The organism is Leptospira jelokensis, from assembly GCF_004769635.1.
In the GTDB taxonomy this organism is placed as follows: Bacteria; Spirochaetota; Leptospiria; order Leptospirales; family Leptospiraceae; genus Leptospira_A; species Leptospira_A jelokensis.
On the sequence record NZ_RQGH01000028.1, the window covers coordinates 173,015 to 230,685 of the forward strand.

Genomic DNA, 57,671 nt, shown 5'->3' on the forward strand with positions numbered 1-57,671 from the left:
GTGGCTGCCTCTTTGTCTGTTAGGTGGCTTGGGGTGGCAACAAGTCCTTCTTCGGAAAATTTTCCGTATTGCGCCAAACAACCGTCATTTGGTCCACCAAGAGTGGAACGAAGGTTGTCCATATTGGGTGCTCCATCCAACCACTTTTGCGCGAAAATCGGAAGGACTCGGTCTCCTTTTTTCCAAAGAGTAACTTCCGATCCTACTGCTTCCACAACTCCGGCACCATCGGAACATGGAACAAGGGGGAGTTTTTGCCTTGGGTTGTAGGTTCCAATTACCATTAAATAATCCCGATAGTTAAGTGAAGTCGCTGTTAGGCGAACAAGAACTTCCTTTGGTGCAAGTGATTCCGATTCATCACGTTCCGCTTCTTTTAGGTTTTGGATTCCAAAATTCCCTTGGATTTCCCATACTTTGTTCTTCATAGCTCCCCAGTCCACCTTGTTAGAAAATTCACTCGTCAGATCCTTTGCCTTCAGATTCCTTTGTCGAGTGGGAATCTATTGGAAAGGGTAGTATGAAAAAAGAATTTTGGAACGATAGTGTCGTAGTGATCACTGGTGCTTCGAGTGGGATTGGGAAAGCATTACTTGAGGAGTTAGCCGTTTACCCATGCCAATTGGTCCTATTGGCACGAAGGGCGGGTGATATCACAGAGCCAGAAGCAAAACACAAAAACTGTGTGCTCCACCGAGTCACTTGTGACCTTTCCGATCCAAGTTCTGTCCAGGATGCGATTGAATGGACAAGGAAACGTGTGGACCGAGTGGATGTGCTCTTCAATAATGCAGGCATCACAGCTCACGGCAGGTTCGATTCCCTGACGATGGAAGTGTACCAAAAGACCTTTGCTACCAATTTTTTTGGCCCCATCCAATTCATCAAAGGTCTCTTGCCTCTCGTTGCAACGGCCAAAGGGAATATCGTGACCACATCGACCGTTTCTGCACTCTATGGTGTGCCTGGGCGAGCTGCGTATTCTGCTTCTAAGTCAGCCCTTCATGCCGCGTTGGAGTCACTTCGAATCGAAAGTTTAGAAGCAGGGATTGGGGTATCACTTGTCTGTGTCCCTTATACTGATACAGCTTTACGCACTTCGGGTCTGACTGCGGATGGAAAGGTTCTCTCTGAGGCTCCTGCCAAAGGCAAACGTAAGTCGGCTAAGGAAGTGGCGCAAGTGTTAATGGCAGTGGCAAAAGACAAAGAGGCAAGGCTTGTGACCTTTAATTTGAGTGGAAAGTTTTTGGAGTGGATGCGATTTTTCTCTCCCAAGTTTTTAGAAAAAATTCTTTATAAAAAACTCTACAACGACTTCAAAACACATTGAACCCCGTCTAAACCAAGGTAGAGGAAAAACCCACTTGGACAATGTTTTGATTTCGTATCTAACGGCTGTTATTTTTACTTTTTGTTTTATGACCCTGATGTGGTTTTGGGGAAAATCCCGAGACAACTATGCCGTGATTGATGTGGGTTGGGGGCTTGTGATTGCGGGCATTGCCACAGTCCTTTCCTATTTTGGAAAAGGGAATATCTATGCAAAATTAGCAGTCCTCATCCCAGTTTGGGTTTGGGCAATCCGATTGTCAGGATTTCTTTACTGGACTCGCATTCGCACCAATCACCCAGAAGACAAACGTTATGCTGGATTTCGCAAAGACTACGGTGACAAGGTGCACTCCAAAATGTTCACCAATGTTTTCCTATTACAAGGGGCACTTGCATTACTCTTATCATTCCCATTTTACTTCGCTTCCCATTGGAATTTGTTTCCGAATGTAGGACTCTTTGGCCCCAATGGAACCCTTATGGTTTGGATTGGTTGGGCCTTATTTGTGCTCGGAGTTGTGGGTGAAGCCATAGCTGATCGGGATTTACACAATTTTTTATCCGTCCCGACAAACAAAGGAAAGGTGTGTAATGTTGGGCTATGGAAGTACACAAGGCATCCCAATTACTTTTTTGAATGGGTGATTTGGCTTGGAATCGGGGTGATTCCCATTCTTTCTGCACCAGAAGCCGTTGGTTCTCTTTTCACCCCTGTTTTTATGTTTGTGTTGTTACGATTTGTATCCGGTGTCCCTTTTGCTGAAAGGTATTCACTCCAGTCAAAAGGCGATTTGTTCCGTGAATACATGCGCACCACAAATGCATTTTTCCCTTGGTTTCCAAAACATTAAATAAAAAAGGACAAAACATGAATTTCACAGATTCTCAAAAAAAGGAAGAGTCTTCTTCTTTTAGCATCAACTCACTTTTGGAGAAAAATATTTTCCCGGATTGGCTCATTCGTTTCCGTATCCGCCAACTTTTGGACCTACGCATCAAACAAGAACGTAAAGAGAATGCGACACTCCAACTCCAACATAAAATGGACTATGTGAACTCGTTAAAGAATTCACCGATTGCTGTGCATACCGATGCAGCAAACGAACAACATTACGAAGTGCCCAGTGATTTTTTCACCTATGTGATGGGACCAAGGATGAAATACTCATCAGGGTATTGGCCAACACTTGATACTACGTTTGCAGAATCGGAAGAAGAAATGTTACGGATCACCGTAGAACGTGCAGAAATCAAAAATGGAATGCGCGTTCTTGACTTGGGTTGTGGTTGGGGCAGTATCTCTCTCTACATTGCGGAAAAATTTCCAAAATGCAAAGTGACTGGAGTTTCCAATTCGCGCACTCAAAAAGAATTCATCGACAAACGTGCGAAGGAAAGGGGATTAAAAAACCTCACCATCATCACAAAGGACATGAATGATTTTACCACGAAAGACAAATTTGATCGCATCGTGTCTGTAGAGATGTTGGAACACATGAAAAACTACGAAAAACTGTTTGAAAAGTTATCGAAGTTCCTTGTGGCTGATGGAAAATTCTTTGTGCATATCTTCACTCATAAAGAATTTGCATACCCGTTTGAAGTGATTGATGAAACGGATTGGATGGCGAAGTATTTTTTCACGGGTGGCCAGATGCCTTCCGATGATTTGTTTTTGTATTTCCAAAAAGACTTTCTCATTGAAAACCACTGGGTGGTCAATGGAACCCATTATGCAAGGACATCGGAAGCTTGGTATGAAAACATGATTGAAAACAAGGATAAACTGTTGCCAATCCTTGCGAGTACTTACGGCGAAAAAGAAAAAACCAAATGGTTTGTGTATTGGAAAGTTTTCTTTCTCGCCTGTGCTGAGTTATGGGGTTATCGAAATGGAGAAGAGTGGTTTGTGAGCCACTACTTGTTCCGAAAACGCTGAGTTTTTTTCCCAGCAGCCTTCACATACACTCCACCTTCTTTTTTAGAAGTTGGAGTGCTGGAACGGCGGCTACTACTTTCTCCACCACGTTCCCTTCGTTCTCCACGGTCACTGCGTTCGCCTCTTTCGCTGCGATCACTATTCGACCTTCCTCCACGGTAACCACCGCGACCACCACTGGATCCGCCACCATCATCACGACGGCGTCTGCCACCAGATCCACCGCCAGGAGGCATTTCACTCCATTCGGCTGGGGTTTTTCCAATTTTTTCGGGCCCGCTGATTTTCGTTTTGTCGAGCATATTGGAAAGGAGTTTCAAAGCGACAGAACGTTTGTCGTCTAACTTCAAAAGTTTTTCCAACACTTCTTCTGCATCAACATGGATTTCAGTTTCCACAACTTTGTTTAAAAAGTCTTCTTCGCGTCGTGCGAGGACTTCTTTTTTCGTAGGGAGTGCAGCAATCGTTAGATTGGTTCCTGATGTGCCTTTTAGTCGGAGTAGGGCTCTTGATTCCCTTGTGGTCACAAGAGTCACAGCTTTCCCTGATTTTCCCGCACGGCCAGTACGACCAATTCGGTGAGTATAACTTTCACTATCAAAAGGAAGGTGGAAGTTGATCACAAGAGACAAATCTTTTACGTCAAGACCACGTGCCGCAACATCTGTTGCCACAAGGATTTTGACTCGGCCATCATGAAGGCTTTTTAAAACTTGTTCTCTTTGTTTTTGGTTTAGGTCTCCGTGAAGAGCTTCAACGGGATATCCTTTGAACCCAAGGGTTGCTTTTAGGTCATCAGCTTCTTTTTTTGTTTTGGTAAAGATGATTGCCTTGTATGGGTTTTCATAATCCAAAATTCGTACAACAGCGATTTCACGTTCCGCTTCATCGATCACGTAGTACACTTGTTCGATGTTCTTAGAAGATTTTTCTGTTGCTGCAATCTTCACATGAGCTGGGTGTGTTTGGTATTTACTCGCCAATTTTTTAATTGGTTCGGGCATTGTTGCAGAAAATAATAATGTTTGGCGTTTTGTGGGAAGTAAGTTAAAGATGGATTCGATATCATCCATAAATCCCATATCAAGCATTTCATCTGCTTCGTCTAAAATCACCATGGATGGTTTGAAATTTTTAAGTTCCTTACCCTTTAATAGGTCAAGGAGTCTGCCAGGAGTTGCAACCGCAACTTGGGCACCTTTTGCCACTTGAGTGATTTGTTTAGAATAGGAACTTCCACCGTAAATCGTGGTGGTTTTGATTCCTAAATGTTTTCCCAGTTTGTACAATTCATCTGATACTTGCAAAGCAAGTTCCCGAGTGGGTGTGAGAACAAGCACTTGCATGCCATCTTCCACATTGATTCGGTTCAAACAGGGGAGTCCGTAAGCTGCAGTTTTTCCGGTACCGGTCTGCGCTTGTGCGATTAAATCTTTTCCTTCCAATACGAGCGGAATCGCTTGTTTTTGGATAGGGCTTGGTGATTCGAAGCCTGCTTCAGTGATTCCTTGTAGTATTTCAGGACGTAATCCGAAGGATTGGAAGTCATTTCCAACTTCGGTGTCATTCTTAGTCATGGAAATAGGATACAATAAAAAAACCGCCTAAAAAAGAAAGGGAAAAATAACAGAAACCCTTCGGTCTTCCCTACGGGTGTTTTTTTGCGATTTCTGTCAGATGTGAGTAGAGTTCTTCCTTTAGGTAAGGTTTAGGCATAAAATACGCAAAACCAGAACTCAAAATTTGTTCTTTTTCTTCGGGCATACAAAGTCCCGTGCAGGCAAACAAAATGGGTTTTTCCTTTTCCTTTGATAGGGATTTTGCAATTTCGGTTCCATGTTTCCCTGGCATTTCGATATCGAGAAAGGCAATATCAAAGGCCTCCAATCCAAGAATCCTTTCCGTTTCGATCCCGTTACTAGTTTCAACGATATCGAAGGGAAGGGCACGGAGGTAGTTTTTTAAGACCTTTCGGTTCAATTCATTGTCATCGGCAATGAGGACTTTTTTGCGATGGGAGAAATGTGGTAATCCTGTTTCTTTTTTGGATCTTTCCTTTTCATTTTCCAAAGAGATCTCATCTCGTTTCCAAACCACTGGGATTTTTACTTCGAAGTTACTTCCGACTCCCAATTGTGATGTGACATGTACCTCTCCATTTAGTTCATCTAACGAAAGTTTTACGATTGATAAACCAAGACCTGATCCGGAAATTTCACAGCCTTCTGGAACAAATTCGTTGTATTTTTCGAAAAGTCTATCTTTGATCTCCGGGGAGATTCCAGGCCCAGTGTCTTTGATTTGTATGATAAGAGTGGCATTTTCATCTGCCTTTGTTTCCAATGATACATGACAAAAGACACTTCCCTCATGGGTGAACTTCACGGCGTTTGTGGTTAAGTTCCAAATGATTTTTTCAAGTTTTCGTTTGTCTGTTAATAAAAAAACAGTTTCTGAAATTTCATTTTTTAATTGGAATTCGATTTTTTTGCGTTTGGTTTCGTTTGTGAAAAAATTATGGTATACAGCCAAACATTGGCCCAAGTGGAACCATTCTTGATTGAGAACAGATGCATTTTCTTCTAAACGTGAAAGTTCAATCGTATCATTCACCAAATTCAAAATCACTTCACCTGCGTTTTGGATATGTTCCACATAGGAATGAACTGATTCAGGAATGGGTTGGTCTCTTATCATTTCCGACATTCCAAGGAGAGAATTCAAAGGATTTCGAATGTCGTGGCTAATGGCCGCAATAAAATCCCTTTTAGCGGCCGTGGCCCTCTCTGCTGCTTGTTTTTCAATTTCCAATTTGTCGCGGTCTTTTCGCATCTGGAGCAATCGCACAGTTTGTTTTCCAAGTAAACGTAACATTTGTAATTGTTCATCGTTTAATTCTCTTGGTTTGTTATCGATCACACAAAGGGTTCCGAGTTTGATTTGGTCATCCAGTGCAAGTGGGATGCCTGCATAAAAAATCACATTGGGGTCTCCGTTCACGAGGGGATTGTTTTTGAAGCGGTTATCGTGTTTGGCATTGGGAACGATAAACAATTCATCTCCCAAAATTGCATGTGAACAAAATGCAAGAGAACGTGGGGTTTCTCTCGCTCGAAGACCATGGTGGGATTTGAACCATTGCCTCGTTTCATCAATCAAACTTACAAGGGATATGGGTGCATTGCAGATCATGGAAGCAAGTTTTGTGATTTCATCGAACATTTCCTCTTCGGGAGTGTCGAGGATCTCGAGTCCCTTCAGCGCGGCAAGCCTTGCGGCTTCATTTTTAGGGAGTGGAGCAATCTGCATGGATACTATGACGAAGGATTTTTCATATAAATGAAAGTAAAAAACAAAATCCATACGTCTAACTTCCATGAAACGAAATTGGCTGGTTTCTTTCCTTTCTGTAATGATTTTTTCTATGTTCACTCAGTTTTGTTGTTCTCCTGCAACATCCGAGAAGGCAAAAAAACCGGAGAACCCGGAATTACGAAAAAAACTCACAGATCTGCAATACCGTGTAACACAAGAAGACGATACAGAACCTCCATTTCAAAATGAGTATTGGGACAACCATGAAGAAGGGATTTACGTTGATATTGTTTCCAAAGAGCCCCTTTTTAGTTCGAAAGATAAATTCGAATCAGGGACAGGTTGGCCAAGTTTCACAAAACCTTTGGTAAAAGAGAATGTGGTGGAAATTGAAGACCACTCTTATGGAATGAGCCGAACAGAGGTTAGGTCAAAGAAAGGGGACTCACATTTGGGTCATGTGTTTGATGATGGCCCAAAACCCACAGGCAAACGGTATTGTATGAACTCAGCCTCGATGGAATTTATCCCGAGAGCCAAACTAAAGGAAAGAGGGTATGAATCCTTTGTATCTGGATTCCAAAAATAAGATGAATTTTAACCCAGAGGCTCTTCGGTAAAGTGCGGTGTCAGCCTTTGGCCAACTTTGATTTTAGGACCGATTGGAGATTTTTAGAACGGAAGTTATGCCCAAAGGTTCATCATAAACTCTTCGTCGTTTCGTAAGGAGATGAGTTTGTATTTGGTTTCGTGGATGTCTTCACGAGATACATCTCGTTTCCAGCGGATGTCCACTTTGAGTCGCCTTACCTTTGTTTGTAACTCTAAAAGTTCCCAAATGGGTGCTTCCAATTCCTTTCTGTACAAATTGGTGAAGAGGGGGACAAGCTGGTCAGGAGTGTCCATTTTCAAAAGTTCAATATGAGTGAGGTCCTCGATATTCTGTAAGGCCCATATATGTAAGGTGAGGGTTGTGATACGTTCTAATTGAGCGATTTCATCCTTCACATTGCGAGTGACTTGTTGTTTGAAAAATCGAATTCTTTTTTCTAAGTACTGGATGAGATCAGATTTTGGAATTTCACGTTCTTTCCATTTGTCCCAATCCGCTTTTAGGTCTTCAAAAATCCCTTCACCAAAGAATACAGAGGATGCTTCCAAAAGTTGCACCGAGCCTGGTTCCGAAATTTTTAACCGGTGGCGTAAGGAATCGGCATCCCCAGCAATCATATTCACAGGAGCCACAGCTTCCAGTTTCTGTAAGGCTTTGGAAATGGAATCAATGAATTGGGATTTCATTTGGTCTGTGGAGTGTGCCACAAGGTAAAAATTTAAGTCAGAATCGGCATGGTAATCCCCACGTTCCCTCGAACCATAAAACAAAATTTGGTAAGGTTTGGTGGATGGGATGATTTCGAGTTCATCCAATACTTGTGCATAGAGATTGGGGTTTAGTGCTTCAAATTCCATAATTCATTCAAAGTATAATTTCATTCGAGATAGGTTTTCCAAAATGGCCTTAAAGGCACGATCACGTTCTTCTTTGCCTGGGAAGGGAAGGGATTTTACATTGTTCAAATCTTGGTAAATGATTTCAATGGAAGGTTGGTTTGGATTTTTTTTGATCGATGCCACATAGTCCAAATTGATCACTTCTGATTCGCCAAGTTTTAACCACATAAAATTCTCCTCAAAGCCTAACGGCACCTTTCCATTTGCCTAATCTTTTTTTCTAAAAAAAAATAAAATCGATTAGTAGGTTTCTAAAGAACCAAGGATGAGCGCGTGAAAGGATTTGGCCAATTCTTTGGGAGGATCGGAATTTTTTGTGGAGGATTCAAATACGAGTAAAAACCCATTGTGAATCCCTTCCCAACGTAAATAAAATTCTCCCGAATCCATCCGATACACTTGGACACTGCATTTTTTTTGCCCCCAAACAAAATAGGAAACATCTGGGTTTTGGGTTTCGTCTTTGAAAAAATATCGAAACTGGGATTGGTTTTCTCTGTCGGTGGATGACAATCGTAACCAAAGGAATGGTTGGCCATCTGGCAATTGGATTTTGTATTGGTTACCCGTTCCAAAAAGAGAAGTGGACTGAGTTAGTTCAAAATTTTCTTTTGCCACCCATACAGCATGGTAAGTCAATCGTAGTTCTTTTGTTAGGGGAATGTTTTGTTTGGTTTCGATTGCACTCGGACTTACGTTTTTTTCCTTTGTCGAATTGGTTATGGAGTCAGTGGATTTGCAAAATGGGAATCCTAAACTTACGGCAATCAAAAACAAAATCAAATAGGGATTAGTGGCCCACTTCATATTCATCTCCTAAATAATTTTGAAAGAGATACCCTTTCTCTGTTTTTTTCTGTAAGTAATCGGGAGAGAGTAATACTTTGCCACCACCACCGGTTAGGTCTTTTACATAATTTGGGATGGTGATCCCAGAATGGTAACCTCTAAGTTTGCGGTAGATCTCAATCCCTTTCTCTAAGGGGACAACGAAATCAGAACTCCCAAATACTTCATCACATTGGTGGAGGTAATAAGGTTTGATCCCAATGGAGATCAGTTTGTAATTTAAGTCAGATAAAATATTGGCATCATCATTGATCCCGGAAAGTAAAACGGATTGGTTGAATACCGATACATGCCCTTCTTTTATCATCCGGGTAACATAAAATTTTGTTTCCTCTGAGATTTCGTTTGGATGGTTAAAATGAGTGACCATGAAGAGGGGAAAGTATTTGGCAAAAACAGAATTCAAACTTTCTGTTAGGCGCATCGGCATGGTTACAGGGTGGCGGGTATGGATACGGATTTGGTTCAGATGGGGGATTTGTTTTAATTCCCCTAACAAATAATCCAAAGAAGTATCAGAGAGTGTGAGAGGGTCACCTCCTGACAAAATCACTTCGCGGAGTTTGGGTTCACCTCTGAAATACGCTAATGCTTTTTCCCATTCGGTCCGGTTGGGAGTTTCCTCGGGAGTGGACACCTTTCGTTTCCTTGTACAAAAACGACAATACACAGCACAAACATGAGAGATGTACCAGATGGCACGGTCAGGGTAACGGTGGGTCACACCTTTGACAGGCATATGTGATTCTTCGGCGAGAGGGTCATCCGTTTCATTGGGTTTACGGACAAGCTCACCTGCGCGGGGTAGGATTTGTTTTCGGATGGGACAGTGGGGATTCCCTTTGTCCACCCTTGCCAAATAGTAAGGTGTGACGGCAAACTGGAACTGTTCGAAGGCTTTGGGAAAGGAATCTTTTTCTTCCTCTGTCAGCGCGATTTCGGATTCCAATTCCACAAGGTTTGTGATGCGGTTTTGCAATTGCCATTTCCAATCGGACCAAGTCATGACTTATGACCATACTTCGGTTGACACTATGCCAAGTCCCTCGGATTTTGTTTACGAGTAACGAAATTATGAACTTAGGCATTACAGAAGTAAAAAAAGGGATGATCCTCAAGATCGAGAATGAGCTTTATTCCGTCGTCAAAACAGAATTTGTGAACCCAGGAAAGGGTTCTGCTTTCATCCGCACCAAACTCAAAAACATTGTCCGAGATTCTTCCATTGAAAGAACCTTCAAAGCCGCTGAGAAATTGGAAAGTGTGGATTTGGAGCGCCGTAAGATGCAGTATTGTTATGCAGACGGTGACCAAATCATTTTTATGGACATCAACGATTACGAACAAATCCCTGTTTCCAAAGATTATGTAGAAGATATCCTTCCTTTTATGAAAGAAGAAACACCTGTGGAAGTATCATTTTATAATGACAAACCCATTGGAGTCACACCTCCAAACTTTGCCATCTTAGAAGTAACCTATGCGGAAGATGGATTGAAAGGAGACACCACGGGGCTTGCTCTCAAACGAGTGACTGTGGAAACGGGTGGCGAAGTCCAAGTTCCGATTTTTATCAAACAAGGGGATACGGTGAAAATCGACCTTCGTGATTTGAGTTACGTGGAGCGCGTCAACAAATAGATTTGGATTTGATCTCGTCCTTACAGGAAGTCACTAAACTTTCCCATCTCTATTATTCACGGCAGTGGATGTTTGCCACTGCTGGGAATCTCTCTACCCGAGACAACTCATCCCACACAGAATTTTGGATCACTGCCTCTGGGAAACACAAAGGTGAGTTAAAAGACACCGATTTTGTTTGTGTATCTGTAAAGGATGGCACACTCCTAAGTGCCAAAGAAGGATTAAAACCTTCTGCCGAAACCAGTATCCACCAAGTATTGTATTCCCAAATGCCAAATGTAGGTTCATGTCTCCACGTCCATACTTTGGAGTCCAACTTACTCGAGTTTGGTGTTGGAAAAGAGGAGGGGTATCGAGAGATCCCGATCCCACCAATTGAAATCATCAAAGCCTTTGGGATTTGGGACGAAAAACCGAGTCTCACGATGCCTGTGTTTTATAACCACACCGATGTGCCAACCATCGCCAATCAAATCAAACGATACTTTACGACGGTCGGGATTCCGAAAGTCCCCTTCCTTCTCATCGAAGGCCATGGCCCAACGGTTTGGGGGAAATCGATCGCCGAAGCAAACAAACATTTGGAAGCAGTACACTTCCTTTTGCAAGTGATGGCGCGTAGGGTATGACCAAAAAAAAACATGTTCACATTTTTGGAATTGGATCAGGGATCGGTGAAGGCCTTTACAACCGATTCTTAGAAGACGAGTCTGTTTCCCTTTTTGGATTTTCGAGAAAAGGGGAACTCCCACTCAGTTCTTTCTCGGAAGGAAAAGCGGGGACATTCCAATTTGATGCCACAGACCAAAAAGACTTACGGTCTTTTGAGCTCTCACTCGCTGGGCTGTTTGGACACAAGGTCCTTCCTAGTTCACCCTTTTACGATCCTCCAGAACTTTTGGTCTACTTTGCATTGGGTGATGGACTTTTTGGGCCCATTGACCTTTTGAAAAAAAAAGATTTAGAATCTCATTTTGAACTCAATGTACATTCTCTTATTTTGTTATCGAAGTATTATTCTCAAAACATCCCGTTTATCAAAAACGCAACATTTGTGTTTTTAGGTTCTACGGCTGGTAAACAAGGATTCCCTGAATCGGTTGCCTATTGTGCTTCCAAACATGCTGTTCTCGGTATTGCCAGAGCACTTCGGGAAGAATGGAAACCATTTGGAACCAAGGTGGTGCATGTCAGTTTAGGAGCTGTTGCTACGGGGATTTGGGACGAAAGGCCTGAATTTGACAAGAATGAGATGGTTTCAGTTTCGGACATTTCCGAGTACTTGTGGTGTATTTCGCGGTTGCCAAAATCAATCTTTGTGGATGACTTATCCATTACCCCAAAAAAAGGAATTTTGTAGGGACGATGGAAATCAAGGAATCGATTGTTCTCGTGACAGGTGGCAGTGGTGGGATTGGTCGGGAGATCGTGAGAACCCTTGTCCTCTCGGGTTATTCGGTTTGGAATCTGGATAAGGTTCGCCCAAAAGAACCCATCTTACAAGAGACCTACCGAGAAGTGGATCTTTCTGAGACACCGTTTGTTGTCGAAAGGAGCCTTTCTAAAATCATCCACGAATCGAGTGAAATGGGAGAACTCTACGGCATTGTCCATACGGCGGGATTTGGTGGGCCCTACCACCCAATCACAGAAGTATCCATCGAAGAGTGGGAGTCTATCTTTCGCATCAACCTCACAAGCCTTTACATTGTTTCAAAAGTTGTTTTGCCTATCTTCCAAAAACTAAACTTCGGAAGGTTGGTGGCCATCGCTTCCTCATTATCAATTGTGGGATCAGCGAATTCAGTTGCTTATTCTGCCTCCAAACATGGGTTAGTCGGATTTATCAAATCCCTTGCAGATGAATGGGGTAAGTTTGGGATCACTGCCAATGCAGTGAGTCCAGGTTATGTTGATACATCAATGGGAATCCAAGAAAACCAAGTTTCCGATCATAAATCAAAAATTATAAACCAAACTCCTGTTAAACGGATTGCGGAACCTTCGGAAATAGCCCGAGTAGTCAATTTCCTTTTGCAAAAAGAATCTGGTTACATCACTGGATCGAATTGGACCGTTGATGGTGGGATCACCGCCATTTAAAGTATGAGAATTTCACCTCCTCACGACCATTTTTTACAACTCACCACCAAAGAAAATTTGGGAAGGTCTTCAGGTATCATTTTACAAAAAGAAGCACTCTCCATCATGAAGACTGTTGAGGCTCAAAGTTCCAGAGAAAACATTGAAGCCGGTCATCTCTTTCGCCCCACTGATGCCAATTTTGAAAAACTCAAAATGGACAGAGAAACGGCATTAGATCAGATGTGGGAACTCATTGACTATGGCCTTGCCACCCAACTGTTTGAAATCAAATATGATGCCGACATTGGTGAGTTGCGACTTGTCACATTTTTAGTGGGCCTACCTTCTGGAATGCCTCTCGAAGAACCTTACAAACTTTTGATCGGGCGTTCTACAGAACATATTTATCAATTCATCCAAAATAAACGAACCCTAACAGAAGATACATGGAGAAATGTATTAAACCAATTAGCAGATATAGATTATAAAGAAGATGGCCCTGGTGATGAATTGGATCGTTTGCTTGATCCAAAACAATTCCCTCTGCAACCTTCCCAAGAAATGTTAAAACGGTCTAGAGGTCTTATCATCGATGAACTTGCATCGGAAGCGAAAGTGATTGTGTTACCTCATATTGGGTTTTATTATTTACCCGAATCAGAAGCCGCCAATTTTTTGAATATTGCCAACGAGTATTTGATGACAAAGGTGGAACCACTAGCCAAAGCCTTTGATTCGGAAATCAGACTTGCATTGGATCGATTGTTTGCTCCTGGAACCAGTGATGTAGAAATTAATGAAATCGAAATCATCCGAGCCAAAGTGGATACTTTGTATAGCTTTAAAGAAACTCTCAAAGAACAAGGGTTTTATGCTTTCATTCACAATCTAAAAAAAGTAACTGAAATTGCGGTTAAATTTGCAGAAGTCGAAAAAAGAAAAGAAGTAGATCGTTTACTTAAAGTCTACATGAAAATGTTGGACAGCCAATTTGACTTTGATTCTAGATTACTTCGGATCAATTTAGAAAAAGACGATGAACATAATTTGGTCATCGTGGATTTACTGCGTAAAAACCCAAAGGTTCTTTCAGCTGAGTGGCATGATGCCGATGCCAAAATTGCCGTTTTTGTGAACAACAACCAAAACAATATCAAAGAAATCAATTCTTTGATTTACCAAAATTATAGGTTCACAACGGAACATATTTTGTACCTAAAAGCAATTTTAGAACTCAATGAAAAGGAACTCAAACCCATTTTCAAAGATGATGAATTCGTCAAAACCTATGGTAAAAACTTACAAGCAGTGTATTTCAATTACATCCCTTGGTTTTATAAATTGTTTTATTTTTTAGGTATCACTCCAATCGTAAACTCGGGTTATGCGAAGGCAAAATCCATTTTAACATTTTTGCAGATGGACCGTCAGTTTTTGTACCAAAAACGGAGAGAAAACTTTTTTAAGAAAAAACTTCGTGAAAGAGAAGAACGACTTGAAAAAGAGAAAAAACAACAATTAAAAAAAGCACTTGTATCCGCTCTCGGTGATGCTTATTTCAAAAAAAATTGTTTGCCATCTGTTGATTGGCTTGGAATGAATTACCCTGCCTTTTCAGCAGAAACATTGGAAAAAATGATTCCGGACTTCGCCTTTTTATCCACTACAGGTAAGTCCATCAAACCTCATTCTGTGATTTTATTTCCGAACTCACCTGAATTTGAATCGTTCAACAAAGACCTTAAGGATTTATTAAACCAATGGATCCGAGGTGAGGTGGACCCTCCTAAAGAAGATCCCGAACTTTTTGTGCAGATCCGAAATTTATTGTAATCCCTTTGTTTTATTCCTTTTGCAAAATATGTTTAATACCATCGTTTGATGCGAAAGTAAACTAACATTGAAAAGCCAAGTAATCCCATTGCACTGATCGCTGAGGCAAAACCATACTCCCATTCTAAGCTTGGCATATGCCGAAAATTCATTCCATAAATGCCTGCTACAAGTGACATCGGTAACATAATGGCAGTCATAATGGTGAGAATTTTCATGATTTCATTGGTTTTTCTTGTGGAAATGGCGATATGAGCTTCGAGTGCAGAAGAGATAGATTCAATATTACTATCTACAAGTTCAAGGATACGTATGGAATGGTCGCGGACGTCGCGAAAAAAAGCGTCTGCTTCATCACTAAAAAAACTATTTTTAATTTTTTCTAAATCTTCCAATACTTCTTTGTTTTGTAACATACCTTTTTTGATTGAGAGTAAACTGGAGCGTAAGCTATACACATTGCTGATATCCAGTGATTTTGCATTACTAAAAATTTGGTCTTCAAAATGATCAATTCGTTCTTCAATTTTTTGTGTGATCGCCAAGGTATGATCGGTTTCGATGTCTAAAATTTTGTGAACAATGAATTCATACCCTTTTGCGAGAATTTTATGATTAGATTTCCAATCATCAATGATCGAACCAATGCTATCTCTATAATCCAAGGTGAGGGAAATGATTTGGTTTGGGGTTAAGATAAAATTAAAATTTTTCTGTGTGAGTTGGTTTCTTTCAAAATGGAACCCTCGGAAAATAAAAAAAATATAATTTGGGAACTTCTCTAATTTGATCCTACTGTTTGGGTTTAAAATATCTTCAATGGTTAACTGGTGAATGTTATGTTTTTGAAACAAAAAGGTAAGTTTTTCTTCATTGTCTGCAGTGATATTGATCCAATGTTTGGATTGTTTGTGAGATAGGGGAAGAGGAGTGTCGAGTAATACTTCTTCTTTAGTGGTTGGTGTTAGGATGTAGTTGAAGAGTGCGGGCATTAGACAATGTTCCTTAAAAAATACTCTCTTAATTCTTTTTTCTCAATCGGACAATCTTCTGCGAGTACCAATTTTTTAGTTTTGTAAACTCCCGATGCCGTGACCATTGTTTCTTTGATTTTCCCTGACCTAGAAAGGATGAGATGGAATTTTTCGCCAGGCCTTAAACTTTTTTCTAATTTTTGTAATAGGGATAAATTGGCTCGTCTACCATTGATGGCGAGTATTTCATCGTCTAACATCAAATCCATAGAGTTCCCATTTGTTTTGTGATGGATTCTTTGAACCAAAAGGTTACCATTTTTTTCTTTGGTTTTAAACCCAGGTTCTCCTACTAAATCGGTTTGGATCCTTCGGATTCCAATGATATCTAAATATTCATCCACAGGGATTGGTTTTGGGTTTGTTAGATAAACATTGAACTCTAATTTTAAGTCAACACCTGTCACTTCCTTCACGATGTCAAAAAATTCTTGTTTGGTGAAACCTCTGCCTTTATCTTTTGCAAAAACTTCATTTAGTTTATGGAAAACATGCCGAATGGTTTTTTTCTCTTGGGATTCTCTTAGTAAAAACAAATTCATACAAAGGGCGAGAACTCCACCTTTTGTATAATAGGAAACAGTGATGTTATGACTGTTCCCATTCCGTTTGTAGTATTTGGTCCAGGCGGTAAAGGATGACTCTTCTAAACTCATCCAAAAATCGGCCTCATTTTCTTCTAAAGAAAATATATCTGATTGCAATTTGTTTAAGTATTCTTCAAAACTTAAAAAACCAGAATGGTATAAAAAATATGCATCGTAAAAACTAGTAAATCCTTCAGCAATCCAAAGTTCCTTTGTTAGGTTTGGTTTTTGGTAATCAAATGGCCCAAGAGCAATGGGTCGTATGCGTTTTATATTCCACAAATGAAAGTATTCGTGTGATAAAAGTTCCAATAAACGTTTGTATTCTTCCTCATCGTGGATGAGTTCTGGATTAAAATAATTAATACTCGAGGCTTTGTGTTCGAGTCCACCATAGGCTGGTAAACTTAAATTTAAGACAAAGAGGTAGTACAAATTTGGACTTTCCATCATCCACTGGATTTGGGTTTCCGTAATCTTTTGTAGGTCGTTTGCCAATTTGGAAATAAAGTCAAAAGAAACGTCACCTTCTACGAGTAATTCATGTTTGGTGTTTCCAGATGTGAAAAACACACTATTTTTTTTGCTGAGATGGAATGGTGAGTCATAAAGTTCGTCAAAGTCTTTGGCATAAAATAAATGAAGATTGGATTCATCTCTTGGTAAACTTGAGTACACATTTGGGAAAAATTCAGCTACTTGGAATTGGATTGTAGATGGTAAATGAAGATTCCCTTCTGGATACAAAAAGAGAGCAGGAGGGTTTATGAATCCAAATTCAGTTTCTAAGTAATTGGTCCTGACTGTGAAATCTTCGAAGGCATAAATGATGTAAGTGATTTCAAATTTTGGTGGAAGGTTTGTTAATTTCCATCGGTGTAAATCCTCCATTTCCCAGGGAATAGGTTCTTTTGTGTTCGCATTACAGGCGCTAAATTTATGTAAATGGGTAACGTAATCGCGGATCATATAAGACCCGGGTGTCCAACTGGGCAGGCAAAAACTGATTTCGTTTCGGTTGGTTTCGACAAACAAACGAACTTGGAAGTAGTGTTTGTAAAGGTCAAAAACAGTCACTTCAAAATGAACTTGAAGTGTTTCCTTAGACTCGGGTTCGGTAGGTATTGTTTTTCCTTCTAACTCTTTTCCCATAGTACACTATCTTCTTTTATTTTAGATTTACGCAAATGTTTTCTTGACTGAAAATCTAAATGGTACTAGAAAAGGCATAGCTAAGGTATAAGCAAAGGAGGTGGTCCATTTGGATAGTAGTTGTTACAACAAAAGATTTTTGACCCGCGAGGTGGCTGGGCAATAACGCCTGTGCTTTGTTGCAAAACCGACCAGACACAGTCTTTCCAAGTTCCGAATGGGTGGTCTCCTTCGGGCGTTTCGCAGTCGCTTGGAAAGTACTTCTTTACACCTCAGGTTTGACCTTCGTTTCCTAAATCCTTTTCAATCCTAAATGTATTCAAGAGTTCGTCTAGGGTATTGATCACCTGTCCCAATCGTTCTGCGTTTTCTGCCATGGACGAAGATTGGTCAGACAATACTTGGGATCCGTTTGAGATATTGATGGTCATATTGGCAAGTTCGTTTGTGGCTCTTTGTTGTTCTTCAGTCGATAGTTGGATGGATTTCACTTGTTCTGTAATTTCGACTACTTCTGTGTATATACTTTCAGTTCTCGAACTTTGGTCTTCGATGAGAGGACCAATTTCATTGGATGACATAAAAATCAATGAAACTTCATCGGTAATTTTTTTCAAAACTTCTACCAATCGTTCTACTTGTTGGTTCCCTCGTTCAATGGAATCCAAAGCTTCTTGGGAAAGGGTATTGATTTGAGATACAGACTCCGCGGACTGACTTGCAAGTTTGGTGATTTCTTCGGCTACGACCGCAAATCCTTTCCCAGTTTCTCCGGCCCTTGCCGCTTCTATCGCAGCATTTAACGCGAGTAAGCCGGTTCGTTTTGCAATATCAGAAATTACATTAGAAAATGCTGTGATGGTTTTGGATTTTTCTTGGATCTCTCGGATGGCAAGAGATGTTTCTTTCGCCATAACCCGTCCTTCTTCCGCATTTTGGTTGGCCCTAACCGAAATTTCGCCAAAGGTATTTACTTTCTCTAATATTTTTTTCATCAATCCTTGGATATCACCTAATGACTGATGAATGGTTTCTGTATTTTCCACTGCACTAAGGACATTGCTATGGATTGTTTCAGACGATGCATTTAATTCTTCCACTGTGGCACTTGCCTCTTCTGAGGAAGCAGCTTGGTTTTGTGCTAAGTCAGTGAGTTCAATGATTGTTTTTTGCATTTTGTCTGTTGTTTCACCAATCTTTCCAGATGATTTTTGAGCAATCCGAATGAGTTTCCTTAAATGTTCGATCATTTTGTTGAGAGAAACCATGATGCTACCCAATTCATCAATTTGATCGATATTGATGAGTTGTCTTAAATCACCTGAAGCCACTTTCTCAGTGGAATGGTTGATGGACTGGATCCTTCGGTCTACCAACCTTTGGAAACTAAAGTAAATGGATAAAATGGACAAAGAGACACCTAAAATCCCGAGTCCAATCGTAACCAAAATGATTGAGTTTAAAGTGGATTGGATTTGTGATTTGGGTATCGATATCCTTGCAAACCAAGGATCATTTCCTTCAATGATGGTGATGGGAACAGCCACATGGAAATAACCATCAAACTCGTATAAGGATTTGTCTTTTTGTTTTATTTTTTCATAAAAATGAGGGTCTGCCGCCGAACGAAAATCCAAACCTTGTGAAAGATGGGTAAATCCATCGTATAACACCAGATGGTTGTCGGAGATCAGAGTGATTTTACCTTCACCATCTGCAAACTTTAAAGAATCCAAATATGATTTAATCGTTGTTAATCGAATGTCAATCCCAGAAATCCCAATGAATTTCCCATTTCTTAAAATTGGTTCCATTATCGAAACAATAAAGATTTCAGAATTTCCAGCTTTATAGATAAAAGGCGAGGTGATACTATTTCTTAAAGTTGATTTTGGTTTCTGGTAAAATTCACCTTTGATTGGGTCGTCGATATCCTTGAGTGGCTCTGTAGAAAGTTTGTCTCCATCGCGAAAGACATATGGAATGAACCTTCCTGTGGAATCATGGATTGCTGCATTGCGATAACTTGCATCATTCCCATCAAAGGCATTGGGTTCAAAAGCACAATACGTTGCGAAAGTGATGTCTTCGTCTTTCAGTAAATTTTTTAAGTACAATACGGATTCATTCCGGGAACGTAAAGTCCCTACTTCAAAAGACTTTCGGAAGGAATAGGTTTTGTTCATCGGTGAAGTGATGGTATTGGAAATATCGCTTATGATACGAGATGAGATATATTCCGTATCTTCTCCCAAATTGTGAAGGAGAGTAGACCTTACCACCATGGACAGGATCACAAGGATCCCTGCGATGATAAGAGAAATGACTGCAAGGGATACGTAGATGATTTTCTTTTTAATTGACATACAGTCCTTTCCTATAGGTTAAATTTTTGTAATATCTCGGAAATCTTTGCACTAATCCCTGTCATGCGAAGGGAATTGCCAGACATTGTTTCCGATTGTTCAGATAAAATTTGAGAACCATTTGAGATATTGATTGTCATATTGGACAGTTCGGATGTTGCCCTTTTTTGTTCTTCTGTGGATTGTTGGATGGATTCCACAAGAGAGGTGATTTCTTCAATTTCCACATAAATTTTGTCGGTTCTTGTTTTTTGGTCTTGGATGAGTGGGACAATGTCACTTGCTTTTTCAAAGATCACGGATACTTCACTTATGATTTCTTGTAAAAGAGCGATGAGTTTGGCAACCTGGGTGCCACCATTTTGAATGGATTCCAAAGCTTCTTCGGAAAGTGAATTGATTTGGGAAACCGAAGTGGCTGCTTGTGCCGCAAGTTTGGAAATTTCTTCCGCTACCACAGCAAATCCTCTTCCCGATTCACCTGCCCTTGCCGCTTCGATGGCAGCATTTAACGCAAGTAAACTTGTCTTTTCGGAGATATTGGAAATCACATCGGAGAACTCTGTGATGGATACTGATTTTTCCTGAATTTCTTCAATGGCCTTTGAAGTGAGACTTGCCATCGTCCTACTTTCTTCTGCTTTTTGGTTAGCACCTTTGGCAATTTGACCAAAGTTCTCCACTTCACTTGTGATGTTTTGTACGAGTGTTTGGATCGCGAGTAAGGAAGAATGAATGGATTTGGAATTGGATACCGCTTGTTCCACATTGGCATTGATGGTTTCGGAGGATGCATTTAATTCTTCGACGGTGGCACTTGCTTCTTCTGAAGATGCGGCTTGGCTTTGTGCTAAGTCTGAAAGTTCAATGATGGTATTTTCCATAAACTGAGAACTTTCTCTTAGTTCATTCCCTGATGACTGTGCCACTCCCAAAATTTGGCGTATGTTTGTGATCATGGCGATGATGGCTTCCACTAGATTTCCAATTTCATCTTTTTGAGTATCATCAAACTCTTTCGATAAATTCCCGTTTGCTGCATCCTTGGTAAAGGATATGAGTTTCTGGAGTCTACGATCAACTAACCTGCGAAAAATGATGATGTTTGCTAAAGAAGAAAATAAAATTCCTAAAATACCTAACCCCAATGCAATCCAGAAGATGAATTGGATTTCGTTTGTAATTTTTTCTTGGGGGTAGGAGATCCGAAGTGTCCATGGTGCCGTATTTTCTACCAAACGGATAGGAAGGCTCACATGGAAATATTCTGAGTCCGAATAATTTTGTTTTTCATTGGAGGACATGGCAAGACTCACATAAGGGTCTTCTTTATCTTCCCATTGAATGGATTTTGATTCTGGACTTAATCCATTAAACAAAACATAACCATTACTGGCGACAAGTGTAATCTTAACACTTCCATCTAGGATTTTTAAATTTTGTAAATAGGATCGAATTGTGGTTAGGGAAAGGTCTGCTCCTGCTATCCCGATGAAGTTTTGGTTTTGGATCACAGGATACACAAGTGAGATCATTGTGACATCAACTCCGTCTACTTTATAATCAAAGGGAGGGATGAGTTCTACTTTTTTGTTTTTTTTAGGTAATTGGTAAAAATCAGATTCTGGCAATTCATATCCAATAACTGGTTCAATGATGATTTTCCCGTTTGATTTCACAGCATAAGGAATCAATCTTCCCGTACTGTCATGGTATCTCGCATTACGGTAGTTAGAGTCTTTCCCGTCAAAGCTGTTTGGTTCAAAAACAACATAGGTTCCCAAAATGGATTCATTGGATTTGGACATGATGATCAGAGTTTTGAAGACTCTCTCTCGATCCAAAAGATTCGGCTCTTGTAAGATTTGTTTGAGTAGGTAGGCTTCATTGAGTGGAGCCGATAAATATGTCCCCACATTAAGGGAGATTTTATCAGCCAGGATTGAAATTTTTTCTAAGGCGTCTTCTTTCGCATTTTTGTATATGACATAAGAGATAAGTGTTAAGATAACTCCGAGCGATAACAGTGTAATCAATGATGATCTTAGAGCTAACTTTTGTTTGATGTTCATTCGTGAAAAATATCCCTTTTCGTGAATGTTAACATAATGATAGGATTTGTTTTCTCAACTCATTTCTATCGGAATTGTAAGTTTTTCGGGGTAAGAACTGATCCCTAGTCCATTCCCATCGGGATCCTGGAAATAAATTGTAAAATCAGTGTGGTGGGTGATTGGGATCGACCTAAGCCAATCCTTCCACTCCAGATGATTGATTGGGGTTAGGGAGAATACGAGGTTTTTTGGCGCCTCTTTTTTTCCTTCTTCTACCATGAGCAGGATGGAATCAAATTGGATCCATACAGACCGGAGCTCCCCCGATTCATAATGGAATTCTTTTACGAAAACGGCACCTGGCAATCCTCGGTAAAACTTGGCTAATTCGGCTGGATGGGGTGTTCCAATGGCAATATGGTGGATCATTTTTTTGTTTTCAAATCCCTTTATCAAATAGAAACTATCATGAAATCTATCTATCGGAGTTTTTCATGAAAAAATCTCTTATCCTTGCACTCGCTCTCGGGCTCATTTTGGCGAATTGTAAATCCAAAGTTTATACCCAAGAAGAGTGTGAATCTGCTCTCGCAAGTTCTTTCACTCAAATTGAAGAAGAAGCAAAAAAGAACCCAGCAGCAGCTCCCGTTCTTGCAGGTTTACAACAAGGCAAACAAAAAATGATCGACCAATGTATGGAAGGAAAATTTGATCCTAACTGTTTAAAAAATGCACCAGGAATCGCTGGCATTATGGGTTGTGTAAAAAAATAAATCTCTATTTCATACCGGGGGTTTCGATTCCCGGTAACTTATTTGCCTTCTAAATTTTCAAATCCTGTTTTGTCCGTATAACATCCGTGAGACCGATACGGTCCATCTTCAAAAAATCGAATCTCCTGCGCATATCGTTTCCCTTCCCACAAACATCGTTTGCAAACAAAAGGTGATATTGCCCAGTCTTCACATTCTTCTGGTCGAAATGTTGGAAAAACCCGTAACAACGGTTTCGATATTTCTTCGTTTGGTTCAGCAATTAGGGACAGACTGCCCCAAAGGAAAATGAGTAAAACCAAATAGCGAATCATACAATAAAACTATCGGGATTTTTGCAGATTTCCAGGATGGATTTGTGAAAGAAAATACACATGTAGAATGGAAAGGTGTGGCCTTTGTTCTTATTGGAGCATTATTATTTAGCGCAAAAGCCGTTGTTGTGAAATTAACCTATCGTTACGAAATTTCAGCCATTGGTTCCTTATTCTTTCGTATGTTTTTTGCGTTTCCATTTTTAGTATGGATGGCATGGTCGGCCGAAAAAAATTCTGAAAAGGTTTCCTTAACCAAAAAAGACTATTGGAATGTACTGCTTATGGGAGTGGTTGGTTATTACCTCGCAAGCCTATTTGATTTTTTAGGATTAAAGTACATCAGTGCTGGTTTAGAACGAATCATTTTATTCATCTATCCAACCCTTGTTGTGTTATTATCCTTTTTCTTTTTAAAAAAGAAAATCCATGGAAGGGAAATCTTTTCACTGATTTTGACCTATACGGGCGTTTTTTTGGCATATGGACAGGATGTCCAATTGGGTTCTCCCAAAGACGTAAGCCTTGGTGCATTTTTTATTTTACTTTCTGCTTTGACATATGCGATTTATCTTATGGGCAGTGGATCCATTATACCAAAGTTAGGTGCGAAAAGGTTTACTGCTTGGGCACTTATCATCTCATCACTTGTTGTTTTTTTGCATTTTTTGATATTTGGAAGTTATAAAGAACTGATACAACCAATGTCATTTTATCTATTGGCGTTTCTCATGGGTACAGTGAATACAGTTGTACCTGCTGTTTTTGTTTCTGAAGGCATCAAACGAGTTGGGAGTAAAACGGCCGCAATTGTTGGGTCTGTTGGACCAATGTCGACTTTATTTTTGGCTTATTGGATCTTAGAAGAGCCAATTACAATCCTACATAGTATTGGTACTATATTCGTACTTACTGGCGTTTTTTGGATTAGTACGGGAAAAAAACCGAAAGAAGTTTCCGTTTAAGAGAGAAAATCGCTTTCCAATTGTTGTTTCTAAGTAGAGAATCAAAGGACTTTATGAAACTAAAAATTGTTTTCCTTTCTATTGCATTGGCAGTCTCAATCTCACAAAATGAGTTGTATGCCCAATTTACATGTGAAGGATCTGCTTGTAGTTTTTTGCCTGGAGCCCTCACGGAAACAGGCAATGCCTCATTAAAAAAATTTGAAACAGGTTATCTCAACGAAGTTTTAAAAACCAACTTAGAAGCTGGATTTTTAGCAAATGTGGGAACAGGTAATATAGGAACGGGTACAGTTCGTCGCATCCAAGTCGGGGTGAGTGCCTCTGCTGCCGGGTATAAAAAAGACGACATCCAAATCCAAGATGAACTCATTAAATACCCAAAACTTCCCAATGTAGGGGGTGCGGCCATCCCTTCCATCCACTTGGATATCAATCCAGGATGGTTGTTTGGAACTGATGATGGAAGTTTCCTTCGTCGATTTGGAATCTTTTTACATGGAATGAATGTGGCGGTCACTCAAGACCAATTGCAATCGGCATCGAATAACAGGAATTATGAGGGAAGGCTCACCGTACGTTCGTATGGTGGTATGTTACGGTACCAACTTGTCGAAAAAGAAGGGTTTCTTATGAACCTCATCACTTGGAATGGACTCAATATTGGTGTTGGCCATCATGTGATGGAACAAAATTTAAGTCTCAGTTATTTAGAAGGAAAGGCCGCACAAATTGAATTCCAAGGGGTAAAAGGGAAATGGGGTGGAGATACCAATTTCCTTTTTAATACCAAAGTACAAACAACCAACGTGGATTTACGAACAGGAGTTGGTCTTTTTTGGGTCGCAAACCTCATCGTCGGTGGTGGTTACAGTTGGAATTCCGGTAGTAACTCGGCAACCCTTTCCAGACGAGGGCCATTCCTCATTTCAGCCAATGACTCGCTCCCACTAGAAATCCCGAGAGAATACCAAGCGGCCTTAGACAAGGAACTTCTCGCTCAAAACCCAAATGCAACTCTGGGATTTCGTGCCAGTGGGGAATCCAGTTCCAAACGTGGGATCGGGTATGGAATTGTGGGTTTGGAATTGGATTTATTTATGTTAAAGGTGATTGCCGAAGGTTTGTATGGTGGAAAGGATTTGTATTCGGCAAACCTAGGTCTCAAACTCTCTTTTTAGATTTCTTCGGGGAAATCCATAAAACCTTGCCGTACCATTGGCTGAATTTACACTCAGCCAAGGTCTAAGTTTTCATGAAATTATACAAACAATACCAGCGAGCCTTCTTTTTGGCATCCCAAGTATTTTCCTTGGGTGTTGTCGTACCCATTGGGATCTCTCTCATTTTGTTTTATGTGGATCTCAGTCCCACACAGATCAAAACCTTTCTCGGTGGAACCATCATTGCGGCTCTTATCAGTTTGCTCCTTCCTAGTTTTATTTTCCCAAAAAAATTAAAACTGATCAAGGAAGGAATCCTTGAACTCGAATCACAAGGAGAAAAGAATCCAGAAAGCTATACCAAGGTTTGGGATACCATTGCCAGAATGCCTGTTCTTGGTGCCATCGTAGGTGCTTCTCAATGGACACTTGCTATCCCCATTGTTTTACTTCCTGTTTTATACTTACCAGAAACCAGTAAGTCAGATGGATTTTACATTATCTGCAGTTTGATCCTTACGGCGTTACTCAATGTCATTATCTCTTTCGTATTTTTAGAAAAGGCATCCCATATTGTATTAGATGATGATATCTTTCAATCGGAACTAGATGAAAGGATCACACCATACTATCGGAATTTAAGAAACACAGTGCCCATTATGTTTTCCTTTATGGTGATGGTTTTATCAATTTTTCTTTTGATTTATTCCTTTAATGTCAATGCAAAAGCTTTGGAAAAAGCGTTTTCAAACCAACTTTATAATTTTAACCAAAGTAATGAAGCAGGGATCCATGTTTACTTTGAATCGGTAGAGAATAACTTAAAAGATGTTGCATCACTTCCTTCCGTAAAACAAGCATTAGAGACAAGGAATTACAAACTTGCAATTCCTGCTTTGGAAAAAGCATATAATGATACTCAATTATTACTCGAAAATGCTTTCATTGCTTCTTTTGATGAAGGAACACCCATCGTTGCTTCCGGACTTCCTGGAAATGTAAGTGCTGGATATCCATTAGAAAGTAATCCGGAAGTATTGGAAAATATCAAAGCGTCAAAAGAAGGCAAACCTCATGTGGGCATTGCCGTCAAGTCGCCTATCAGTGGTCAGATTGTGATTATGATCACAACCCCTGTTAAAAATGCAAATGGGAAGGTAGTTGGCCTTGTGGGAATGCCATTCCTTGTCGGAAAGGCAATGGAATCCTTTCTTAAAAATGTAAAAATTGGGTCTACTGGTTATTCCTTTTTACTTGATCGTGAAGCGACAATGGTTTATCACCCCAATCCGAAATACCTAATGAATAGTTTTAAGGGATCTGAGTTTGAACGCCTAGCAATGAATGCGGGAGAAACAGATTCCTTTCGAAATCCTTGGGAGGGTTCAACATTTTTACTGAGAAGGAAAGTGAGTTCCAAATATGGAATCCAATTCTTTTCTACGATTGATCTAAAAGAAATCGAGGTGGAAAGTTTAGCTTCTCTACGTGGATTAACAATTATTAGTTTAGTGGGATCCGTTGTCATTGCCCTTGCCATTTACATGTTGTTTGCTGCAAGATTTCGTCCCATGAAATCGATTGGGAAAATATTACAAAATGTAGAAGTGGGAGACCTTCGCACGAAAGTGAAGTTGGAATCCTCAGATGAATTTGCCCGACTTTCACGGGGTCTTAATTCCACTCTTAAACAAATAGTGGAAGTAGTTGGTTCAAACCAAGCATTTTCGGAAGATTTAGCAGCTTCCGCCGAACAAATGTCAGCATCACTCAATATGTTATCTTCGAATGCACAAACACAAGCAGCTTCTGCTGAAGAAATTTCTGCATCGATTGAAGAGATCTCAGCTGCTGTGCAAAACGTTGATGCACAAGCCGAGGATCAATTTCGCAAAGTTGATTTCCTAAAAGGAAAAATGGCAGAACTTTCAAAACTGATCGAAGCCACAGGAAAACAAGTAGGGAAAGCTTCTCAAGATGTGAATCAAATTTCAGAAGAAGCAAAACTTGGCCAATCTTCACTCGATTCCATGAGAAACTCCATTTCAAAAATTAGTAATAGTTCAGAGGAAATTGGAAGTGTGATTGAGATCATCAATAATATCTCTGAACAAATCAACTTACTCGCGTTAAACGCTGCAATTGAAGCAGCTCGGGCGGGAGTGTACGGGCGTGGGTTTGCAGTGGTTGCCGATGAAATTGGGAAACTCGCTGAAAAAACTGCCATTTCCATCGGAGATATTGGGGAGCTCATCCAAGCCAACGAAAAGGAGATTGAAAGTGGAAGGGAAACCATAGAAACAACAATTTCCCTCATCCAAAGGATCATCCAAGGTGTGAGTTCTTTTGATGAGATGACCGACACCATCGAAAAAAGTACGAAAGAACAGCTCATCATCAACCAGAAGGTAGGGGAAGAGGTAGACAAGGTGAACCAAATTAGCCAGGCCATCCGCCTTTCCATGGAAGAACAAAAAAATGCCATCGGGGAAGTGGCCCAAGCGATTTTTAGCATCAACGACTTGACCCAAGGGACTGCTGCTGGCCTCGAAGAGATGACGGCAACCGCAAATGGGATCGCAAACTTAGCGGAAACCCTTAAAAGAAAGATCAATTTCTTTAAAATCTCTTAAAAAGCCTTCAAAATGGTTGGGAATCTCCACTCCCAACCGAAATTTCGCTTGCTCCCATCTACATATCAAGATTTCTTGATATGTAGATATCTTGGATATGGCAGCGGAAACCTTACTCACAAACAGAAACTCGTCCTTTTTACTTGCCGCGACCAAAGCAATCTCGGACGAAACTAGGATTCGTATCCTCCATATCTTAAGTTTTGGGGCATTTTCTGTGAATGAAGTAGTGGAAATTTTGGGGATGGGCCAGTCTCGAATCTCCCGCCACTTAAAAATCCTAACGGAAGCAGGGCTTATTGGTTCCAGACGTGAAGGAAGTTTGGTGTATAGTTTTTTGCCAGACGAAGAAACCCTTGGTTTAAGATTCCCGATGGAACTCACCAAATTATTGTTATCTTATAAAGAAGATCTCCCAAGTAGGGAAAAAGACCAAAAAATGGTGCACCAAATCCTTGAGGCACGTGAGAAAAAATCCAAATCCTTTTTTGATGGAGTGGCTGAGAGTTGGGAGAAATTACAGGAAGAAACCTTACACCCAAAACTCTATCGTTCATGGATCTTACAAGAATTACCAGTTTGTGAAAACATTTTGGATTTAGGGTGTGGGCCAGGTGGTCTGATCCCATTTTTATTAAACAAAGCAAAACACATAACAGGAGTGGATAATTCTTCCAGAATGATCGAAAATGCATCCATTCTTTTTGGAAATAATCCAAGTGTGGATCTAATCCAAACTCCAATGGAACATCTGCCATTGGCAAATAACTCTTGTGATGCGGTCGTTGCATCGATGGTAATGCATCATATTTCTCATCCACCAACAGTACTCGAGGAGATCGCACGTGTCTTAAAACCGGGTGGTGTACTTTGTATTGTGGATTTAGGAAAACATAACGCAGAATACATGCGAGATAATTTTGCAGATTTATGGCTTGGATTTGAACCGGAATTATTTGAATCCTGGTTATCCAATGCTGGCTTTCGTGTCGAAGCCATTGGAGAAATCCAAACCGACTCAAGTTTTAAAATTTTAACTATCAAAGCAACAAAGGAATAAGGAGGACAAAATGTCCACAGCAACTGAAACAAAATCGGAACGATTGCCATACAAAGTGAAGGATATCTCTCTCGCAGAATGGGGAAGAGAAGAAATCATTTTGGCAGAAAAAGAAATGCCAGGTCTTATGGCACTTCGTAAAGAATTCGGAACTTCTAAACCATTAAAAGGTGCAAGAATTTGTGGATCTCTTCACATGACCATCCAAACAGCGGTTCTTATTGAAACCTTGGCTGCATTAGGTGCTGACATTCGTTGGTCCTCTTGTAACATTTTTTCAACGCAAGACCATGCTGCAGCAGCCATTGCAAAAGCAGGAATCCCTGTATTTGCATGGAAAGGTGAAACAGAAGAAGAATACTGGTGGTGTATTGAACAAACTTTATTTTTTGATGGTGGCAAAGGACCAAACATGATCTTAGATGATGGTCATGACCTTACTCACTTCATCCATGAAAAATACCCACAACTTCTCGCAGACATCAAAGGTGTTTCTGAAGAAACAACTACAGGTGTGATTGCACTTCATAAAAAATTAAAAGCAGGAACTTTGAAAATCCCTGCGATCAATGTAAACGACTCAGTAACAAAGTCAAAATTTGATAACCTATATGGTTGCCGTGAATCTCTTGCAGACGGAATCAAACGCGCAACAGACGTGATGCTTGCAGGAAAAGTAGCTCTTGTTTGCGGATACGGAGATGTTGGAAAAGGTTCTGCTGCATCCCTACGTAACTTTGGAGCACGTGTGATCGTTACTGAAATCGATCCTATTTGTGCTCTCCAAGCTGTGATGGAAGGATACCAAGTCCTTCGTGTGGAAGACGTGATTGAAAACGCAGACATCGTTGTGACTGCAACAGGAAATGATGATATCATTACTCTTGAGCACATGAAAGCGATGAAAGATGGTGCGATCCTTTGTAACATTGGACACTTTGATACTGAGATCCAAATGTCACGTTTGAATTCTGAAAAAGGTGTTACTAAAAAAGAAATCAAACCTCAAGTGGATAAGTATACTTTCCCTGATGGAAAATCCATTATCGTTTTAGCGGAAGGAAGACTTGTGAACTTAGGTTGTGCAACTGGTCACCCATCATTTGTCATGTCTAGTTCCTTCACAAACCAAGTTTTGGCTCAAATTGAACTTTACACTACGAAATATGAGTTGGGTGTGTATCGCCTTCCAAAACACTTGGATGAAAAGGTAGCTGCACTTCATTTGGAGCAGTTGGGAGTTCGTTTAACAAAACTCACTCAAAAACAAGCTGATTATATCAGTGTTCCACTCGAAGGTCCTTACAAACCGGACCACTACCGCTACTAAAAATGATTGCCCTTTTCAGATACTTGAAGGGGGCATTAGGAGTTTCTCATGGCGTATGTTGTAACTGAAATTTGCGTTGATTGTAAATACACAAGTTGTGCTGCAGTTTGTCCAGTGGAAGCTTTTCACGAAGCTCCGGACACATTGTACATCGATCCAGATACTTGTATTGATTGTAATGCTTGTCAATATGAATGTCCGATTGATGCAATTTTCCCGGACTATGATGTCCCTGAAAAACACAAACCATCCATTGAAGTGAACGCAAAAGAAGCAAATAAATACCCGGTAATCGTAACAACAAAACCACCTCTTAAAGGTGCAAAATGTTCCGACCCAAGTAAATAATTTACCTTGTGGGTGTATTATGTAAATAGTCACCCACCTTTATTTTAATCTACATATCATTATTATACACAGAAATACTATGAAATTTGAATATACCAATCCTTCTTCCAAAACTCTTTTAAAATTGCTCACGGAAAAAATCTTAGTTTTAGATGGTGCCATGGGTACAATGATCCAAAGGCATTCTTTGGAAGAAGATGATTTCCGCGGAGATCGTTTTAAGGATTGGCCTTTGTCTATCAAGGGCAATAACGACGTACTTGCCATCACAAGACCCGACATCATTGAATCCGTTCACTTAGAATATTTGGAGGCGGGCGCCGATATTATCGAGACCAATACATTTAGTTCCAATATCGTCTCGCAAGCAGATTACAAAATGGAATCTGCAGTTCGGGATTTGAACCTTGCTGCTGTGCAATGTGCAAAGAATGCTGTTGCTAAATTTAAAGAAAAAACAGGGAAAACGGATGTGTTTATTGCAGGGTCAATTGGACCAACTGTCAAAACCGCATCGCTTTCGCCAGATGTGAATAATCCAGCATTCCGTGCGGTCACCTTTGACGAGTTAGTGGATTGTTTTTATGAACAAGTTTCGGCACTACTTGATGGTGGTGTGGATTTATTACTTCCTGAAACGAATATTGATACTTTGAATTTAAAAGCATGCATTTATGCGATTGAAAAAGTATTCGAAGAACGTAACATTCGAATTCCAGTTGTGTTATCTGTAACCATCACGGATGCTTCTGGAAGGACATTATCTGGCCAAACAGGGGAAGCATTTTATATATCCATCAAACATGCAAAACCACTTGCTGTTGGAATTAACTGCGCGTTAGGTGCTGGAGAAATGCGACCTTACATTGAAGAAATTTCTCGTGTGGCTGATTGTTATGTGTCTTGTTACCCAAATGCGGGACTGCCGAATGCCTTTGGTGGGTATGACCAAACCCCTGAAGAATTTGGTGGATGGATGAAAAATTTTGCAGAAGCAGGTTTTTTAAATATCGTTGGAGGGTGTTGCGGAACAACTCCCGCTCATATCCGTGCTGCAAAAGAAGCAGTGGCAACAATCAAACCTCGTTCGCTCAAAGAACAACCAAAACTCAGTGCCTTTGCTGGCCTTGAGCCACTGAAGCTTACCAAAGACCAAGGTTTTATCAACGTAGGGGAAAGGAATAACGTAACAGGCTCTCCCAAGTTCAAAAAACTGATTTTGGATGGGAACTTTGAAGAAGCAGTACAAGTTGCTTTGCAACAAGTACAAGCTGGTGCGAATATCATAGACATTAACTTTGATGAGGCGCTTCTCGATGGAGAAGCCTCCATGACCAAATTTTTGAATTTGATTGCTGGGGAACCAGACATCGCACGTGTTCCGTTTATGATAGATTCCTCCAAATGGTCGGTTCTCTTAGCGGGCCTTAAATGTATCCAAGGAAAACCCATCGTCAACTCTATCTCACTGAAAGAAGGGGAAGATGTTTTTTTAAACCATGCACGAACCATCCAAAGGTTTGGGGCTGCAGCCATTGTGATGGCATTCGACGAACAAGGGCAGGCGGCGACCAAGGATGACAAAGTCAGGATTTGTAAACGTGCTTATGACTTACTTGTATCCAAATTGGATTTTGATCCTACTGACATCATTTTTGATCCAAACATCTTAACCGTTGCGACAGGGATTGAAGAACATAATAATTATGCTGTCGACTTTATCGAAGCAACTCGCGAAATCAAACGGATCTGTCCTGGTGCTAAAGTTTCTGGTGGTCTTAGTAATATTTCCTTTTCTTTCCGTGGGAATAACCCAGTGCGGGAAGCGATGCACTCTGCCTTTTTGTACCATGCCATCCAAGCCGGGATGGATATGGCAATTGTGAACGCAGGAATGCTCGAAGTATATGAACAAATCCCGAAAGACTTACTCGAGTTAGTGGAAGATGTTTTACTCAATCGAAGGCCAGATGCCACCGAACGAATGATTGAAGCTGCTGCCAATTTCCATGGAGAAGCAAAAGTCCAAAAAAAGGATGATGTATGGCGCAGTGGAACCGTTGAAGAACGACTCACTCATGCCCTTGTGAAAGGGATCGATGAATTTGTGACACAAGATACAGAGGAAGCACGCCAAAGTTTAGCTAAACCTCTGGATGTCATCGAAGGCCCTCTTATGAATGGGATGAAGGTGGTAGGAGAACTTTTTGGGGCAGGTAAAATGTTTTTACCTCAGGTTGTGAAAAGTGCGCGAGTGATGAAAAAAGCTGTCGCATACCTTATGCCTTATATGGAAGAAGAAAAACGGAATCAAAAAGATGATAGCAAACAAGCTAAATTCCTTATTGCTACCGTAAAGGGTGATGTCCATGACATTGGAAAAAATATTGTGGGTGTAGTCCTTGCATGTAATAATTATGAGGTGATCGACCTTGGGGTTATGGTTCCTTGTGAAAAAATCCTAGAAACTGCCAAAAAAGAAAATGTAGCGGCCATTGGACTCTCTGGCCTTATCACACCATCCCTTGACGAAATGGTGTATGTGGCTAAAGAAATGGAACGTTTGGACTTTAAAGTTCCACTCCTCATTGGTGGTGCTACCACTTCTCCTGCACACACTGCTGTTAAAATTGCCGAACAATATTCTCAACCTGTTTTACACGTGATGGATGCTTCCCGTGTTGTGAATGTGATGAATAGTGTTTTAAACCCACAAACCACAAAGGAATACGCAAAAACAATCTCAGAAGAACAAGCAAGGATTCGTGAGGAGTTTTATTCAAGAGAGAACGAAAGGAATATCCTTCCGATAACCGATGCCATCCAAAACAAATTTACAACAGATTGGGATTTGTATACACCACCAAAACCGAGTTTTACGGGAGTAAAGGTTTTTGATGATGTGACTTTAAAGGATTTGATTCCATTTATCGATTGGTCACCATTCTTTTTGGCTTGGGAACTTAAAGGTCGTTTCCCTCAAATCCTAAAAGATCCAGTCATTGGAAAAGAAGCCACTTCGTTATACAATGATGCGCAAACGATTTTAAACCAGATGTTGGAAAATCCTAACCTCAAACCAAGAGCTGTTGTTGGAATGTTCCCCGCAGTTTCTCACGGTGAAACGGTTGAAATTTTCTCAGATGAAAGTAAATCGGAATCCTTGGGATTTTATCCGATGTTACGCCAACAAACAACAAAGATGTCTAACCAACCAAATTATAGTTTGGCGGACTTTATTTCACCGAAAGAGAAAAATAAAAATGACTATATTGGTTTTTTTGCAGTCACCGCTGGGCATGGGATTGAAGAGTTAGCAAAAACATATGAAGTGAAACATGATGACTACAATTCTATTTTGGTAAAAGCACTTGCAGATCGTTTTGCGGAAGCATTTGCTGAATACATGCACCATAAAATGCGAGAAGAATGGGGGTTTGGGAAAGACGAAAACCTAACTACCGAAGACTTAATCCGCGAAAAGTACCGTGGCATTCGTCCTGCACCAGGTTATCCAGCTTGTCCCGATCATACTGAAAAACGAAAGATTTGGAAACTTCTCGATGTCGAAAAAAATGCAGGCATCAAACTCACTGAGTCCTGTGCAATGTGGCCTGCAAGTAGTGTGAGTGGGTATTATTTCTCTCATCCCGAAGCTCGTTATTTTGCCATTGGAAAAATCAACGAAGACCAAGTGGATGCTTACTCAAAATTAAAAGAGATGGAGAAATCGGAAGTCGAACGTTGGTTATCACCAATTCTGAACTACGACCCTTCACGTAAGTCTAAAGGTTAAGCAATCAAACAAATCATTGTTACAGAGTGGCAATGATTTGTTCCTTGTTCTGAAATGGAGATCTCAATGAAAACTTCTGGATCGTCACACAGCCACGGTTGGAAATCGGTAGCAACAGGGAACCTCAACGAAGGGTTTTCCTTCCATCCAAAACTTGCCGAATGGTTACAAACTTACACAAACATTCCAAAAGATGTTGAGTTGGAAGTCCTAGAAGTGAGTTGCGGAGAGGTGAGTTGCCCGACCGAAGAAACATTGATTCTTTGGGACAAACAAGAGTTTCGTATTTCGCGTAAAAAAGAAAATATTTCCAAAATGGATGTTAACTTGTCCTGGAAACGGTTCCAAGAGAAGGCTTAGAGCAATCTTTGTAACAATGATCCTATGGATTGAACTAATTCGGGCAATATGGAAAATCATGGATTGATAGCGATTGGATTAAATACCAATGATTAGCAAGAAGTTATGTGTTAATATCAGCGCAAATTTCTAATCTCATCCAATTGTTTTTTACCTGCGTTTCACCATATTATGTAAGGTCAGCCCATGAATCAAATTCTATTAGAAATCGTTCCAAGAGATATAAATTCTGTTTTGCAAGATGTGAATTTTGTTAAAAGTAATTTTCATCACATAACAGAAATTAATATACCAGATCTACTAAGATTCGATAATCGAAGTTGGGAAGTGGCGTCTTCTGTTCGGCCAATTTTCTCTAATGTGATCCCTCATATACGAGCCATTGATTTTGATATAAACAATTGCGAAAATCTGATTCATACTCTAAAATCGCATCAGATCCCGTCGGTTGTTGTCATCAAAGGTGACCCACCTACGGATATGTCAAAACGAGTTTACCCAACTACATCCATACAAATGATCAAGAAACTAAAAAAAGAAATACCCCAACTTAGAGTATTTGCTGCGATTGATCAATATCGAGTTGGTATCAAAAATGAGTTTGATTATATCGAATTGAAGAAAGATGCAGGGGCCGATGGATTTTTGACTCAGCCATTTTTTGATATGAGATTGGTTGATATTTTTTCAGAAAAACTGAATGGTTTGGAAGTTTATATTGGAATTAGTCCTGTGATCACGGAGAAATCCCAAAGTTATTGGGAATCTATGAATCGGGCTTATTTTACAAAAGATTTTCAACCGAGTATGGAATGGAACGTGAAATTTGCAAAGGATGTGATTTCATATTGTTCGAAGAACGGTATGAATGCTTATTTGATGCCTATCCGAATCAATTTAGCAGAATATTTACATCACATTTTTACTTGAGTTTGCGCACAAGCGTAAAATCCCTTGCGGGTATAAGATCGAGGATACAAGCAAATCATCAGTGAATGGACGAAAGGAATCCAACATAATTTGTGTATTAGGAAATTGTTGTAACACTTTGGATCCTAGAATGAGACAAGGAGAATAACATGAAGAATTTATTTGTCTTACTGTTCGTTGGAATTTGTAGTTATTGTAACGAAAATTCATCTACTGATCCAGCTTTATCGAATGTAACAACTGATCACAAACAAATTGAGGAACCTAAGTTAGAAATAACAGATGACGATATTAGATATCATAAACATTTCGTCAAAAATGATTTAGGGTTGAGAAAAGAGTGGAAGGGGGTAGCTAAATATTTACGAAGCGATAATGAAACAAATTCAAACGTTGAAGTAACAATCGATCTTTGTAATTTTCCATACAGTGAAACATTGGTATTTTTGCATGAGCCTAAACTCAATAGAAAACGAAATTTTAGTACTTTAGACATAACAGACCAAGATTATCAAATACCGACTTTTCATGTTCACTTTTATATACCAGGCGACTTTTCATTTAGTGATGATTTCATAACGGGGTATCTTTCGTTCGATGCGAAAAATAAAAAACTTTCATTCTTAGGGAATGACTATTTCAGTCCTATGGAATTCAAGGACTATCGGTGTCGGAATAATGATTTATAAATCAAAGTGGAGCTACACAAAAAGTAAAAATACTATACTTTGATTATTCGATTGCTACAGGAGGTGAACAACAAGCAAAAATTTCTTTTACGGTTGGACAGGCACAATGGAGTTCTACAAAAGAAAACTCTATTTACTGGACTAGGTGTAATGTATAAATTTAAAACTTATAGTATTGGAGATAGAACGGTGGTTCATTATGAAGACTGATTTTTTAATTGTAAGACTCAAAAAGATGAGAATCGCGAGACCAATATTGATTCTTTTAATAATGACAACTTGGAATTTATTTTCAGAGAAAGAAGTGTATATGCAAGATTTTGAAAAGAATAAATTTTGCCTAAAAAAAGATGAATATGTAAATGAAATAGTCAGACAACCTGCGATTTTTGTCGGCTCACCAAGTTACAGTAGTCGTTTCAAAAGAAATAAGATCGAACTAAATTGGAAAGCAAAAGCAGATTCCGAAGAATTTACAGTTATATTAAAATTATTTGAGGTTCCTTATAGACAGCCAGACGGTGAGCCTATTATTGGAAAACCAATCCAAAGAGTTATAGAAAAGATACAGATGCTGCCTGGGAAACCCGTCAATAAAACTTATTTTCTAAAAATTCCCGAGAACTACTCTCAATTTAAAGAAGATTACGATTCGTTTACAGTTTTCTTCGATATAAAAATAGAGAACATGACGAATAAGAAATCATGTTTTGAGAAATTCCAAATCAGTGGTGTCGGATTGAAGGAATAAAAATAACTTTCTAATCAAATGCCTCGCCTAAACAAAAATTTTTACCAAAGCGTTCGCTATGTTAGACGCTGGCTTCACATAAGAATGATTCTGAACGCAGAATACAAACAGAACTTATTGAAAGGTGTCTAACCGAAATAAGTAATGTTTAAAAGAGAGTATTTTCTCTTACGTGCTTTTCTTCCAAAAGTATTTGTGGTAATGTTCGCCTAGCTAGAGTTAATTTTATAATTGGTAGTTTCTATATCTGGTTTAAGGAGAGTGGGTTGGGAGAAGGGAGTAAAGCGACAGTTAACAAAACTCTTAAAACAAGAAAAACTAACGGGCGATAAGTGAAATGTGCATATCCCACAAATTGTCTTCAATTCAATGCAATGCTAAGTTGGAATCAATGCAAGGATTAGCCTTGATTTTAGTTGTTTTGTATTCCCTCTTAAACATTTGTAAATGATTGGCTGTCTTTCAATCCCATCCCTCTTGCGCCAGCGATAGAAGCGGAAATCCTTTCCAGAGGAAAGATTGGAGCGGATAGCGCGGTCGTTTTAAAATCAATTACTGATCCAATAACAAATGCGAGGCGCCCAGGAATTGATTTTAATTTGAGCGGGAAGGGGTGACAGGCATATAGTACTTGAGTCCTAAGTTTCCTTGGATCTCAGGTGCCCATAGTTCGTCGAGTGTGCGACCAGCTTCTCTCGCATTGATGGGAACTCGCACCATCCCTTCAAAGGTAAGGTTGCTATTCGAAATACTGATCCCTGGTGTGACGTAAACTTGTCTTCCTACGAAGTTGGTTCGCGAGGGTTCTTGGGCACGGATAGAGGAATTAAAACGATTGGAATATTCGGATGCATCAAACCGGTGTAATTCGGAGAGTTGCAGAAACAATTCCCAACGAGAGTTTTTGATAAAGGAAAATAAATTACGATTGAGTCGGTATTTGATCCGCACTTTTGATTCAGCCACATCCACATACCCACCCGATGCTTGGTTCAGTGACATACCCATGCTGAGACCCAAATCAAATGTGAAACCATTGCGGTAGTACACATACGTTACATTTGGTTGGTAGGAAAGGATTGCAGCGTTTGACCTCTCTGGTCTGACATCAAAATTCCCTTCCGGGTTGCGGTATGGATTGACCGAAGAAAATGGTACCACTGGCGAAAAAATCTGAATGCCTGCGATGGGATCGTCGGATTTAGAAAAAATGGAATGGGAACCAATTTCCAATTCTTTTGGGAATCGAAATGGGATTAGTATCGCCAAATTTCCGTTATGTGACCCGCCTACTTGGAAGAGGGAAGCCCTTGGATCGGTAAAAGAATAACTCGAGAAAAAAGGTAGACCTTGCGCTAAAAGGGTCAGGCTCGTTAAGGATACGAGAATCGAGATAAGAGTGATCTTTTTTAGCATCTAAAAGCATTTCTGTCTGATTTTCCTTTGTTTGGCAATGAAATTTGCTTTCTTCTCTTCCTTTTTTTGTTATAAGTGAGACCGATGAATCAAAACGATACCAAAGTTGAACAATTTGGACCTTGCACCATCCCAAACCCAGCAGGGTATGACTACTGGACAGAAGACAATTCCGTTGTCCTTTTCCAAACCATCTTTTCGGGTCCAGATGACGCCAAAAAAACCATTGATTCAAGCCCTGTCTTCTTTGAACAAGCGGGTCCAAAAGAAAAAATCTACTACCGACCGGAAGAAGTGACCGCGGGCATTGTTACTTGCGGTGGGCTTTGCCCTGGCATCAACGATGTGATCCGAGCACTCGTGATGGAATTACATTATCGTTACAAAGTTCCAAGGATTTTAGGCTTCCCATTTGGGTATGAAGGGCTTGTGAAAAAATTTGGGCATAGGCCTGTCGAACTCACTCCTGATAAGGTTGCTCACATCATGAATTTTGGTGGATCCATCCTTGGGTCTTCGAGGGGCAATCAAAAGATCGAAGATATGGTGGATACTTTGTTTTTGTATGGAGTGAAGATGTTGTTTTGCATTGGAGGGGATGGGACCTTACGTGGTGCCGAAGCCATCCAAGCCGAGATCAAAAAACGAAAAGAAGACATCGCGATTGTTGGCATTCCGAAAACCATCGACAATGATATCAATTATGTCCAAAAAACTTTTGGGTTCTCAACTGCGTTTAGTAAGGCAGTAGAAGCTGTTAATTGTGCCCACGAAGAAGCAAAAGGTGCACCGAATGGGATTGGTCTTGTGAAACTGATGGGACGCCACTCAGGTTTCATTGCCGTGAATTCTGCATTGGCTTCTAAAAATGTAAATTTTGTCCTCATCCCAGAGCTTGATTTTGATTTAGAAGGGGAAGGTGCTTTTCTTCCCGTTTTACTCGATCGTGTGAAACGGAGAGGGCATGCTGTTGTGATTGTGGCGGAAGGGGCTGGGCAAAAGTATTTCGAAGACAAGGGTGAAAAAGACCGATCGGGTAACAAGAAGTTGGCGGACATCGGAGTATTTATGAAAGATAAAATCACCGAATACTTTCAGAAAGAAGGAGCTGCTTTAAATCTCAAATACATAGATCCAAGTTACATCATCCGATCTGTTCCTGCTAATGCAGAAGATTCTGTTTTTTGTGGGTTCCTTGCCCAGAATGCGGTGCACGCCGCGTTTGCCGGTCGTACCGGATGTGTGGTTGGAATTTGGAACAATGTGTTTACTGTGATGCCAATATCACTTGCCATTGCCGAACGAAAAGTCCTTAGGCCAGAACGGAGTACTTTGTGGAGAGCACTGCTTGCTTCCACGGGCCAACCAAATTCGATGAAAGCAAAATAGGATTTCTGCAAAATTTTTTCCTTCCTATGGATTCTCGGTTTTGTCTAAATGGTATCGTGAATACCAGGGAATCAAAACTAGGGAAGGAAAGACGAATTGTGAGTGCAGTTCTCCTCACAACCTTTGCCTTTGTTTTGGTTTGTACCGCGGGTTTTTTCCCTTGTCCCAAGATCGGTTTCATGAATGGATCGTTTGGTTCTGACAACTTACAAGACATTGCGATGCCATGCCATGCGCCTTCCAACGAAGGAGGGACATCCAGTGAAGGGGCGAAGGGAGATCCAACATGCCAATGTGAAGAGATTTCAAATTCAGAAGGTGTTTCCTTTCAAATTGAATTTTCCAAATTGGTCCGAGTCTCATTTCAGAAACTCTACGTCCTATCGCAATTAGATTTGCCAGTTCTAAGGTTAGAGTGGCAAAAAAATCTGCATCTATCGGAATCCATTCCGAATCAATTCCAAATCCAACAAAATACCATCAAACTACTCATTTAAACCAACCCCATTTTGATTCAAATAAAAATTGGAGGTCATTCTATGAGATTACTTTACATATGTATATTAAAATATACTACATTATTGATATTCTATGCGTTTTCGGTCCAAGTTTATGGCGAAAGTTCAATAAGTATTGATAAAAAGATACATACAATTCTAAAAACACATCCAGAAGTTTCGTTGAAATTCTTAGAAGCAAAAGAAAAAGAATTTCGATCCAAACATGTCGATGTTTACCCTGATCCAAAAATTGGATTTGCATACAGGTCCTATCCTTATCGTTCCGGATTCAGTACCGATAGGGTTAGGCCAGACACTCCGAGTATGACAGGAAAGGAGTATTCGATTTCCCAAGAAATTCCCTTCCCAGGGAAATTGGATATAGAAAAACGAATCTTAAAATCGGATTCAGAATTGGATTTTTGGACAGGTGTTTGGGTTCAAAATGAATTTTTGAAATCTTATTTTGAACTGGTCCTTTCTCTTGCAGCAAATGAAAGGGAATTGGCTGATTTGGAAACTGTCCAAAAACAACTGGAAACAAAAATCAAATTGGAATCAGCACAGTATGCTGCCACTCAATCGAAAATTACAAATGCATTAAAAACAAAAAATGCAATTGAGAGAATCAAAGATCGAATCGCTGAAAAAAGAATTGGAGTAAAAGAACTTAAAGAGTCATTAAAATTTTATGATGATCACTTGAGTGATACCCATATTTCAGAAACAGAAATCATCGAATACCTTTCTTATCAAGAAAAGTATATAGAAGAGGAGTTAACTCAAGTTTCCATTTCAAAAATACCAGCAATTCAATATGCAGAAGTAAACCAATCCAAAGCCATCCAGGAATCCAAAAAAGATGAACTTCTCCATTTTCCTGATTTTGAAGTGTTTGTGAGTTATATGGAAAGACGGCGTAAACCATTTTTATTGGATAGTGGCCCATTGAATGTCGCGATCATGGACAATCCTGAATTTGCGGGAGACCTTTGGAGTGCCGGTGTAACGGTCCGATTGCCTGTATGGTCTTTGTCAAAAGTTGATGAACTCAACCAATCCAATGCAATCAAAATCACAAGGTTACAAAAGGAAAAAGAAAAAGAACGTAAGAGGATTCAAGCAGAATATTATGCAACAGTTGAAGCCTGGCGAGGGAATATGGAACGACTCCAAAACTACCAATTGAACCTTTTGCCAACCTTGCAGAAAAATATCAAAACGTCTCTTTCTTCTTACTCAAAAGGAGATTCCTTACTTGGTGAAAGTTATGAATTCATCATCGAATCATTAGAGATGCAATCACAATTACACCAAATTCAGTTTAGAAGATGGGCTTCTGTTTTGAAGTTATTACAACTCACCAATCACTTACTTCCTGAAGGAGGAAATTATGAAAACTAAAACACTTATACTCATCAGTTTATTGTTTGCGATCTTTTTGGAATCGTGCGGAGAAACAACGCATAACCATAAAGAGGTGTATACATGCCCGATGCACCCACAGATTGAAATGGACCACCCAGGGGAATGCCCGATTTGTGGGATGCAACTTGTCAAAAAAGAAGAAGAACCAGTTGGCACAAATCATTCAGACCATGCCAATACACTTCAAGATGATACTCCAAAGAGTGAATCTAGTTTAAAATTATCAGACAACAAACAATCAATTTTAAATTTAGAAACCGTTTTTGTGTCTAAGGGAGAAATACAAAAATCCATCAATGTGAGTGGGCAGGTTGCCTATGATCCAGAAATTTTTTCCACAGTCAATGAATACAAATCAATTCCAAATGAAGGAGAATGGGGGAAGGATTTAAAACAAGGGATTCGGTTAAAATTCGCCAAATTGGGGTTAAGTGAATCACAAATACGTTATGCACTCTCAAAAAATGTAGATTTGTTTTTAACAGGGAAATCAGGTAAATCAGCCTTGCTCGTATTTCAGGTATATGAAAATGACATTCCATTTTTGAAAGTTGGGAAGAGTATCGATATCGTTACAGAAAACGAATCAGGAGGCCCAAAAAAAGCAAAGATCGTAGCAATTGGGAATCTCATCAATGAAGAAACTCGTACCCTTTCTGTTTGGTGTGAATTGAAAGATCCATCCAATGGATTCAAACCTCAGATGTATGTCCAAGGTTCGTATGAAATCCAAAAATTGAATGTTTTACGAATCCCAAAAGATTCCATTTTGCCAACTGGTAAATCGGATTTGGTTTACCACAAAACTGGCCAAAATCAATTTCTTCCCAAAAAAATTAAAACTGGTTTCTCTTCTTCCGAGTGGGTCGAGGTAATCGACGGCTTGAATGAAGACGACGAAATTGTTTCAAAAGCAAGTTTCCTTTTGGATTCTGAATCAAAACTAAAGTTAGGTGGAGATAAAAATGATCAGCACAATCATTAAATTTTCAGCAAATAACCGATACTTAGTCATCATCATCACATTGTTTTTAGTGTTTTTATCACTATTTGCAATGAAACATATCCCTCTGGATGCTTTGCCTGATATGTCTGACACACAGGTGATCATATATTCCAAATGGGACCGAAGTCCTGATATCATTGAAGACCAAGTTACCTATCCGATTGTCAGGTCCTTACTCGGTGCTCCAAAAGTAAAAGCAATCCGCGGGTTTTCGGATTTTGGATATTCGTTTGTGTATGTGATCTTTGAAGATGGAACGGATTTGTATTGGGCACGTTCGAGGGTCAATGAATACATTTCTCAATTGCAGAACAATTTACCAACGGGTGTGAATTTAAGTTTAGGTCCTGATGCAACTGGTGTTGGTTGGGTTTACCAATATGTACTCGTCGACGATACAAACCAAATGGATTTGGCAGAGATTCGGTCGTATCAAGATTTTAAATTGAAATACCTTTTCAATTCGGTACCAGGTGTGGCGGAAGTGGCAACCGTTGGTGGCTTTAAAAAACAATACCAAATCCAAATTGATCCGTTAAAACTCCAAATCTTCGGAATTGATATGGATAGAGTGATTGATACAGTCCGTAAATCCAATGATGATGTAGGTGCTAGGTTACTGGAAATTGGTGGGGCAGAGTACATGATCCGAGTGCGGGGGTATGTGCAATCCAAAGAAGACATCGAACAAATTTCGTTAGGTGCAAGTCCATCTGGAACCCCAATCTATTTGTCTCAGGTGGCAAAGGTTGTGGATGGGCCAGACCTTCGGCGTGGTGTTGGAGATTGGAATGGTGAAGGAGATAAGGTTTCCGGGATCATCATCATGAGGCATGGTGAAAATGCGTTGAAGGTGATTGAATCCATCCAAGAGAAAGTGAAATCCATTGAACCTTCCTTACCAAAAGGATTAAAAATCATACCAGTTTACGATCGTTCGGTGCTCATAAAAGAAACGATCCAGTTGTTAAAGGAAAAATTAACAGAAGAAATCATTGTTGTATCCATCATCATCCTGATTTTTTTATGGCATATCCCATCCGCCATTGTTCCCATTTTAACGATTCCCATTGCAGTCCTTCTTTCTTTTTTACCAATGTATTTGGCTGACATTGGTTCCAACTTGATGTCACTCGCAGGAATTGCCTTATCCATAGGTGTGTTAGTTGATGGTGCCATTGTAGAAGTGGAAAATGCGTATAAAAAATTAGAAGAATGGGAGGCGAGTGGTCGTATCGGTGATTTTCATGCGATTCGTTTGGAAGCACTTTTGGAAGTGGGACCATCTGTCTTTTTTTCACTTCTCATCATCGCCGTTGCATTTTTTCCAATTTTTACCTTAGTGGACCAAGAAGGGCGGCTCTTTCGTCCACTAGCGATTTCCAAAAATTTAACCATGGCAATTGCTGCGATCCTTGCCATCACTGTGGACCCTGCGTTTCGAATGTTATTCACAAAGATGGATCCGTTTACAAAATTCACTCCTTTGCTCAATCGACTATTCACTCATATTTTTGTTGGGAAATACTATTCGGAGAAAAACCATCCCATTAGCAAACGATTGTATGCGTTGTATGAACCAATCGTCCAAAATGTTTTGGTCCATCCAAAAAAAACAATACTAGCAGCCGTTATGCTATTTATTGCCACAATCCCGGTGTATTTTAAACTGGGGACTGAGTTTTTGCCACCACTCAATGAGGGTTCCATTCTTTATATGCCAACCACTTTACCAGGTATCAGCATTGGAGAAGCAGAAAGAGTTTTACGTCTGATGGACCAAACTCTAGTGAAGATACCAGAAGTTTCTTCTGTGTATGGCAAAGCAGGTCGTGCTGACACTTCTACTGATCCGTCTCCAATTTCGATGTTCGAAATTGTAGTTTTATTAAAACCAGAATCAGAGTGGAGGTCTGGACTTTCCAAAGAAGACCTTGTGAAAGAAATGAATGAGAAATTAGACATCCCAGGTTTTTCCAATGCTTGGACCCAACCCATCCGTGCAAGGATTGACATGTTGTCTACTGGGATCAGAACTCCCATTGGAATCAAAGTCCAAGGAGAAAATTTAGAACAAATCCAAGAGGTTGGCATCCAAATTGAATCGGTTTTAAAAAAACAAAATGGTGTTCGTTCCATTTTTGCTGAGAGGACATCTGGTGGGTATTACATAGATATCAAAATCAAAAGGGAACTTGCCGCAAAATATGGTCTGACAGTGGAGGATATCCAGAAAACCATATTATCCGCATTAGGTGGAGAGACCATTTCAACCACAATCGAAAAACGTGAGAGGTATTCGATTCAAATTCGTTACCCTAGAGAATACCGAGATAGTTTAGAGATGATAGCAAAGGTGCTCATCCCCATAAAAAATGGAGGGCATATCCCTTTGAGTTTTCTTGCCACATTGGATTACAATATAGGTCCCACGATGATCCGTGATGAAAATGGATTTTTAACAGGGTATGTGTATTTAGATACTACAGAGTCCGATTTGTTAGGGTTTGTGAACCGAATGAAATCCATTGTGGATGCGGAAGTCCAAATTCCGAAATCAGTGTTTTTGGAATGGAGTGGCCAATATGAGAACATCATCCGAGTGCGTAACCGTATGATGATTGTGGTTCCCATCACTTTAGTCCTCATATTCTTTTTGTTGTATATCAATACGAAGTCAGTTGTGAAAACAGCGATTGTATTAACAGCAGTTCCGTTTTCGATGATAGGGGCCTTTTGGTTTTTGTATCTTTTGGATTATCAAATTTCGGTTGCGGTTTGGGTGGGAATTATCGCATTACTTGGATTAGATGCTGAGACAGGAGTTTTTATGCTGATGTATTTGGACCTTTCCTATGAAAAGTACAAATCTCAAAATCCAAATTTAACAATTCCAGAACTGAAATTTGCCATTATCGAAGGGGCGGTGCATAGGATCCGTCCCAAAATGATGACGGTTTTATCAGGTTTTATTGGTCTTTTGCCCATTATGTGGGCAACGGGGTCGGGATCTGACCTGATGAAACGGATAGCCGCTCCGATGGTGGGAGGACTTGTGACTAGTTTTGCCTTGGAACTTGTGGTTTACCCTGCGATTTATTATTTATGGAAACAAAAGGAATTAGGAGTAGGGAAGGTAGGTAAACCAGAGAAATTTGCAAATTAAAAGCAAAAAGTTGGATGGCTGATTTTTTTAAATCAGCTATTCTCCACTTTCTTTTGGAACTTCAGGATATTATCCCGAATCTCTTCTTCTTTTTTGTGAAGTTCCTTCAGGAATTCTGTATCCAAAATCATTTCTGGTTTTTTGATGAATTTACTCTCATCATAATTGTCGATTTCATACAACAAGTCTTCAATATTGGATTCTACTTTGACCAAACTTTGGATGGACTCCACCACCTTTTTGTTTACAAAGAGAATTTCTTTGAACCGTAAGATATAATGTTGGAATCTGTTTTCGCGGATCATGGCTTGCCTTTGCATTTCTTTCACCACTTCGCGTTCCTTTAGAACTTCTTTTTTTTCGACAAGGATTTGGATTTTAAAAATACGAATTAAATTTTCTGTTTCTAATTTATAATTTTCAAAACTACTATTATGGTTGTTCTGAAGGTCTTCCAATTGTTTGCGAAATTCTTTTTCGCGTAACCTATCTTGTTCTTTGCGTAATTTGTCAGATGTTTGGAGTGCGTTTTTGACTCTTGTTTCGATCACAGAATCTAACATCGCTTTGTGCAGTTTGTCCAAACGTAAAAACACTGCCATTGCATATAGAATGCGTTTCATAAAATCTCCTTATCCTTAGTTTAGACGGATGATAAAGAGAGAAAGGTCATCATGTGGCTCTGCTTCTCCCACAAATTCACTTACTTTTTGTAAAATTGCTTGTCTGATCACTTCTGGAGGATCGTTGATATGTGATAAAATCACAGATTCCAGCCGTTCTTCTGAAAAGAGTTCTTCTTTTAGATTCATCGCTTCTGTCACACCATCAGTATATAGTACAAGTAGATCTCCTGGCATGTAACTTACAGTGTGTTCGGAAAATTCACATTTACCAATCCCCATTGGTTGGCCTTTGCCCGATAAGTGTTGGATCTTATGGTGTTTTTTACGATAGATAATTTGTAAATTATGACCGGCTGATGAATAAGTTAATTCTTTTTTTGTCATATTGATGCGTACAAGCATCGCTGTGACAAACATTAAGAAACCTGATTTATCTTGTAAGATTTGATTCGCGTTGAAGAGGGCTTCACTCGTCGACGTGGTTTTGGATACTTCTTGTTGTAACACCGTTTTGGAAAACTCCATAAAGAGTGCGGCAGGGGTTCCTTTTCCAGATACATCGGCGATGATCACAGATACTTCGTCTTTTCCATGAACAACCATATCATAAAAGTCTCCACCAATTTCGCGGGATGCTTGGTAGTATGTGTCAAATTCAAGAAGTGAGTATTGTTTTGGAATGATTGGCAGTGAGTGTTTTTGGATCATGGCTGCCACTTGCATATCACGATCAATATTTTTTAAACGTTCACTTTGTATCTTTACCTGTAGGGCAGTGTATGCTTCACCGACTTGGTTTGTCAGAGTCCTTAAGATACGGATGTCCATTTCATCAAACCGAGTTCGAGAGGTTTTATCGGAAACAACAAGAGAACCCAACCACTCCTTGTTTTTCAGAATGGGGAATAAAATCATGCTGTGTTGGAAAAGACCTTTATGGGTGAGTTGCAACCCTTGTGGTGAGTTGGCAGCGATCACTTTAAAACCTTTGTACATCCAATCCGCTTTGTCATTGAAAAGTAAACCAACCACATCTTCATCTTGGATTTGGTCAGAGAACCCCTTGGACTTGGAACGGGGGAGGCCTCGTTTTTCAATTTTTTCAAAATTAAGGCAAACTCGGTCCACTTGCAAAACTTCGGAAATCGTTTTGACGGCAAGGTCCATAAATTCATCAGAACTTTGGATATTGGCTAGGGCTTGTGAAATTTGGAAAAGGCAATTGAGTTCGTTTGCTCGAAGGTTTAAATTGTCGATGAGGAGACGGTTTTTCACCGCAATGGCCGCTAAGTTGGATAGATAACGTAAAATTTTGATATCGGTTTGGTTGAAGTCCCGATTGTCTAGTGAGTTAACTGCTTCGAGGACACCTTGCACTTCCCCTTGGGCCACCATGGGAACACAAATTAAGTTTCTCGTTACATAACCAACTTTTTGGTCAATGGCTTTGAAGATCCTTGGGTCATTGGCAGCATCATTTACGATTTCAGGTTTTAAGGTCTCAAGCACCATACCTGCAATCCCTTTTCCCCTAGGTACTGTTAGGTGGGCCAAAGATTCTTCTTTGAGTCCACTTGTCGTATTAAAAACCAATTGGTCATTTTCTTTATCGTAAAGTAATAAGGATGAACCTTCTGTATGTAACACATCACGAGTGATGCCCATAATTTCACTGAGAAGGGTATTTAAATCTTCTTGTGAATTGATTCGACTCGTTATATCTGAAATCAGACTTAATGTTAATAATTTCGTTGGCATCCAAATCTATCCTTGTTCGATCAAACTTCCAATCCCTTGGTTGGTCAAAATTTCAATTAAAACGGAATGGGGCACTCGACCATCAATGATGTGAGCACGTTTGACTCCAGAATCAATCGCTCCCAAACAACACTCCACTTTTGGTATCATGCCACCAGAGATCTGTCCAGTTTTAATATACTGATGGATATCAACTTTTTTGAGACCCGTTACCAATTTACCATCGATTAGGATACCAGGTGTGTCTGTGAGTAAAATGAGTTTATCAGCATGAAGGGCTTGTGCAATGGCACCTGCCATCGTATCGGCATTGATATTAAGAGTTTGTCCTTCTTTTGACATCGCCACTGGGGAGATGATCGGAATAAAACCTTCACGTTGTAAGGTGAGGATGATATTAGGATCTACAGATGTGATTTCACCTACAAGACCCAAATCTATTTTTTGGTTTTTGCCATCTTCACCTTCCACTTCCATCAGGTATTTTTCAGCAAGGGCAAGGCCACCGTCTTTTCCAGAAAGGCCAACGGGTTTTCCCCCTTTTTCTTGGATGAGGGAAACAATTTGTTTGTTCACTTTGCCTGTGAGGACCATTTCCACTACTTCCATCGTGGGTTCATCTGTCACACGGTGGCCACGGATGAACTGCGTATTCAAATTTAATGACTTGATGAGTGAATTGATTTCGGGTCCACCACCATGGACCACTACTGGATTGATCCCTAAGTATTTGAGTAAAACAATGTCTTCGGCAAAAGATGCTTTGAGTTCTTCTTCCACCATGGCTGCTCCACCATATTTGATGACGATGGTTTTTCCAGAATATTTGATCAAATAGGGAAGTGCTTCTAAGATATGATTGATTTTTTCTGATTGGTGGTCCATAAAAGTCCTCATTTATGATAATGAATTTTAAAGCCGCCGTTGTGCAAGTCACAAGTACCGCAAGGGTTTCAAATAACCTAACTAAGTGTAGGCAATTTGTGGAGGAAGCGTGCAAAGCAGGTGCTAAGGTTGTGGGCTTACCTGAAAATTTTTCTTTTATGGGAAGTGAAGCCGAAAAACAAAATCTCCTTGGCCAAATCGAAAGAGAAACCTTCCTCTTTCTAAAAGAAACCGCAAGCGAACTTGGAATTTATCTTTTGGGAGGAGGGTTCCCAACAAAAGCACCATCGGGGAAGGTGTACAATACTGCCGTCATCATCGGTCCCAATGGGGAAGAGGTATTCCGATACCACAAAGCCCATTTATTTGATGCGGTTGTGGGAGATGGATTTTCATACAAGGAATCGAATCACACAGAAAGTGGGGAAAAAATCCCCGAAGTTGTGCAAACTGAATTTGGAAAACTTTCTTCAGCCATTTGTTATGACCTTCGTTTCCCTGAACTCTTTCGCGCTTTATCAAAACAAGGAGTGGATCTCTGTTTTTTGCCTGCTGCGTTTACCGTACCCACAGGAGAAGCCCATTGGCATGTCCTACTGCGAGCAAGGGCCATTGAAAACTTGATGTATGTTTTGGCACCAGGGCAAACCGGAACCCACGACCCTCACGGGAAACGAAAGACCTTTGGCCATTCGCTTATCATCTCTCCCTGGGGAGAAATTTTGGCAGAGTTAAACCATGAAGAAGGATTTGCCATTGCCACAATCGAAATGGAAAAACTTTCTGAGATCCGCAATACCTTACCGAGTTTAGAACACCGTAGGTTTTGAGTTTAAAAAAATGATTTTTTGGTAGAGGATGATTTTTTCATCAATATAAAATCTTTCATCACCTTTTCTGCGGCTTTTTGTTTTTCCATGTGTACAAAGTGTCCGCATTCTGAAAATAAAACTGCTTTTACATGAGGTGTGGTTCGTTCCAATTCCATCACATGTTTTCCTGGGATGATGGGATCTTCCTCTCCTCGCATGATGAGGGTGGGTACTTGGTTTCCAAAGACAATGGGACGGATGTCTGTGCGATCAAGCATCTCAAGGATCATTAGAATTTGCCTTGGGTTTAGGCATTCAAATTGTGGGTTGTATTCTTTTAAAAATTGTTTGATGTCTTCCCTTGCATGGAAAGCTGTCGAATCATAGACACCATACGAAAATCCAATTTGTAAGGCTTTGGGTAGAGACTTTCCAATCTTAAAACCCAAATCAAAAAAAGTTCCCAGGTTGGCACGGAGTCCCACAACCCCAATCTTTAAAATCCCAGGCACTGGTCCATGTACATAAGGTGCGATGGCGACTACTTGTTTGATTCGTTGTGGAAAAAGTGAGGCAATGGCAAGGACAGCCATACCACCGGTCGAATGGCCAATCAGGGTGATGTCTTTTTCTCCAGCACTTGCCCAAATCCCTTGGGCCTGGGTTTCTAAAAAATCTTGAAGGGTGAGTCCCTTTTTTTGGTCAAAAATTTCAGCGGGGTAATGACCAACTAAGTCAAGTTCGATGACGTCTCCTAACGTACGAAAAAAAGGAATGTTGAGTCCCCAATACCCAGCTGCAGAACACCAACCTCCAACGAGAACGATGATTTCCTTGGATTTCGGATTGAGGGATTTATGCCTAACATAAGTTAATCTATGATTTTTCCAATTGTATATTTGTCTCTCTGACATATGGTCCTCTAGTCTTCAATGATACGAGGGAAGGATCCCAAAATTTTTGTCACTACTTCGTAATTGATGGTTCCTGTCCATGTGGCATGGTCATCGGCAGAAATCACTTCATTCCCAGACTTCCCGAGGATCACAACATCGTCACCAATTTTAGCATCGGGGATATGGGTGATGTCGAGCATTGTCATATTCATACAGATCCTACCTAAAATTTTGGCCCGTTCTCCATGAACTAACATATAACCATTGTTTGATAACTTTCGGTCTAGACCTTCGTAATAACCAACCGGAACCACAGCAAGCCTTGTATCATGAGTGGTTTTGAATGTGGATCCGTAACCAACAAAGGTTCCGGGGTTTAGATTTTGGATGTGTTGGATTTGGGTTTTCCAAGTGAGAGCAGGTTTTAACATCCCTACATCTTTTTTCATTAAAGAAAGGGAGAGTTTGGTTTCAAGACTGGGCCAAAGGCCGTAGAGAGAAATCCCAACACGGACAAGGTCCATCCTTGCTTCCGAAAATAACATAGCAGATGCCGAAGAGGCACAGTGGCAGATGAGATCGATAAACCCGTGTTTAGCGAATGTGTCAATGGTTTCTTGAAACCGCCCAAGTTGTAACATGGAGTGACTGTGTTCTGTGAAATCTTCCGTACTGGCAAAATGGGTAGCGATGCCTGAAAGGGGGAGTTTTTTCTCCGCAATTTCTTTTGCGATCACTTCTGCATTTTGATAGGGGATTCCCAGACGGCTCATCCCGGTATCCACTTTCAAATGGATTTTGGGAGTAGGAGAAAGTTTCGCCAAAATTTCCAACTCTTCGACCCTCGAAACAAGGACCCAAAAGTTTTCATCCGCAAGTTCTGCTTTTCGTTCTGCTAAATTGGGAATGCTCCCCATGATGAGGATGGTGGCTTTTGAAAACACACGCCGAATCGAAACGGCTTCTTCAATCGAATTCACCCCTAAATAGTCAGCTCCGGCATCGAGGGCAATGGATGCAGTGGCTAGAAGCCCATGGCCATAGGCATTTGATTTGACGATGGCAGTGAATTTCGATTTGGGACCTATGAGTTTACGGAAAAGGGCAATGTTATGGCTAAAAGCGGAACGGGAAAGGTAAATCTGAGAAGATTGCACGGTCCCATTTTTTTTTACTTTTCTCTTCTGTCGCTTCAGATATTTCTAATTTTACATGTCAGAATCTCCATCTGTTTTCCCTTCCTTCCCAAAATTTTCCGACTGGAAAGGCATTTCCGAGTATTTCCCCGTACAAAACGAATCGGTTTGGTTGAACTACTGTGGGACCACTCCCATGTCCACCTATGCCATCGAAATGATGAATGTTTATTTCCAAGAGTATGCAAAATTTGGGATCTTTGCCCCAAATTTTTCTGAAACCCTAATTAAAAAAGAAATTCGTACTTACCTTTCAGAAATTTTACATTGTGACACAACTGAGATTGGGATTGTACATAACACAAGTGAGGGGATGAATTTTTATTCGCATAGCATCCAAATTCCAAAAGGAAAACGAATCCTCGTTTTGGAAAATGAATACCCAAGTAATGTATACCCTTGGGAACATTGGCAATCCAAAGGAGTTACCCTTGCCTTTGTGAAAGTGGGGAAAACTCCCGATGAATTTTTAGAAAACCTAAAACTTGAACTAGAAAAAAACGATGTGTACCTCCTTAGCCTATCACCTGTTCACTGGTGTACTGGTGTGGTATTTGATATGGATGCAGTCTCCAAACTTTGTGAAACTCACAATACCAAACTGGTAATTGATGGGAGCCAAGCGGTTGGACACATCCCTTTGGATTTTTCCAAAATCAAAGTTGCCTTTTGTGCTTTTGCTGCGTGGAAGTGGTTACTTGGTCCCTTAGGACTTGGGGTGATTTACATTTCCAAAGAAGAATCGAAAGGTTTCCAATTGGTATTTAAAGGACAAGCAAGTGTTGTGAACGACTCCAATTATTTCCCTTATCGGGACGAATGGAAACCAGCCGCCGAACAATTTGAACAAAGTACAATCAACTTCAATGATTGGATTTATTTTTTTGCTTCTCTCAAAATGTTGTCCACTCTTGGATTTGTCCGTGTACAGGAAAGGATCTATGAAGTGGCAGGGATGTTGAAAGATATGTTACATGAATTAGGTTTTACGTTAGAATCTGATTCTTTCCCCCATGTGAAAACAGGGATCCTTGCGATAACGGGTCACAAAAACCCAAACAAATTCCAACCTGATGCCATCCAAGCACACCTGAGAGGGAAGGGCATCATCACTGCCGTCCGCTTAGGACGATTGCGAATGGCCCCACATATCGGAGTGGAAAAGGAACATGTCCTTCGTGTCAAAAACCATTTACAATCCTATTTGGAAAAATTGTAAAAAAGGATAACTGTTATGTGGAGACTTCATGATCTGTTCCGTGTTATCTTTGTTAGGAATTGTTTAAATTTTTGTGTATAGTCGTATCGCCAAACAAATTGTAAACGCGTTTCCTCTCGTATTGCTTTGCATCGCAGGACTTGGATTTGTAAAACCAGAATGGATTGTTTGGTTCAAAGGGCCTTGGATTACGTATAGTTTAGGCCTTATCATGCTCGGGATGGGACTTTCTTTGGAAGTGGATGATTTCCTTCGGATTTTCAAACAACCCAAACCCATCCTCATTGGAACCACATTGCAGTATTCCATTATGCCATTGCTCGGTGATTCACTTGGGTATTGGTTTGGATTACCGGAAGCTTATTCTGTCGGACTCATCCTCGTTGCTTGTTGCCCTGGTGGAACTGCATCAAATGTGATCACATTCCTAGCAAAAGCAAATGTCCCTTTGAGTGTCACACTCACATCGGTTTCCACTATCCTTGGAATCCTTTTCACTCCAGCTCTTGTTGCCTACTTCATTGGGAGTCGTTTGGAAATTGACCGTATGGGGCTTGTCCTCACCACCTTCCAAGTCATCCTCTTGCCTGTGGGGCTTGGGCTTTTTCTCAAATCCTTTTTCCCAAAGCTTACCGAAAAAACAAAAGATGTATTCCCCGTACTTTCTGTCCTCCTCATCGCGATGATTGTGGCGTCCATCATTGCCAGCGGAAAAGAAACCATACTCGGATCTGACTACCGTATCTTTTTGGCCGTGGTTTGTTTGCATGTGGGTGGGTTTGGACTTGGGGGAATCTTTGCTTGGGCCCTCACGCGGGATGCAAAGATTGCGCAAACCATCTCCATTGAGGTGGGAATGCAAAATTCAGGACTTGGGGCAGTGCTTGCCAAAACCCATTTTATCGATCCCAACACCGCAATCCCAAGTGCTTTGTCGAGTCTCACACATTCGCTTCTCGGAAGTCTCTTTGCGACCTATTTTCGAAGGGAACCGAAAAAACCGGCTATTGTGAATTGACTATATATGGGGTCGGTACGTCATGGCATAAATTATGAGAGAAATCATAAAACTAACCTGTGTCCCATGTGCGATACCTGGGCGGTCAAATTACTTCCAGACGAAAAACAAAAAGACAAAGTCGGAAAAACTTGTGACAAAAAAATATTGCAAATTCTGCAAATCTCATACGGATCACAAGGAATCCAAAGTCTAAGGAATAAGATGCCGAAACCAGCTGCAAAATCCTCCGCCGAAAAGGGAGTCGACAAGAAGTTCATCGAAGAGGTGCGTGAGCTCCTCCAAGAGAAAAAAGAATCTCTTCTTATCAAACTCAACCAATGGGAAGACACAAGTTCTCCTTCTGGCCTTAAGGAAATGGGTGATATTGCAGACATCGCATCCGAACTCAACTCAGAAGCCCTCACTTCTGTTTTGACTGAAAACGAAATTGAGACTCTACGTGAAATCGAACTCGCATTAGAGAAAATTGAAAACGGAACGTATGGGATCTGTGAAGGGACAAAGAAAAAAATCCCGATTGCAAGACTCAAAGCGATCCCGTGGACAAGATTCACTGTAGAATTCGCGGAACAAATGGCGAAAAGCCGTAACCGCGGCGCTGGTGGTTACCGAGTGGATACCCTTTCGGCTTACCCCACAACTGGAATGGATGTCGATTCTCTCGACTAGAGGGAATCGCATAGTTCCTTTTTCCAAATCCAAAATCCCCCCGATCGCCTAATTCTCTTCCCCCGTTTAAATTACAATTGATTCGCCATACCATTCCTTAAACTCTTTCTATCGTGAGATTTTTAGAGCGGTTCCGATCTTTGCCCATAACCGATTTGGTTTTTTTCTTTTTGGTAAGTTCCCTTGTTTGGAACTTACACCGGTATGTGGAACCCGTTCCCACATCTATTTTTTACCCATCTTTCCTTTTACAATTTTCCCTTGGATTTTTCCCACAACTGTACCAAAGGAAATGGGGAAGGGTATGGACAAGTGCCTCTGCCATCACGATGGTAAGGCTCCCCTTTTTATCAGGAATCCCAATGGCTGGTTCTTACCAATTGGTGGGTTTATTCCTTGGGTCGATCCTTGGGATATGGGTTCGCGAAACCTTACTCGTGTTACTTGGTAGGAATGAAACTGCCTTACCGAAACAATCCGAACAAATCATCACAGATTGGATGATCCGGAACCCAACAGGGAAATCCAATCTTCCCATTTGGTATGCAACGTATTTTGGATTTTTGTTTTTTATCCTTTGCCTCACAATTTTGTGTTTTTTGCGATACCAAGGATTTGGAATTTTTACAGGTCTTGGGATCCAAGAATTTTTATATTACCCAAGTCTTTCTTCCCGGGAAGCGATGGGTCTCTCATGTAAAATTTTAATTCCAACCACACTTGTGATTTTGTATTTCTTTTCGGAAGAAAGATCCATGCCCACTCCTTCCAAGGACAGTTTGTCCGAACAAATTCGTTTTGGATTGTTTTTAGGTTTGGGTCTTAATCTCTTTTTTATGACCATCCAATCCCTTTGGAGTTTGGAATTTTTTTCCGAGGGAACTCATCTTAGCGTTTCGGCAGGTCGGACTACTGGATTGTTCCAAGATTCAGGTTCTGCTTCTTGGATTTTACCCGTACTCGGATTTTTATGGGTAAAAAAACTAACCCATGTTTGGCGAATGTCAAAGGAACGGTTTAGTTTGGTGTTGGCCGTTTTCTTTTTTTTACTGATCACTTGGCTTGGCATCAAACAAGGAAAAGCATTTTGGATCATATGGGGTCTCACTACATCGATATGGCTTGTCCATTTTTCTACTGACCTATGGATCATTTCAAATCGAACCAAACTCCTCACTCGCATTGGGTTGTATGTTTTTTTACCAGTGTTAGGCTGTCTTTTGATGTATGGAATCAGTTTGGTCCCAAAAGAATGGGACCTGGTGGTTTTAGCAAATCGGTTTATCTTATTTTTAAAATCATTCCCAACAAATCCAAGTTTAGCCTTCCAACATTTGGATTTGGTTCGGTTTGAACTCATCCGTTTTGCAAACCTTGGAATCCAAAACTCCCTTTGGTTGGGCAATGGGGTGGGCGCTTTCCCTCTCGGTATCTTATCTCTTTCTCGGAGTGGGGTTGAGACTGCCATCCAATTTGTCGATTTCCCTCCTACTTTTTACCATTGGATTTTGTATGATTTGGGAATTTTGGGAAGCCTTGTGTTTTTGTTTTACATTGGGATTTTTTTATGGGAAAGAGGGCATTGGAAACAAACCATATTACTCCTCCTCCCATTTTTGTTTGGGGTACAAATCCAAAATGCAGATGGGGCCTTTGTTTGTTTTTATTTGATCCTTCTTGGGGAAAAGGGAACTGGATTTTCACCTAGTTTTGACAAGTATCGAAAAACAATATGGTTTTCGCCACTCCTGCTCATCTTATCCCTTGGGCTTCCACTCAACTACAGTTTGTTTGATTCCCAAAACTATCTCGCGTTAGGAATGGGTTCGGAATACCGCAAAAACGAATTAAAAGAATACCAAATTGCATACACCCTCCCACCTAAGTCCCCAAATTTTGAATACGAATTCCATGGGAAACATTGGGAATGGAAACTTGTGGATTCCAATGCCCAAAGGTCAGGACGTATTTTTTTAGAGACAAATTCTAAATCTTCCCTCGTTGAAATTTACTTTTTGAATGGGGAAAGGCAGCGCATCAAACAAGAGTTATTTGCAGAAACCAAGTCTGGTTATGTTTGGTCGGGTGATGCTCCAAAAGGTGCCAGTTACATTCGAATCCATTCTAGATCCAAATTGGAATTTCGTTTGCCCAAATCCCAATTTGATGGTTTAGGAAGGATCCAATTTTAACGAGTTGATAAAATCATTTTATCCGTTTCGCTATGGATGTTATTGATTTGATTTTTTAAAATCTCCGTTGTTTGTAAAATGTCTTGTTGGGCTGCACGGATTTCTTCACATTCTTTTTGGATGGTATCAGACAAAGACTGGATTTCTTCTAAATTGGAATTGATCGTTACAATCTCTCCATACACTTCGCCTGATGTATCCCTCACACGTTCTGCCACATCATCTAAGGTTTTTGCTTTGGAGAGAATGGCACCCCCACGTGACTTCAGTTCTTGGATGGATTGCACTACTTCTGCGATGGTTCCATGGACCACATGGATTTCGCCGGCAATGAATTGAAAGGCATCACCTGATTCAATTCCCAATCGTTCCGCCCGTTTGTAATCACTTACGTTTTCGTTTAAGATTTTAGAGATTTGTTTTGCATTATTGGCGGTGACTGTAGATAGATTTTTGATTTCTTCTGCAATGACCGTAAATCCTTTCCCTTCGGAACCAGAATGTGTGGCTTCGATGGCAGCGTTGATCGCAAGTAAGTTGGTTTGTTTGGAAACACCATTGATGAAATCAATGAGTTTCAAAATATTCCCAGAGGATTCACTTATTTTTTGGATGGTTTTATTGGTATCATCCACCTTGCCCCTTCCATCTTGGCTCAAAGACACAAGGTTTTCCATG

The 57,671-nt window shown here is 40.3% G+C and carries 52 protein-coding genes (2 of these 52 running past the window's edge); 32 read left to right on the plus strand and 20 right to left on the minus strand.

What is annotated here, in order from left to right; translation table 11 throughout:
• Nucleotides 1-428, minus strand: the 5' portion of a protein-coding gene (locus tag EHQ62_RS14780) for a zinc-dependent alcohol dehydrogenase family protein (RefSeq protein WP_135644191.1). Its footprint begins 595 nt before the window's first position; the window shows 428 of its 1,023 coding nt (coding positions 1-428); it begins with the start codon at nucleotides 426-428; its stop codon lies off the left edge, out of view.
• 92 nt (nucleotides 429-520) lie between these two features.
• Between EHQ62_RS14780 and EHQ62_RS14785 the strand changes: the two genes are divergently transcribed.
• Genes EHQ62_RS14785 through EHQ62_RS14795 form a run of 3 tightly spaced genes read left to right on the plus strand, consistent with a single transcriptional unit; the run spans nucleotide 521 to nucleotide 3,271 of the window.
• On the plus strand, nucleotides 521-1,330 hold the full coding sequence (locus EHQ62_RS14785) for an SDR family NAD(P)-dependent oxidoreductase (protein WP_135644193.1): 810 nt from the start codon (nucleotides 521-523) through the stop codon (nucleotides 1,328-1,330).
• Between the two features lie 34 nt (nucleotides 1,331-1,364).
• Complete coding sequence (locus EHQ62_RS14790; protein ID WP_135644195.1) at nucleotides 1,365-2,183, plus strand: DUF1295 domain-containing protein; 819 nt, start codon at nucleotides 1,365-1,367, stop codon at nucleotides 2,181-2,183.
• Between the two features lie 17 nt (nucleotides 2,184-2,200).
• Entirely contained in the window at nucleotides 2,201-3,271 is a 1,071-nt protein-coding gene (locus EHQ62_RS14795) for an SAM-dependent methyltransferase (protein WP_135644197.1), read from the plus strand.
• On the opposite strand, the gene EHQ62_RS14800 is transcribed toward EHQ62_RS14795, so the two are convergent.
• A complete protein-coding gene (locus tag EHQ62_RS14800; protein ID WP_135644199.1) occupies nucleotides 3,250-4,848 on the minus strand; it encodes a DEAD/DEAH box helicase in 1,599 nt (532 codons plus the stop codon). The two genes, EHQ62_RS14795 and EHQ62_RS14800, sit on opposite strands and share 22 nt — an antisense overlap.
• A 70-nt stretch (nucleotides 4,849-4,918) precedes the next feature.
• A complete protein-coding gene (locus EHQ62_RS14805; RefSeq protein WP_135644406.1) occupies nucleotides 4,919-6,580 on the minus strand; it encodes a hybrid sensor histidine kinase/response regulator in 1,662 nt (553 codons plus the stop codon).
• 67 nt (nucleotides 6,581-6,647) lie between these two features.
• Between EHQ62_RS14805 and msrB the strand changes: the two genes are divergently transcribed.
• Nucleotides 6,648-7,175 carry a peptide-methionine (R)-S-oxide reductase MsrB gene (gene msrB, locus EHQ62_RS14810; RefSeq protein WP_135644201.1) on the plus strand — a complete coding sequence of 176 codons (528 nt, stop codon included), beginning with the start codon at nucleotides 6,648-6,650 and terminating at the stop codon, nucleotides 7,173-7,175.
• A 95-nt stretch (nucleotides 7,176-7,270) separates the two neighbouring features.
• On the opposite strand, the gene EHQ62_RS14815 is transcribed toward msrB, so the two are convergent.
• From EHQ62_RS14815 to EHQ62_RS14830, 4 genes are all read right to left on the minus strand, one after another.
• Entirely contained in the window at nucleotides 7,271-8,056 is a 786-nt protein-coding gene (locus EHQ62_RS14815) for a hypothetical protein (protein WP_135644203.1), read from the minus strand.
• Nucleotides 8,057-8,059: 3 nt separating this feature from the next.
• Nucleotides 8,060-8,266, minus strand: coding sequence for a hypothetical protein (locus EHQ62_RS14820; protein ID WP_004787999.1), 207 nt, complete (start codon nucleotides 8,264-8,266; stop codon nucleotides 8,060-8,062).
• A gap of 72 nt (nucleotides 8,267-8,338) precedes the next feature.
• Complete coding sequence (locus EHQ62_RS14825) at nucleotides 8,339-8,905, minus strand: hypothetical protein (protein WP_135644205.1); 567 nt, start codon at nucleotides 8,903-8,905, stop codon at nucleotides 8,339-8,341.
• Entirely contained in the window at nucleotides 8,889-9,953 is a 1,065-nt protein-coding gene (locus EHQ62_RS14830) for a KamA family radical SAM protein (RefSeq protein ID WP_135644207.1), read from the minus strand. The genes EHQ62_RS14825 and EHQ62_RS14830 overlap by 17 nt, the downstream gene beginning before the upstream one ends.
• A 68-nt stretch (nucleotides 9,954-10,021) precedes the next feature.
• On the opposite strand from EHQ62_RS14830, the gene efp reads away from it, so the two are divergent.
• Genes efp through EHQ62_RS14855 form a run of 5 tightly spaced genes read left to right on the plus strand, consistent with a single transcriptional unit; the run spans nucleotide 10,022 to nucleotide 14,509 of the window.
• Nucleotides 10,022-10,588 carry an elongation factor P gene (gene efp, locus EHQ62_RS14835; RefSeq protein ID WP_039929510.1) on the plus strand — a complete coding sequence of 189 codons (567 nt, stop codon included), beginning with the start codon at nucleotides 10,022-10,024 and terminating at the stop codon, nucleotides 10,586-10,588.
• A 2-nt stretch (nucleotides 10,589-10,590) separates the two neighbouring features.
• Entirely contained in the window at nucleotides 10,591-11,220 is a 630-nt protein-coding gene (mtnB, locus tag EHQ62_RS14840) for a methylthioribulose 1-phosphate dehydratase (protein ID WP_135644209.1), read from the plus strand.
• Entirely contained in the window at nucleotides 11,217-11,951 is a 735-nt protein-coding gene (locus tag EHQ62_RS14845; protein ID WP_135644211.1) for an SDR family oxidoreductase, read from the plus strand. The genes mtnB and EHQ62_RS14845 overlap by 4 nt, the downstream gene beginning before the upstream one ends.
• A gap of 5 nt (nucleotides 11,952-11,956) precedes the next feature.
• Nucleotides 11,957-12,694, plus strand: coding sequence for an SDR family NAD(P)-dependent oxidoreductase (locus EHQ62_RS14850; RefSeq protein ID WP_135644213.1), 738 nt, complete (start codon nucleotides 11,957-11,959; stop codon nucleotides 12,692-12,694).
• 3 nt (nucleotides 12,695-12,697) lie between these two features.
• On the plus strand, nucleotides 12,698-14,509 hold the full coding sequence (locus tag EHQ62_RS14855) for a hypothetical protein (protein ID WP_135644215.1): 1,812 nt from the start codon (nucleotides 12,698-12,700) through the stop codon (nucleotides 14,507-14,509).
• A gap of 32 nt (nucleotides 14,510-14,541) precedes the next feature.
• Here the strand turns inward: EHQ62_RS14855 and EHQ62_RS14860 are convergent, their stop codons facing one another.
• From EHQ62_RS14860 to EHQ62_RS14880, 5 genes are all read right to left on the minus strand, one after another.
• Complete coding sequence (locus EHQ62_RS14860; RefSeq protein ID WP_135644218.1) at nucleotides 14,542-15,501, minus strand: magnesium transporter CorA family protein; 960 nt, start codon at nucleotides 15,499-15,501, stop codon at nucleotides 14,542-14,544.
• Nucleotides 15,501-17,282 carry a M61 family metallopeptidase gene (locus tag EHQ62_RS14865; protein ID WP_135644220.1) on the minus strand — a complete coding sequence of 594 codons (1,782 nt, stop codon included), beginning with the start codon at nucleotides 17,280-17,282 and terminating at the stop codon, nucleotides 15,501-15,503. The genes EHQ62_RS14860 and EHQ62_RS14865 overlap by 1 nt, the downstream gene beginning before the upstream one ends.
• A gap of 272 nt (nucleotides 17,283-17,554) precedes the next feature.
• Nucleotides 17,555-19,648, minus strand: a complete 2,094-nt coding sequence (locus EHQ62_RS14870) for a methyl-accepting chemotaxis protein (protein ID WP_135644222.1) — start codon at nucleotides 19,646-19,648, stop codon at nucleotides 17,555-17,557.
• Between the two features lie 11 nt (nucleotides 19,649-19,659).
• The gene (locus EHQ62_RS14875) at nucleotides 19,660-21,720 is read right to left on the minus strand and encodes a methyl-accepting chemotaxis protein (protein ID WP_135644224.1); all 2,061 of its coding nucleotides are present in this window, start codon (nucleotides 21,718-21,720) and stop codon (nucleotides 19,660-19,662) included.
• Nucleotides 21,721-21,774: 54 nt separating this feature from the next.
• Entirely contained in the window at nucleotides 21,775-22,131 is a 357-nt protein-coding gene (locus tag EHQ62_RS14880) for a VOC family protein (protein ID WP_135644226.1), read from the minus strand.
• 65 nt (nucleotides 22,132-22,196) lie between these two features.
• Here EHQ62_RS14880 and EHQ62_RS14885 point away from each other — a divergent pair, with 65 nt between their 5' ends.
• Nucleotides 22,197-22,475, plus strand: a complete 279-nt coding sequence (locus EHQ62_RS14885; protein ID WP_135644228.1) for a TIGR04454 family lipoprotein — start codon at nucleotides 22,197-22,199, stop codon at nucleotides 22,473-22,475.
• 38 nt (nucleotides 22,476-22,513) lie between these two features.
• Here EHQ62_RS14885 and EHQ62_RS14890 read toward each other — a convergent pair whose 3' ends face one another.
• Nucleotides 22,514-22,789, minus strand: coding sequence for a hypothetical protein (locus tag EHQ62_RS14890; RefSeq protein WP_015679258.1), 276 nt, complete (start codon nucleotides 22,787-22,789; stop codon nucleotides 22,514-22,516).
• A 44-nt stretch (nucleotides 22,790-22,833) separates the two neighbouring features.
• Between EHQ62_RS14890 and EHQ62_RS14895 the strand changes: the two genes are divergently transcribed.
• The 11 genes from EHQ62_RS14895 to EHQ62_RS14945 all read left to right on the plus strand — a co-directional run bounded on the left by EHQ62_RS14895 (nucleotide 22,834) and on the right by EHQ62_RS14945 (nucleotide 36,814).
• Nucleotides 22,834-23,754, plus strand: coding sequence for a DMT family transporter (locus tag EHQ62_RS14895; RefSeq protein WP_015679458.1), 921 nt, complete (start codon nucleotides 22,834-22,836; stop codon nucleotides 23,752-23,754).
• Nucleotides 23,755-23,807: 53 nt separating this feature from the next.
• A complete protein-coding gene (locus EHQ62_RS14900) occupies nucleotides 23,808-24,935 on the plus strand; it encodes an Lsa36 family surface (lipo)protein (protein WP_135644230.1) in 1,128 nt (375 codons plus the stop codon).
• Between the two features lie 74 nt (nucleotides 24,936-25,009).
• Complete coding sequence (locus EHQ62_RS14905; RefSeq protein WP_135644232.1) at nucleotides 25,010-27,550, plus strand: methyl-accepting chemotaxis protein; 2,541 nt, start codon at nucleotides 25,010-25,012, stop codon at nucleotides 27,548-27,550.
• Nucleotides 27,551-27,647: 97 nt separating this feature from the next.
• The gene (locus EHQ62_RS14910) at nucleotides 27,648-28,610 is read left to right on the plus strand and encodes an ArsR/SmtB family transcription factor (RefSeq protein WP_135644234.1); all 963 of its coding nucleotides are present in this window, start codon (nucleotides 27,648-27,650) and stop codon (nucleotides 28,608-28,610) included.
• Nucleotides 28,611-28,620: 10 nt separating this feature from the next.
• On the plus strand, nucleotides 28,621-29,940 hold the full coding sequence (gene ahcY / locus EHQ62_RS14915) for an adenosylhomocysteinase (RefSeq protein WP_135620288.1): 1,320 nt from the start codon (nucleotides 28,621-28,623) through the stop codon (nucleotides 29,938-29,940).
• Between the two features lie 48 nt (nucleotides 29,941-29,988).
• Nucleotides 29,989-30,288 carry a ferredoxin family protein gene (locus tag EHQ62_RS14920; protein WP_002975800.1) on the plus strand — a complete coding sequence of 100 codons (300 nt, stop codon included), beginning with the start codon at nucleotides 29,989-29,991 and terminating at the stop codon, nucleotides 30,286-30,288.
• 79 nt (nucleotides 30,289-30,367) lie between these two features.
• Entirely contained in the window at nucleotides 30,368-34,084 is a 3,717-nt protein-coding gene (gene metH, locus EHQ62_RS14925; RefSeq protein ID WP_135644236.1) for a methionine synthase, read from the plus strand.
• Nucleotides 34,085-34,150: 66 nt separating this feature from the next.
• Entirely contained in the window at nucleotides 34,151-34,444 is a 294-nt protein-coding gene (locus EHQ62_RS14930) for a hypothetical protein (RefSeq protein ID WP_135644238.1), read from the plus strand.
• A gap of 186 nt (nucleotides 34,445-34,630) precedes the next feature.
• Complete coding sequence (locus EHQ62_RS14935; protein ID WP_135644240.1) at nucleotides 34,631-35,374, plus strand: methylenetetrahydrofolate reductase; 744 nt, start codon at nucleotides 34,631-34,633, stop codon at nucleotides 35,372-35,374.
• Nucleotides 35,375-35,523: 149 nt separating this feature from the next.
• Nucleotides 35,524-36,063 carry a hypothetical protein gene (locus EHQ62_RS14940; protein WP_135644242.1) on the plus strand — a complete coding sequence of 180 codons (540 nt, stop codon included), beginning with the start codon at nucleotides 35,524-35,526 and terminating at the stop codon, nucleotides 36,061-36,063.
• 310 nt (nucleotides 36,064-36,373) lie between these two features.
• Nucleotides 36,374-36,814: a hypothetical protein gene (locus tag EHQ62_RS14945; RefSeq protein WP_135644243.1), complete on the plus strand. Its 441-nt coding sequence runs from the start codon at nucleotides 36,374-36,376 to the stop codon at nucleotides 36,812-36,814.
• A gap of 594 nt (nucleotides 36,815-37,408) precedes the next feature.
• Here EHQ62_RS14945 and EHQ62_RS14950 read toward each other — a convergent pair.
• On the minus strand, nucleotides 37,409-38,230 hold the full coding sequence (locus EHQ62_RS14950; RefSeq protein WP_135644245.1) for a hypothetical protein: 822 nt from the start codon (nucleotides 38,228-38,230) through the stop codon (nucleotides 37,409-37,411).
• Between the two features lie 84 nt (nucleotides 38,231-38,314).
• On the opposite strand from EHQ62_RS14950, the gene EHQ62_RS14955 reads away from it, so the two are divergent.
• The 5 genes from EHQ62_RS14955 to EHQ62_RS14975 all read left to right on the plus strand — a co-directional run bounded on the left by EHQ62_RS14955 (nucleotide 38,315) and on the right by EHQ62_RS14975 (nucleotide 45,719).
• Entirely contained in the window at nucleotides 38,315-39,619 is a 1,305-nt protein-coding gene (locus EHQ62_RS14955; RefSeq protein WP_135644248.1) for an ATP-dependent 6-phosphofructokinase, read from the plus strand.
• 98 nt (nucleotides 39,620-39,717) lie between these two features.
• Complete coding sequence (locus tag EHQ62_RS14960) at nucleotides 39,718-40,116, plus strand: hypothetical protein (RefSeq protein ID WP_244241799.1); 399 nt, start codon at nucleotides 39,718-39,720, stop codon at nucleotides 40,114-40,116.
• Nucleotides 40,117-40,299: 183 nt separating this feature from the next.
• Nucleotides 40,300-41,523, plus strand: a complete 1,224-nt coding sequence (locus tag EHQ62_RS14965; RefSeq protein WP_244241800.1) for a TolC family protein — start codon at nucleotides 40,300-40,302, stop codon at nucleotides 41,521-41,523.
• Nucleotides 41,513-42,532, plus strand: a complete 1,020-nt coding sequence (locus EHQ62_RS14970; RefSeq protein WP_135644254.1) for a heavy metal-binding domain-containing protein — start codon at nucleotides 41,513-41,515, stop codon at nucleotides 42,530-42,532. Before EHQ62_RS14965 ends, EHQ62_RS14970 begins: the two co-directional genes overlap by 11 nt.
• On the plus strand, nucleotides 42,513-45,719 hold the full coding sequence (locus tag EHQ62_RS14975; protein WP_135644256.1) for an efflux RND transporter permease subunit: 3,207 nt from the start codon (nucleotides 42,513-42,515) through the stop codon (nucleotides 45,717-45,719). The genes EHQ62_RS14970 and EHQ62_RS14975 overlap by 20 nt, the downstream gene beginning before the upstream one ends.
• A gap of 32 nt (nucleotides 45,720-45,751) precedes the next feature.
• On the opposite strand, the gene EHQ62_RS14980 is transcribed toward EHQ62_RS14975, so the two are convergent.
• The 3 genes from EHQ62_RS14980 to argB are packed head-to-tail and all read right to left on the minus strand — an operon-like array spanning nucleotide 45,752 to nucleotide 48,988.
• Nucleotides 45,752-46,342, minus strand: a complete 591-nt coding sequence (locus EHQ62_RS14980; protein WP_135644257.1) for a hypothetical protein — start codon at nucleotides 46,340-46,342, stop codon at nucleotides 45,752-45,754.
• 15 nt (nucleotides 46,343-46,357) lie between these two features.
• Nucleotides 46,358-48,103 carry a SpoIIE family protein phosphatase gene (locus EHQ62_RS14985; protein WP_135644259.1) on the minus strand — a complete coding sequence of 582 codons (1,746 nt, stop codon included), beginning with the start codon at nucleotides 48,101-48,103 and terminating at the stop codon, nucleotides 46,358-46,360.
• 6 nt (nucleotides 48,104-48,109) lie between these two features.
• Nucleotides 48,110-48,988, minus strand: a complete 879-nt coding sequence (argB, locus tag EHQ62_RS14990; RefSeq protein ID WP_135644261.1) for an acetylglutamate kinase — start codon at nucleotides 48,986-48,988, stop codon at nucleotides 48,110-48,112.
• Between the two features lie 20 nt (nucleotides 48,989-49,008).
• Here argB and EHQ62_RS14995 point away from each other — a divergent pair, with 20 nt between their 5' ends.
• Complete coding sequence (locus tag EHQ62_RS14995; protein ID WP_135644263.1) at nucleotides 49,009-49,818, plus strand: carbon-nitrogen hydrolase family protein; 810 nt, start codon at nucleotides 49,009-49,011, stop codon at nucleotides 49,816-49,818.
• A gap of 2 nt (nucleotides 49,819-49,820) precedes the next feature.
• Here the strand turns inward: EHQ62_RS14995 and EHQ62_RS15000 are convergent, their stop codons facing one another.
• Together EHQ62_RS15000 and alr are read right to left on the minus strand one after the other, a co-directional pair.
• Nucleotides 49,821-50,714: an alpha/beta fold hydrolase gene (locus tag EHQ62_RS15000; RefSeq protein ID WP_135644265.1), complete on the minus strand. Its 894-nt coding sequence runs from the start codon at nucleotides 50,712-50,714 to the stop codon at nucleotides 49,821-49,823.
• 8 nt (nucleotides 50,715-50,722) lie between these two features.
• Nucleotides 50,723-51,853, minus strand: a complete 1,131-nt coding sequence (gene alr, locus EHQ62_RS15005; RefSeq protein ID WP_135644267.1) for an alanine racemase — start codon at nucleotides 51,851-51,853, stop codon at nucleotides 50,723-50,725.
• A 55-nt stretch (nucleotides 51,854-51,908) separates the two neighbouring features.
• Between alr and EHQ62_RS15010 the strand changes: the two genes are divergently transcribed.
• The 5 genes from EHQ62_RS15010 (at nucleotide 51,909) to EHQ62_RS15030 (ending at nucleotide 56,993) form a co-directional block, all read left to right on the plus strand.
• Nucleotides 51,909-53,111, plus strand: coding sequence for an aminotransferase class V-fold PLP-dependent enzyme (locus EHQ62_RS15010; protein WP_135644269.1), 1,203 nt, complete (start codon nucleotides 51,909-51,911; stop codon nucleotides 53,109-53,111).
• 73 nt (nucleotides 53,112-53,184) lie between these two features.
• Nucleotides 53,185-54,129: a bile acid:sodium symporter family protein gene (locus EHQ62_RS15015; RefSeq protein ID WP_135644271.1), complete on the plus strand. Its 945-nt coding sequence runs from the start codon at nucleotides 53,185-53,187 to the stop codon at nucleotides 54,127-54,129.
• Between the two features lie 34 nt (nucleotides 54,130-54,163).
• Nucleotides 54,164-54,325 carry a 50S ribosomal protein L33 gene (gene rpmG / locus EHQ62_RS15020; protein WP_081431684.1) on the plus strand — a complete coding sequence of 54 codons (162 nt, stop codon included), beginning with the start codon at nucleotides 54,164-54,166 and terminating at the stop codon, nucleotides 54,323-54,325.
• A gap of 8 nt (nucleotides 54,326-54,333) precedes the next feature.
• Entirely contained in the window at nucleotides 54,334-54,801 is a 468-nt protein-coding gene (locus EHQ62_RS15025; protein WP_135644273.1) for a TraR/DksA family transcriptional regulator, read from the plus strand.
• Between the two features lie 113 nt (nucleotides 54,802-54,914).
• The gene (locus tag EHQ62_RS15030; RefSeq protein ID WP_135644274.1) at nucleotides 54,915-56,993 is read left to right on the plus strand and encodes a hypothetical protein; all 2,079 of its coding nucleotides are present in this window, start codon (nucleotides 54,915-54,917) and stop codon (nucleotides 56,991-56,993) included.
• Here EHQ62_RS15030 and EHQ62_RS15035 read toward each other — a convergent pair.
• Nucleotides 56,990-57,671, minus strand: partial view of a methyl-accepting chemotaxis protein gene (locus EHQ62_RS15035; protein ID WP_135644277.1) — the 3' portion only. Its footprint extends 554 nt past the window's final position; only the last 682 of its 1,236 coding nucleotides appear in the window; its start codon lies beyond the right edge, outside the window; its stop codon occupies nucleotides 56,990-56,992. The genes EHQ62_RS15030 and EHQ62_RS15035 overlap by 4 nt on opposite strands.

What these genes read in the sequence shown, in the direction of transcription:
- EHQ62_RS14950 (WP_135644245.1), bottom strand. Translation starts at nt 38,230, where the DNA reads ATGCTAAAAAAGATCACTCTTATCTCGATTCTCGTATCCTTAACGAGC.
- EHQ62_RS14870 (WP_135644222.1), bottom strand. Translation starts at nt 19,648, where the DNA reads ATGTCAATTAAAAAGAAAATCATCTACGTATCCCTTGCAGTCATTTCT.
- EHQ62_RS14865 (WP_135644220.1), bottom strand. Translation starts at nt 17,282, where the DNA reads ATGGGAAAAGAGTTAGAAGGAAAAACAATACCTACCGAACCCGAGTCT.
- ahcY (WP_135620288.1), top strand. Translation starts at nt 28,621, where the DNA reads ATGTCCACAGCAACTGAAACAAAATCGGAACGATTGCCATACAAAGTG.
- EHQ62_RS14930 (WP_135644238.1), top strand. Translation starts at nt 34,151, where the DNA reads ATGAAAACTTCTGGATCGTCACACAGCCACGGTTGGAAATCGGTAGCA.
- EHQ62_RS14800 (WP_135644199.1), bottom strand. Translation starts at nt 4,848, where the DNA reads ATGACTAAGAATGACACCGAAGTTGGAAATGACTTCCAATCCTTCGGA.
- EHQ62_RS14980 (WP_135644257.1), bottom strand. Translation starts at nt 46,342, where the DNA reads ATGAAACGCATTCTATATGCAATGGCAGTGTTTTTACGTTTGGACAAA.
- argB (WP_135644261.1), bottom strand. Translation starts at nt 48,988, where the DNA reads ATGGACCACCAATCAGAAAAAATCAATCATATCTTAGAAGCACTTCCC.
- EHQ62_RS14900 (WP_135644230.1), top strand. Translation starts at nt 23,808, where the DNA reads ATGAAACTAAAAATTGTTTTCCTTTCTATTGCATTGGCAGTCTCAATC.
- EHQ62_RS14880 (WP_135644226.1), bottom strand. Translation starts at nt 22,131, where the DNA reads ATGATCCACCATATTGCCATTGGAACACCCCATCCAGCCGAATTAGCC.
- EHQ62_RS14905 (WP_135644232.1), top strand. Translation starts at nt 25,010, where the DNA reads ATGAAATTATACAAACAATACCAGCGAGCCTTCTTTTTGGCATCCCAA.
- EHQ62_RS14890 (WP_015679258.1), bottom strand. Translation starts at nt 22,789, where the DNA reads ATGATTCGCTATTTGGTTTTACTCATTTTCCTTTGGGGCAGTCTGTCC.
- EHQ62_RS14985 (WP_135644259.1), bottom strand. Translation starts at nt 48,103, where the DNA reads ATGCCAACGAAATTATTAACATTAAGTCTGATTTCAGATATAACGAGT.
- EHQ62_RS14850 (WP_135644213.1), top strand. Translation starts at nt 11,957, where the DNA reads ATGGAAATCAAGGAATCGATTGTTCTCGTGACAGGTGGCAGTGGTGGG.
- EHQ62_RS14970 (WP_135644254.1), top strand. Translation starts at nt 41,513, where the DNA reads ATGAAAACTAAAACACTTATACTCATCAGTTTATTGTTTGCGATCTTT.
- EHQ62_RS14935 (WP_135644240.1), top strand. Translation starts at nt 34,631, where the DNA reads ATGAATCAAATTCTATTAGAAATCGTTCCAAGAGATATAAATTCTGTT.
- EHQ62_RS14940 (WP_135644242.1), top strand. Translation starts at nt 35,524, where the DNA reads ATGAAGAATTTATTTGTCTTACTGTTCGTTGGAATTTGTAGTTATTGT.
- EHQ62_RS14910 (WP_135644234.1), top strand. Translation starts at nt 27,648, where the DNA reads ATGGCAGCGGAAACCTTACTCACAAACAGAAACTCGTCCTTTTTACTT.
- EHQ62_RS14875 (WP_135644224.1), bottom strand. Translation starts at nt 21,720, where the DNA reads ATGAACATCAAACAAAAGTTAGCTCTAAGATCATCATTGATTACACTG.
- EHQ62_RS14995 (WP_135644263.1), top strand. Translation starts at nt 49,009, where the DNA reads ATGAATTTTAAAGCCGCCGTTGTGCAAGTCACAAGTACCGCAAGGGTT.
- EHQ62_RS14845 (WP_135644211.1), top strand. Translation starts at nt 11,217, where the DNA reads ATGACCAAAAAAAAACATGTTCACATTTTTGGAATTGGATCAGGGATC.
- msrB (WP_135644201.1), top strand. Translation starts at nt 6,648, where the DNA reads ATGAAACGAAATTGGCTGGTTTCTTTCCTTTCTGTAATGATTTTTTCT.
- EHQ62_RS14795 (WP_135644197.1), top strand. Translation starts at nt 2,201, where the DNA reads ATGAATTTCACAGATTCTCAAAAAAAGGAAGAGTCTTCTTCTTTTAGC.
- EHQ62_RS15025 (WP_135644273.1), top strand. Translation starts at nt 54,334, where the DNA reads ATGCCGAAACCAGCTGCAAAATCCTCCGCCGAAAAGGGAGTCGACAAG.
- EHQ62_RS14860 (WP_135644218.1), bottom strand. Translation starts at nt 15,501, where the DNA reads ATGCCCGCACTCTTCAACTACATCCTAACACCAACCACTAAAGAAGAA.
- EHQ62_RS15000 (WP_135644265.1), bottom strand. Translation starts at nt 50,714, where the DNA reads ATGTCAGAGAGACAAATATACAATTGGAAAAATCATAGATTAACTTAT.
- EHQ62_RS14805 (WP_135644406.1), bottom strand. Translation starts at nt 6,580, where the DNA reads ATGCAGATTGCTCCACTCCCTAAAAATGAAGCCGCAAGGCTTGCCGCG.
- efp (WP_039929510.1), top strand. Translation starts at nt 10,022, where the DNA reads ATGAACTTAGGCATTACAGAAGTAAAAAAAGGGATGATCCTCAAGATC.
- EHQ62_RS14815 (WP_135644203.1), bottom strand. Translation starts at nt 8,056, where the DNA reads ATGGAATTTGAAGCACTAAACCCCAATCTCTATGCACAAGTATTGGAT.
- EHQ62_RS14785 (WP_135644193.1), top strand. Translation starts at nt 521, where the DNA reads ATGAAAAAAGAATTTTGGAACGATAGTGTCGTAGTGATCACTGGTGCT.
- metH (WP_135644236.1), top strand. Translation starts at nt 30,368, where the DNA reads ATGAAATTTGAATATACCAATCCTTCTTCCAAAACTCTTTTAAAATTG.
- EHQ62_RS14955 (WP_135644248.1), top strand. Translation starts at nt 38,315, where the DNA reads ATGAATCAAAACGATACCAAAGTTGAACAATTTGGACCTTGCACCATC.
- EHQ62_RS15010 (WP_135644269.1), top strand. Translation starts at nt 51,909, where the DNA reads ATGTCAGAATCTCCATCTGTTTTCCCTTCCTTCCCAAAATTTTCCGAC.
- EHQ62_RS14920 (WP_002975800.1), top strand. Translation starts at nt 29,989, where the DNA reads ATGGCGTATGTTGTAACTGAAATTTGCGTTGATTGTAAATACACAAGT.
- EHQ62_RS14855 (WP_135644215.1), top strand. Translation starts at nt 12,698, where the DNA reads ATGAGAATTTCACCTCCTCACGACCATTTTTTACAACTCACCACCAAA.
- rpmG (WP_081431684.1), top strand. Translation starts at nt 54,164, where the DNA reads ATGAGAGAAATCATAAAACTAACCTGTGTCCCATGTGCGATACCTGGG.
- EHQ62_RS14825 (WP_135644205.1), bottom strand. Translation starts at nt 8,905, where the DNA reads ATGAAGTGGGCCACTAATCCCTATTTGATTTTGTTTTTGATTGCCGTA.
- EHQ62_RS14820 (WP_004787999.1), bottom strand. Translation starts at nt 8,266, where the DNA reads ATGTGGTTAAAACTTGGCGAATCAGAAGTGATCAATTTGGACTATGTG.
- EHQ62_RS14975 (WP_135644256.1), top strand. Translation starts at nt 42,513, where the DNA reads ATGATCAGCACAATCATTAAATTTTCAGCAAATAACCGATACTTAGTC.
- EHQ62_RS14945 (WP_135644243.1), top strand. Translation starts at nt 36,374, where the DNA reads ATGCAAGATTTTGAAAAGAATAAATTTTGCCTAAAAAAAGATGAATAT.
- EHQ62_RS14830 (WP_135644207.1), bottom strand. Translation starts at nt 9,953, where the DNA reads ATGACTTGGTCCGATTGGAAATGGCAATTGCAAAACCGCATCACAAAC.
- EHQ62_RS14885 (WP_135644228.1), top strand. Translation starts at nt 22,197, where the DNA reads ATGAAAAAATCTCTTATCCTTGCACTCGCTCTCGGGCTCATTTTGGCG.